The 57,671-nt window shown below is 66.1% G+C and carries 50 protein-coding genes, 2 tRNA genes and 1 pseudogene (2 of these 53 running past the window's edge); 32 read left to right on the top strand and 21 right to left on the bottom strand.

Features of this window, described 5'->3' with window-relative positions; genetic code table 11:
- The 4 genes from KF688_07330 to KF688_07315 form a co-directional block, all read left to right on the top strand.
- Positions 1–1,193, top strand: the 3' portion of a protein-coding gene (locus KF688_07330) for a hypothetical protein (protein ID MBX3425472.1). It extends 43 nt beyond the left edge of the window; 1,193 of the gene's 1,236 nt are visible here — the last part of the coding sequence; the start codon falls outside the window, past its left edge; its stop codon occupies positions 1,191–1,193.
- 109 nt (positions 1,194–1,302) lie between these two features.
- Complete coding sequence (locus KF688_07325; protein MBX3425471.1) at positions 1,303–4,884, top strand: AAA family ATPase; 3,582 nt, start codon at positions 1,303–1,305, stop codon at positions 4,882–4,884.
- A 297-nt stretch (positions 4,885–5,181) separates the two neighbouring features.
- The gene (locus KF688_07320; GenBank protein ID MBX3425470.1) at positions 5,182–5,739 is read left to right on the top strand and encodes a hypothetical protein; all 558 of its coding nucleotides are present in this window, start codon (positions 5,182–5,184) and stop codon (positions 5,737–5,739) included.
- A gap of 85 nt (positions 5,740–5,824) precedes the next feature.
- Positions 5,825–6,859 (top strand): tetratricopeptide repeat protein, encoded by a 1,035-nt coding sequence (locus KF688_07315; protein MBX3425469.1) that lies wholly within the window; start codon positions 5,825–5,827, stop codon positions 6,857–6,859.
- A gap of 115 nt (positions 6,860–6,974) precedes the next feature.
- Here KF688_07315 and KF688_07310 read toward each other — a convergent pair whose 3' ends face one another.
- From KF688_07310 to mraZ, 3 genes are all read right to left on the bottom strand, one after another.
- Positions 6,975–7,364 (bottom strand): hypothetical protein, encoded by a 390-nt coding sequence (locus KF688_07310; protein MBX3425468.1) that lies wholly within the window; start codon positions 7,362–7,364, stop codon positions 6,975–6,977.
- 20 nt (positions 7,365–7,384) lie between these two features.
- Complete coding sequence (gene rsmH, locus KF688_07305; GenBank protein ID MBX3425467.1) at positions 7,385–8,278, bottom strand: 16S rRNA (cytosine(1402)-N(4))-methyltransferase RsmH; 894 nt, start codon at positions 8,276–8,278, stop codon at positions 7,385–7,387.
- Between the two features lie 370 nt (positions 8,279–8,648).
- Positions 8,649–9,182: a division/cell wall cluster transcriptional repressor MraZ gene (gene mraZ / locus KF688_07300; GenBank protein ID MBX3425466.1), complete on the bottom strand. Its 534-nt coding sequence runs from the start codon at positions 9,180–9,182 to the stop codon at positions 8,649–8,651.
- Between the two features lie 237 nt (positions 9,183–9,419).
- Between mraZ and queA the strand changes: the two genes are divergently transcribed.
- A complete protein-coding gene (queA, locus tag KF688_07295) occupies positions 9,420–10,481 on the top strand; it encodes a tRNA preQ1(34) S-adenosylmethionine ribosyltransferase-isomerase QueA (protein MBX3425465.1) in 1,062 nt (353 codons plus the stop codon).
- Positions 10,482–10,620: 139 nt separating this feature from the next.
- On the opposite strand, the gene KF688_07290 is transcribed toward queA, so the two are convergent.
- The 10 genes from KF688_07290 to KF688_07245 form a co-directional block, all read right to left on the bottom strand.
- Positions 10,621–11,220 (bottom strand): thioredoxin family protein, encoded by a 600-nt coding sequence (locus KF688_07290; GenBank protein ID MBX3425464.1) that lies wholly within the window; start codon positions 11,218–11,220, stop codon positions 10,621–10,623.
- A gap of 256 nt (positions 11,221–11,476) precedes the next feature.
- A complete protein-coding gene (locus KF688_07285; GenBank protein MBX3425463.1) occupies positions 11,477–12,022 on the bottom strand; it encodes a PH domain-containing protein in 546 nt (181 codons plus the stop codon).
- Positions 12,023–12,303: 281 nt separating this feature from the next.
- Positions 12,304–13,296, bottom strand: a complete 993-nt coding sequence (locus KF688_07280; protein MBX3425462.1) for a type II secretion system F family protein — start codon at positions 13,294–13,296, stop codon at positions 12,304–12,306.
- A gap of 1 nt (position 13,297) precedes the next feature.
- Positions 13,298–14,266 carry a type II secretion system F family protein gene (locus KF688_07275; GenBank protein MBX3425461.1) on the bottom strand — a complete coding sequence of 323 codons (969 nt, stop codon included), beginning with the start codon at positions 14,264–14,266 and terminating at the stop codon, positions 13,298–13,300.
- Between the two features lie 142 nt (positions 14,267–14,408).
- The gene (locus KF688_07270) at positions 14,409–15,704 is read right to left on the bottom strand and encodes a CpaF family protein (GenBank protein MBX3425460.1); all 1,296 of its coding nucleotides are present in this window, start codon (positions 15,702–15,704) and stop codon (positions 14,409–14,411) included.
- A gap of 356 nt (positions 15,705–16,060) precedes the next feature.
- Entirely contained in the window at positions 16,061–17,263 is a 1,203-nt protein-coding gene (locus KF688_07265) for an AAA family ATPase (GenBank protein MBX3425459.1), read from the bottom strand.
- Between the two features lie 105 nt (positions 17,264–17,368).
- The gene (locus tag KF688_07260; protein MBX3425458.1) at positions 17,369–19,078 is read right to left on the bottom strand and encodes a pilus assembly protein N-terminal domain-containing protein; all 1,710 of its coding nucleotides are present in this window, start codon (positions 19,076–19,078) and stop codon (positions 17,369–17,371) included.
- A 108-nt stretch (positions 19,079–19,186) separates the two neighbouring features.
- Positions 19,187–20,275, bottom strand: coding sequence for a Flp pilus assembly protein CpaB (gene cpaB, locus KF688_07255; protein MBX3425457.1), 1,089 nt, complete (start codon positions 20,273–20,275; stop codon positions 19,187–19,189).
- Positions 20,276–20,564: 289 nt separating this feature from the next.
- Entirely contained in the window at positions 20,565–21,140 is a 576-nt protein-coding gene (locus tag KF688_07250; protein ID MBX3425456.1) for a prepilin peptidase, read from the bottom strand.
- A gap of 480 nt (positions 21,141–21,620) precedes the next feature.
- Positions 21,621–21,797, bottom strand: coding sequence for a Flp family type IVb pilin (locus KF688_07245; protein MBX3425455.1), 177 nt, complete (start codon positions 21,795–21,797; stop codon positions 21,621–21,623).
- A 737-nt stretch (positions 21,798–22,534) separates the two neighbouring features.
- Here KF688_07245 and KF688_07240 point away from each other — a divergent pair.
- Positions 22,535–23,554 (top strand): hypothetical protein, encoded by a 1,020-nt coding sequence (locus KF688_07240; protein ID MBX3425454.1) that lies wholly within the window; start codon positions 22,535–22,537, stop codon positions 23,552–23,554.
- A complete protein-coding gene (locus KF688_07235; protein ID MBX3425453.1) occupies positions 23,551–24,591 on the top strand; it encodes a DUF362 domain-containing protein in 1,041 nt (346 codons plus the stop codon). The genes KF688_07240 and KF688_07235 overlap by 4 nt, the downstream gene beginning before the upstream one ends.
- Before the next feature lie 166 nt (positions 24,592–24,757).
- On the opposite strand, the gene KF688_07230 is transcribed toward KF688_07235, so the two are convergent.
- The 3 genes from KF688_07230 to KF688_07220 all read right to left on the bottom strand — a co-directional run bounded on the left by KF688_07230 (position 24,758) and on the right by KF688_07220 (position 27,482).
- Positions 24,758–25,516: a PEP-CTERM sorting domain-containing protein gene (locus tag KF688_07230; GenBank protein MBX3425452.1), complete on the bottom strand. Its 759-nt coding sequence runs from the start codon at positions 25,514–25,516 to the stop codon at positions 24,758–24,760.
- A gap of 259 nt (positions 25,517–25,775) precedes the next feature.
- Complete coding sequence (locus tag KF688_07225) at positions 25,776–27,179, bottom strand: MFS transporter (GenBank protein MBX3425451.1); 1,404 nt, start codon at positions 27,177–27,179, stop codon at positions 25,776–25,778.
- A 230-nt stretch (positions 27,180–27,409) separates the two neighbouring features.
- Positions 27,410–27,482, bottom strand: a tRNA-Ala gene (locus KF688_07220).
- A 231-nt stretch (positions 27,483–27,713) separates the two neighbouring features.
- On the opposite strand from KF688_07220, the gene KF688_07215 reads away from it, so the two are divergent.
- From KF688_07215 to KF688_07115, 21 genes are all read left to right on the top strand, one after another.
- Entirely contained in the window at positions 27,714–28,751 is a 1,038-nt protein-coding gene (locus KF688_07215; protein ID MBX3425450.1) for a flippase-like domain-containing protein, read from the top strand.
- 216 nt (positions 28,752–28,967) lie between these two features.
- On the top strand, positions 28,968–32,537 hold the full coding sequence (ileS, locus tag KF688_07210) for an isoleucine--tRNA ligase (GenBank protein ID MBX3425449.1): 3,570 nt from the start codon (positions 28,968–28,970) through the stop codon (positions 32,535–32,537).
- Complete coding sequence (gene purN / locus KF688_07205) at positions 32,534–33,202, top strand: phosphoribosylglycinamide formyltransferase (protein ID MBX3425448.1); 669 nt, start codon at positions 32,534–32,536, stop codon at positions 33,200–33,202. Before ileS ends, purN begins: the two co-directional genes overlap by 4 nt.
- Positions 33,203–33,499: 297 nt before the next feature.
- Positions 33,500–34,321, top strand: a complete 822-nt coding sequence (locus KF688_07200; protein ID MBX3425447.1) for a DeoR/GlpR transcriptional regulator — start codon at positions 33,500–33,502, stop codon at positions 34,319–34,321.
- Between the two features lie 11 nt (positions 34,322–34,332).
- On the top strand, positions 34,333–35,073 hold the full coding sequence (locus KF688_07195; GenBank protein ID MBX3425446.1) for a phosphate propanoyltransferase: 741 nt from the start codon (positions 34,333–34,335) through the stop codon (positions 35,071–35,073).
- A 176-nt stretch (positions 35,074–35,249) separates the two neighbouring features.
- Entirely contained in the window at positions 35,250–35,543 is a 294-nt protein-coding gene (locus KF688_07190; GenBank protein MBX3425445.1) for a BMC domain-containing protein, read from the top strand.
- A gap of 94 nt (positions 35,544–35,637) precedes the next feature.
- The gene (locus KF688_07185; GenBank protein ID MBX3425444.1) at positions 35,638–35,907 is read left to right on the top strand and encodes a BMC domain-containing protein; all 270 of its coding nucleotides are present in this window, start codon (positions 35,638–35,640) and stop codon (positions 35,905–35,907) included.
- Between the two features lie 64 nt (positions 35,908–35,971).
- Positions 35,972–37,174 carry an acetate/propionate family kinase gene (locus tag KF688_07180; GenBank protein ID MBX3425443.1) on the top strand — a complete coding sequence of 401 codons (1,203 nt, stop codon included), beginning with the start codon at positions 35,972–35,974 and terminating at the stop codon, positions 37,172–37,174.
- Positions 37,175–37,294: 120 nt separating this feature from the next.
- Positions 37,295–37,606, top strand: coding sequence for a EutN/CcmL family microcompartment protein (locus KF688_07175; protein MBX3425442.1), 312 nt, complete (start codon positions 37,295–37,297; stop codon positions 37,604–37,606).
- 227 nt (positions 37,607–37,833) lie between these two features.
- Positions 37,834–39,345, top strand: coding sequence for an aldehyde dehydrogenase EutE (locus KF688_07170; protein MBX3425441.1), 1,512 nt, complete (start codon positions 37,834–37,836; stop codon positions 39,343–39,345).
- Between the two features lie 72 nt (positions 39,346–39,417).
- Positions 39,418–39,687 (top strand): EutN/CcmL family microcompartment protein, encoded by a 270-nt coding sequence (locus KF688_07165; GenBank protein MBX3425440.1) that lies wholly within the window; start codon positions 39,418–39,420, stop codon positions 39,685–39,687.
- An 86-nt stretch (positions 39,688–39,773) separates the two neighbouring features.
- Positions 39,774–40,025, top strand: coding sequence for a hypothetical protein (locus KF688_07160; protein MBX3425439.1), 252 nt, complete (start codon positions 39,774–39,776; stop codon positions 40,023–40,025).
- Positions 40,026–40,027: 2 nt separating this feature from the next.
- Complete coding sequence (locus KF688_07155; protein ID MBX3425438.1) at positions 40,028–40,336, top strand: EutN/CcmL family microcompartment protein; 309 nt, start codon at positions 40,028–40,030, stop codon at positions 40,334–40,336.
- Positions 40,337–40,413: 77 nt separating this feature from the next.
- Positions 40,414–41,283: a class II aldolase/adducin family protein gene (locus KF688_07150; GenBank protein MBX3425437.1), complete on the top strand. Its 870-nt coding sequence runs from the start codon at positions 40,414–40,416 to the stop codon at positions 41,281–41,283.
- Positions 41,284–41,329: 46 nt separating this feature from the next.
- Entirely contained in the window at positions 41,330–42,097 is a 768-nt protein-coding gene (locus KF688_07145; protein ID MBX3425436.1) for a PIG-L family deacetylase, read from the top strand.
- 167 nt (positions 42,098–42,264) lie between these two features.
- Positions 42,265–43,266 (top strand): aldo/keto reductase, encoded by a 1,002-nt coding sequence (locus tag KF688_07140; GenBank protein MBX3425435.1) that lies wholly within the window; start codon positions 42,265–42,267, stop codon positions 43,264–43,266.
- Complete coding sequence (locus KF688_07135) at positions 43,263–44,222, top strand: ABC transporter ATP-binding protein (GenBank protein MBX3425434.1); 960 nt, start codon at positions 43,263–43,265, stop codon at positions 44,220–44,222. Before KF688_07140 ends, KF688_07135 begins: the two co-directional genes overlap by 4 nt.
- The gene (locus tag KF688_07130; protein ID MBX3425433.1) at positions 44,219–45,862 is read left to right on the top strand and encodes a hypothetical protein; all 1,644 of its coding nucleotides are present in this window, start codon (positions 44,219–44,221) and stop codon (positions 45,860–45,862) included. Before KF688_07135 ends, KF688_07130 begins: the two co-directional genes overlap by 4 nt.
- Positions 45,863–45,945: 83 nt before the next feature.
- On the top strand, positions 45,946–46,554 hold the full coding sequence (locus KF688_07125) for a pyroglutamyl-peptidase I (GenBank protein MBX3425432.1): 609 nt from the start codon (positions 45,946–45,948) through the stop codon (positions 46,552–46,554).
- 449 nt (positions 46,555–47,003) lie between these two features.
- A complete protein-coding gene (locus KF688_07120; GenBank protein MBX3425431.1) occupies positions 47,004–47,960 on the top strand; it encodes a hypothetical protein in 957 nt (318 codons plus the stop codon).
- 127 nt (positions 47,961–48,087) lie between these two features.
- Positions 48,088–49,386 carry a hypothetical protein gene (locus KF688_07115; GenBank protein MBX3425430.1) on the top strand — a complete coding sequence of 433 codons (1,299 nt, stop codon included), beginning with the start codon at positions 48,088–48,090 and terminating at the stop codon, positions 49,384–49,386.
- Here KF688_07115 and KF688_07110 read toward each other — a convergent pair.
- The 5 genes from KF688_07110 to csrA form a co-directional block, all read right to left on the bottom strand.
- On the bottom strand, positions 49,373–50,143 hold the full coding sequence (locus KF688_07110) for an HAD-IIB family hydrolase (protein MBX3425429.1): 771 nt from the start codon (positions 50,141–50,143) through the stop codon (positions 49,373–49,375). The genes KF688_07115 and KF688_07110 overlap by 14 nt on opposite strands.
- A complete protein-coding gene (locus KF688_07105; protein ID MBX3425428.1) occupies positions 50,119–51,468 on the bottom strand; it encodes a glycosyltransferase in 1,350 nt (449 codons plus the stop codon). The genes KF688_07110 and KF688_07105 overlap by 25 nt, the downstream gene beginning before the upstream one ends.
- 309 nt (positions 51,469–51,777) lie before the next feature.
- Complete coding sequence (locus tag KF688_07100) at positions 51,778–52,809, bottom strand: ferrochelatase (GenBank protein ID MBX3425427.1); 1,032 nt, start codon at positions 52,807–52,809, stop codon at positions 51,778–51,780.
- Between the two features lie 56 nt (positions 52,810–52,865).
- Positions 52,866–52,938 (bottom strand) — tRNA-Glu (locus KF688_07095).
- Between the two features lie 312 nt (positions 52,939–53,250).
- Positions 53,251–53,463: a carbon storage regulator CsrA gene (gene csrA / locus KF688_07090; GenBank protein MBX3425426.1), complete on the bottom strand. Its 213-nt coding sequence runs from the start codon at positions 53,461–53,463 to the stop codon at positions 53,251–53,253.
- 972 nt (positions 53,464–54,435) lie between these two features.
- Between csrA and KF688_07085 the strand changes: the two genes are divergently transcribed.
- The 4 genes and pseudogenes from KF688_07085 to KF688_07070 form a co-directional block, all read left to right on the top strand.
- Positions 54,436–54,984 carry an NADH-quinone oxidoreductase subunit I gene (locus tag KF688_07085; GenBank protein MBX3425425.1) on the top strand — a complete coding sequence of 183 codons (549 nt, stop codon included), beginning with the start codon at positions 54,436–54,438 and terminating at the stop codon, positions 54,982–54,984.
- 55 nt (positions 54,985–55,039) lie between these two features.
- Positions 55,040–55,441: pseudogene (locus KF688_07080) on the top strand (NADH-quinone oxidoreductase subunit A).
- Between the two features lie 528 nt (positions 55,442–55,969).
- Positions 55,970–56,500 (top strand): NADH-quinone oxidoreductase subunit C, encoded by a 531-nt coding sequence (locus KF688_07075; GenBank protein MBX3425424.1) that lies wholly within the window; start codon positions 55,970–55,972, stop codon positions 56,498–56,500.
- 111 nt (positions 56,501–56,611) lie between these two features.
- Positions 56,612–57,671 carry the 5' portion of an NADH-quinone oxidoreductase subunit D gene (locus KF688_07070; GenBank protein MBX3425423.1) on the top strand. Its footprint extends 146 nt past the window's final position, so 1,060 of the gene's 1,206 nt are visible here — the first part of the coding sequence; its start codon is at positions 56,612–56,614; its stop codon lies beyond the right edge, outside the window.

Here is a 57,671-nt window from a genome sequence, read left to right as displayed (position 1 = left end):
GTTTGGACCGCCCGCTGGGGGGCGTGGCCGAGATTCCGCCCGCACTGCGCGAGGCGTTTCTCGAAGCCCCCTACATGGCGGCCGAGCAGGTGTTCGAGACCGCGCTCGCCGAAGGCGCGGACGCGCTGCTGTTGACGGGCAACGTGGTCGATCTCGATCAGGCCGGGCCGCGGGCCGCGGCGTTTCTGGCCAAGCACTTGCACCGGCTGGCCGACAACAACATTGCCGTCTTCTGGGCGGGCGGGCAGGTTGATCCGCCCGACGCCTGGCCGACCAGCGTGCGATTGCCCGAGACGGTTCATCGCTTCGGCGTCGGGCGGGTCGAGTCGTTCGCCCTGACGCGCGGCGACAAGACGATCGCGCGGATTCAGGGAATCAGCCGCGCCGCGGGACGGCCGCTCGACGACAGCGGGTTCCACCGCGACGCCAACGGGCTGTTCACGATCGGCGTGGCGCACGGCACGTCGGCCTCCGCGGGCGCCGAGGGGGATCGCGTTCACTACATGGCCCTGGGGGGTCGGCATCGGCGGCAAACGGTCGACCAGTCGCCGGGGATCGCCCACTTCGCCGGCACGCCGCAGGGACGCCGCCCGGGCGAGGACGGCGCCCACGGCTGTACGGTGGTCACGGTCGACGAGACCGGGCACGTGAAGACGCTGTTCGTAGCGACCGACGTCGTTCGCTGGGCGACAGAAACTGTGGAAATCACCTCGGGCTGCGACGAGAACGCCCTGCTGCAGCTCATCGAGCAGAAGGCCGACAAGCTTCGCGAGAAGCACGCCGATCGCGATCTGTTGGTCACGTGGCGGATCGTCGGCCGCGGGGAGTTGCTCAACTATCTGCGACCCGACGGGTTCGGGGTCGAACTGGTCGCCCGCCTGCGGAAGAAATTCGCCAACCAGTCGCCGGCCCTGTGGACCGTGGCGATCGAGTGCGACGAACCGCTGCAAGCCCCGGCCGAATGGTACGACGAGGAGACGATCCGCGGCGACCTGCTGCGTCAGTTTCGCTCGTACGAGAACGACCCGGCGGTCTCGTTGGAGCTGGCCGAGTTCCTGCCGGACGATCGCCGCGAAGGGCGGTTCGCCGAGTTGGCGGAGATTCCGCCCCACGAGCGCGCCGGCCTGTTGGTCGCCGCGGCGAAACTGGGGATGGAACTGATCGCAGTCGAGGACGACGCGGACGGAGAGTAAGTGCCGGGCGCTGGGGGGTTAAGCCGCCAGCGTAAGAGCGAGTCCAACGCCATCATTGCTTCTTCGAGAACGGCCTTAAGCCGACGACGAACGCAGAGAGCCCCAAACCATGAAAATCACCGATCTGGAAATCGACGGCTTCGGCGTCTGGCGCGATCTGAAGCTCTCGAACCTTTCGCCCCGGGTGACCGCCTTCTACGGCGCGAACGAGGCCGGCAAGACGACGGTGATGCAGTTCACGCGCAGCGTGCTGTACGGCGTGACCCCGGCGCGGCGGAAGAAGTATCTGCCGCCGCTCGAGGGGGGCAATCCGGGAGGATCGCTGGGAATCGTCGATGGCGAGACCCGATTCCGCGCCACGCGGATCGCCGACCGCGGCGACGACGACCTGGGGCGCGTCATCTGCACGACCGCCGACGGAGCGACCGCCGGCGATCGCATCCTCCGCGAGGCGCTGAGCGACGTCGACGAGAAAACCTACACCAACGTCTTTGCGGTGGGGCTGAGCGAGATTCAGGAACTCGGCACGTTGTCGGGCACCAAAGCGGCCGAGTGGCTGTACCGGCTTACCTCGGGGCTCGATCGAGTCTGTCTGTACGACGTCATGGTCGAACTGCAGGGCAACCGCCAGGCCCTGCTGGCCGAGCAAGGAACCGCCTCGAAGATCCCGGCCCTTGAGGCGGAACGCGACCGGCTGGGCGCCGAAATCGATCGCCTCCGCGAGCGCAACCGCGGCTGGGGTGCGCTGGCGGTCAAGATCGCCGAGCTCGACGAAAAAATCGCCGCGGCCGAGCGCGAGGTCCGGCAGTGCGAGCATCGAGCCCGCACCGCCGAAATTGCCGTCTCGCTGAAGCCCAACTGGCGCAAGCGCGAACAACTCGACCTGCAGTTGTCGCAGCTCGCGGGGCGCATCAAGCTGCCGGAAGACGCGATCGATCGGCTCAACGAGCTCAACTCGCAATGCGAAAAGCACCAGCGGCAATCCGACGTCCTGCAGGGCCAGCGGCAGCAACTCAAGGACGAGTCGGAGCGACTGGGGATTAACGAACTGCTGGTCAAGGCCTCGTGTCGGATCGACGCGCTCGGCGAACAGCGCGACTGGCTGCAATCGCTCGAGCGGCAGCGCGAGGACCTGGAGCGCGAGGCTCGGCAGTTCGAGAACCGCGTCGCCAGCGAACAAAAGCGACTGGCCGAAGTGCTGGGACTGTCGAACTCGCAACATTTGCGCGAGATCAGCGAGGCCGACCTCGAAGGGCTGCAGCCGCAGATCGACGCCTTGCGTGCCGCGCAACGGCGGCTGGAAGCGGCGCAGCGAACCGTCGACTCGCTCACCGAGAACGAACGTTCGCTCAAGACGCAGATCGACACGGCGATCCTCGGCGGGGAGCAGCACGGTCTGCCGATGGACTTGCAGGCGGCCAGCGACCTTGTCGCCGGGCTGCGCAAACGGATGCAGGTTGAACAGCGGCTCGAGCAAGCCCGCCAGCATGAGCTTGAATTGGAGCAGCAGAGCCACGAGCTGCTCGACGACCAAGTGATCCCGCTGTGGCTGTTCGGCTGGATGTTCGCGGCGATCGTGCTGGGCGGGCTGATGATCGGCGTCTGGCTGCTTGTGCCCGATTCGCCGTTCGGCAAGTACGGCCCGCTGGTGGCCCTCGTCGGCTTAGGTTCGGGGGCCTTTGCGTGGCTCTTCAAATACTTCGCCGAGGACGCCGCGGCCGAGAAGCTCGACGCTTGCCAACGGCAGATGGAGACGATCGCTCGGCAGATCGCCGACACCCAGCGCGAAAAGGAAGCCCTCGACGTCGAGCTGCCGCTGACCGATGGTTCGGTCCTGTTGCGGTTGCAAGCGGCCGAGCGGCACCTTGCCGAGTTGGAAAACGTGCTGCCGGTCGAGGCCCAACGCAAACAAGCCGGCAGCGCCGTCGCCGACGCCGAGGCGCGCGTGCGTCAAGCCCAGCGCGAACTGGAGCAAGAGACCAAGACCTGGCGGGCCAAGGTCGCCGCGCTGGGGCTGCCGGAGAATCTCGACGCCCTGAAACTGGCAAGCGTCGCCGAGCGATTCGCGACCCTCGGCGAGTTGGAGGCCCGCGGCAAGCATCGCCGCGAGGACGCCGCGGCTCGCCAGCGCGAGTACGAAACGCTGCTCCGCCGCGTGCACGATCTGGCGCAGGAGACCGACTGCTTGTGCGAGCTCGACGGCAAGGAAGCCGAGACCGACGCGCTTGCTCAGCTCGATCACCTTGTCGCTGAACGCCGCAAGCAGCAGACCGCCCTGCAGCGTCGCGAAGAGATCAAAGAGAAGGCTCGGGGCTTGAAGGTCGAGGAAGGCAAGCATCGCGAATCGATCGCGGGACTCAAGCGGCGCCGGACGGCGCTGTTCACCGGCGCCGGCTGCACCGACGAGCAGGAGTTCCGCATGCTGGCGGCCGATCAGCATCAAGCCCGACTGCTGGCCAACCAGCGCGACGCGGTCGCCCGGGAGATCCTTGCCGCGATCGGCAAGCACGAGCCTGAGGAGACGTTCGCCGAGTTGCTCGCCCCCGAAGCGGTCGGCATCCTCGAGAAATCATGGGAAGCGGCCGCCGCGCAGCTCGAAGCGGCCCAGACGCGGCTTAAGGAGTTTGCCGAGCAGCGGGGCGTGTTGGGGCGTGAACGACGGGCGATCGAGGAAGACCGCTCGCTTGCCGAACGGCAACTGGAGTTGGGACTCGTCGAAAACCAACTCGCCGCAGCCCGCCGCAGTTGGCGCGAACATGCGGTCGTCTGCCGAATGCTGGAACGAATCCGCAGCGAGTACGAGACCCATCGCCAGCCCGAGACGCTCGCCGAGGCCTCGAAGTACATGGCCGAACTCACCGGCGGCAAGTACCGCCGCGTGTGGACTCCGCTGGCCAACGACATTCTGCTGGTGGAGAACGCCGAGGGCGAGTCGCTGCCGGTCGACGTGCTGAGCCGCGGCACCCGCGAACAGTTGTTCCTCAGCGTGCGGCTGGCGCTGGTGGCCACGTTCGGTCGGCGGGGCGTGAACCTGCCGATGGTGCTGGACGACGTGTTGGTGAACTGCGACGCCGGTCGCGCTCGCCGCGCGGCCGAGGTGCTGGCCCGCTTCGCCGCGGGAGGCCGGCAGGTGCTGATCTTCACGTGCCATGAGCACATTTGGGAGATGTTCAAGGCGGTCGACGCCGACTGCCGGCGCCTGCCGCTGCGGCGCGGGAACGTGGAGATCGCGACGCCTGGACCACAGCCCGCGCCCGTTCCCGTGCCGGTCGACTTGTCCGAACCGGTCGCACCGCCGCGGCGGCGAATCAAGAAGCGCAAGCCCGCCGCCGTGCCCGAGGTCGCCGAACCCGAAGTCTTCGAAGCGATCGTCCCGGTCGAGGCGCCCCCCGCGTTCTACGACTACCCGTTCGAGGAGCAACTGGTCGAGGAGACCGTGACCGTCCCGGCCGCAGCCGTCGTCGCGGCGCCGACCGAGCTGCCGAGCTACGAGTATTCGTTCGACGTCGCGGAATTGGACGAGTCGCCGCGTCCTGGCGCCCTGGCCTACGTCGTCGCCGACGACCGGGTCCCCGCGCGGCGGGAGTACGAGCACGCCTTGCTCGATTGGGACCGCGAAGCGTCGGCGCCCGACGACCTGCCATCGCCGGCGTACGAGCTCCCGCAGCCGCTCCGAACGCGCCGGGCTTAAGCGGCGCTCAATTGGAACCGGCGAGCCGCTTTCAATTTCTCCCCGGCTTTCCGTGCGCCGCTAGCACGCCCTTCGGCAACTTGGGGGATTGGCGCAAAGCTGCGGGGTCTTGCCAGAAGTAGCGCAGAGCGTCGTCCGTCCGCGACGATACTGACGATGCTAACGGCGAAGTCGGCTCCCGCGCCGACCTGCGCTGCGCCGCCAGCGACCTCGCGCGCCGTAATGCGTCGCGACGCTTGGGCGCAGTTCGCCGTGGCGCCCGCCCGCGTTCCTTCGATCCCGCAGGACCCGCCCACCATGAGCAAGTACGCTCTTTGCGTCGCCGTCTGCTTGTCCGTCGCATCGTCGACGGCATGGGGACAACACTGCCACAACTCGTACGGCCACACCTTCCATTCGTCGTACCTGGAAAACGCGATGTGGCCGTCGCAGTACGTGCAGCAGCCGCGGCAGACGATCTGCGACACCTTCGCGGCAATGCGCAACAGCGGCTGGCGCCGCCAGAACATGCTGGGAGAATACCACTTCAACGAAGCGGGAACCGAGTTGTCGCAGGCCGGCCGGACCAAGGTTCAGTGGATCGCCACGCAGGCGCATCCGCATCGCCGACAGGTGTTCGTCGCCCAAGGCGCCGACCCGCAGTCGACGGCGGCGCGAGTCGCCAACGTGCAGGAATTCGTCTCGCGCGGATACCCGATGGCGGGCGAACCGATCGTCGTCCACGAAACGTCGCTGCAATACGAAAGCCGCCCCGCGGGGATGGTCGACGCGACGATGGTGGGCTACCAAGCCAATCGACCGGCCCCGATGCTTCCCGCCGCGAGCGGCAGCGCATCGGGCTCGACCGGAGAGTAATCCCAAGGAAGCGTCGAATCGTCGCGAGCTTGATCGAGCGGACAGGACGTCCCCTCGTCGCGGCGATTCTCAGGGAGGGGTCGCGGTGCGAAAACATTGGATGGCGACATGCGTGGTTGCCGCCTTGGCGGCGGACTTCGTCGTCCCCGGCGTCGCCCGGGCGTACGAGCCCGTGCCCGCGGGGATGGCCGGCTACGCCCCGGTCCAGCAGCCGTCGTGGACCGATCGAGTCGAATCGACTCTGCAAGCCCCGTTCCGCAGCGTCGCCGCCGCCTGGAAGGGCGAACGTCCTCCGCGGCCTGACTCGATCTCGCTCGAACGAGGAATCGGCCCCGCCACGCCGCAACTGTTCACCTCGATGGCCGCGATGCACGAGCGCAACGGCGATCTGCAGCAAGCGCGGTTGATGTATCAGCGGGCGTTGGAGCTCGATCCTCGCCACACCGACGCAATGATCGGGGCCGCTCGGTTGGAAGATCGGTGCGGGCAACTCGATGCAGCGCTCGCCTGGTATCAGCGCGCGGCCGCGACCAACCCGCAGGACGCGACGATCGCCAACGATTTCGGCTTGTGCCTGGCGCGCAGCGGGCAGGTGCGGGAGTCGCTCGCCCCGCTGGCTCAGGCGATTCGCCTCGATCCTCAGAAGCCGCTCTACCGCAACAACATCGCCAAGGTGCTGATGGCGCTTGACCGCCCGGCCGAGGCAGCCGACCAGTTGGCCGCGGTCCACAGTCCGGCGGCTGTCAACTACAACATGGCGGTGCTGCTGCTCGACGCCGATCGCGTAGCCGAAGCGGCCCGCTGCCTGCAACTGGCGACCACGCTCGACCCGCAGTTGACCGCAGCCAGCGACTTGCTCGCCTTGCTGCAGGAACCGAGCGGCGACCCGTCGCTGGCCGGGACGGCGTCTGCCGACGGCGTCGCCCGCACGGCCCAGCGCTCGCCGATCGCTCAGCCGGCGGCCGAGGAGTCGCCGATCTCGCAACCCTGGCCCGCGGCGAACGCCGCGGCAGCACTGGCAGCAGCGGTCGACGAAAAGGTCCTTCCCACTCCGAGCGAAAATCCGCCGGCGACGTACCCAAGCAATTCGGCGCCGATGCTGCTGCCGCCGATCGACTGAGCGCCGAGCGACTGACCGGAGCCAGGAGATCGCGCCAGCTTGGATGGGACTTGCCTTCGTGTCGGCGTTCTCCCCTGCAGCGTAACGGCTCATCGCGACTCGGAGTTTGGCGCCGTCATTCTCGTGGCGCGTCATCACGGGGAGCGACGAATCGGGGTCGTGCATCGACCGGCTGTTGCTCGGGGGCGGCCTGGACCGGAGCAGGTTGGTCGTCGGCCTGGGCGTCGTTCACCTCAGCGTAGCTGGCGGCGTCGACGTCGCGATCGATCGAACTCGGTTGCCGCTCGGCCAGAGATTGACCGGCCGCCGGATCTTCCCCATCCGTCGGTCCCGCAGGGGTCACGGCCAGCACGCCGGAGGAGGCGCCGACTCGCCCGTCGCGGCGAGCGGCGGCGTCGAAGACGCGGTAGCCGACCGTGCCAATGAGCCCCGCCCCTAGCACGGCCAGCATGGCCAAGCCGCGCACCGCGAGGGCGTGATCAACCGTCTGGGGCGACTCGTCCATGCCAGGGCTCCTGTCGGGGATTACGACGATTGCGCGACGCGCTCGGCGACGCGCAGTTTCGCGCTCCGTGCGCGGGGATTGCGCGCCACCTCGTCGTCGCCGGCGACGACGGGACGCCGCGTCAGAACGTTCAAACGCGAGTCGTTGCGAAACGCGTTCTTGACCAACCGATCTTCCAATGAGTGAAAACTGATGATCGCCAGTCGCCCCCCCGACCGCAAGCAGTCGGGGAGCTTGGCCAAGGCCTGCTCGACGGCGTCGAGTTCGCCGTTGACCGCGATCCGCAGGGCTTGGAACGAGCGCGTCGCGGGGTCGATCTGGTGACCGCGGCCCCGGGGGACGCAGCGCCGCACCAACTCGGCCAACTCGGTCGCGGTGCGGACCGGCTGTCGCGCCCGACGCCGCTCGACAATCTGCCGGGCGATGCGGCGGCTGCACCGCTCTTCGCCGTACTGGAAGATGAGGTCCGCGAGCGATTCTTCGCTGAGCCGCTCGAGCAATCGCCACGCCGGTTCGCCCCGGTCGGGGTCGAACCGCAGGTCGAGTTCTCCTTCACTGAAGTAACTGAACCCTCGCTCGTCGTCGGCGAGTTGATCGCTCGACAGCCCGAGATCGAGCACGATTCCGTCGACCGCATCGAGGCCCGCCTCGGCGAGGGTCTCGGGGAGTTCGCAGTACGACCGGTTGGCGACCAACAGCGGCAGACCCGCGAGCGTCTCCTCGGCCCGGGCGATCGCCGCCGGATCGAGGTCGAACGCCAAGATCCGTCCCTCCTGTCCGACCCGTTCGGCCAACACGCGAGCATGCCCCCCGCCCCCCAACGTACCATCGACAATCGTCATGCCCGGCGCGGGGCGCAGCCACTCGACGACCTCCTCAAGCAGCACAGGGACGTGAATCGACGCGGCGGGCATACAAGCCAGCTTACCGCGCCCGGGGTTCGAGTCGAAGCCGACCCGTCGGCGCGCAATGGGATCATTGGTCCCTGGTTCGATCATCAGGTTGACGCCAGCCGAGGCTCCATAAAAAAGCTGCGGCGGACGGCGCATCCTTGCGCCGTCCGCCGCAACTTACGCCTGTCCGACCCCGGGGACTCTCGTCCCGGAATCGAGCGGCAGCCGCTCTTGTGCGTCCCTGCGGCGAGCGGGTCGTCGGGCCATGAACCGGCGCGTGCCCTGTGGCCAACTGCACGCGTCGCTCCCTGGCGTCGTCAGAATTGGAAGAAGCGTCTCTTCGGAGGTGAGGAGGAGTTCAATTGTTAGAGTTTCGCGGTCCCCGGGGGCCTCAGCGAGGTCGCGCCGGGGACCGATCGTCCTGCCCGCCGTGAAGGGGCTGCAGGTCTTCCGCCGTGGGTATCGACTGTGCCTGGGATTCGCCCGCGGAGGGGCCCTCAAACGCCCGCTCCGCGAGTTCGTCGTAGCAGACGTCACGCTGAGAGACGAACGCATCCCAGGACTCGGAGTTCCAAACCTCCAGGTGGTCGCGAACTCCCACCAGGACGATCTCGCTGCCAAGCCGAGCCCGCTCCGCCAGAGTCGCGGGCAGGCGGATGCGGCCTTGGCCGTCGAGCGTCAGACGTTCGGCTTGGGAGAAGAACAACCGGCTGTAGTCCCGGGTCGCGCGGGCGGCCGGCGAATTCGCGGCAAGGCGGTCGGCCACCCGGGCGAACTCGTCCTCGGGGTAGAGGGCCAGGCAGGCGTCGAGCCCGGGGCTCGCAAACAGCGGCGCGTCGGCCAGCTGGACCCGCAGCGGCTTAGGAATCGCCAATCGCGACTTGTCGTCGAGCGAGCGGCGATAGTGTCCGGTGAGAAGCGTCATTGCCACTTTGCCCCATTTTCTCCCACTTGGACCCAAACTTAGCCGACTTCGCCCCTTCGTCAACGTGAAAAGCTCCGCATTTCAAAAGTGCCGAGAAATGCCGAGCGAACGTTCGGCCCCAAGTACGCTAGCGGTGCTCAGCCGTTCATTCCCGGCTGCACGAAGCGGTAGCCGACTCGCGCCTGCCGGGCCTATACTCGATGGTTTGCCCCGCCACGGACGATCACGGCAAGCGCGATGGGACCTTGGATTGATTACCACCTGCCGGCGGATTTGATCGCCCAGGAGCCGCTCCCCAATCGGGTCGATGCGCGGCTGATGGTGCTCGACCGAGGCGCGCAGACGATCGAGCACGCCCACGTGCGGGATCTGCCGGGGCTGCTGCAGCGGGGGGACCAAATGGTCCTGAATGACACCCGCGTCATTCCGGCGCAATTGCACGGACGGCGGCTTGAGACGGGCGGGCGATGGCAAGGACTGTTCCTCCGCGCCGCACCAGACGGAACGTGGATCGTCGTCTGCAAGACGCGCGGCGCGCTTCACCCGCCGGAAGCAATCCAACTCGTCGACCGCGAAGGTCGCGACGCGGTGAAACTGTGGCTGCTCGAGAAACTGCCTGACGGCCAATGGCTCGCCAAACCCGAGCAGGAGTTCGACTCGCTGGAACTGCTCGCGAGAATAGGTCGCGTCCCGCTCCCCCCCTACATTCGGGGCGGGCGGATGGTGGACGCCGACGTCGAGCGGTACCAAACGGTCTTTGCCAGGCATTCCGGAGCGGTTGCCGCGCCGACCGCCGGACTCCACCTGACCAAGCCGCTGTTGGAGTCGATCGCGGGCCGGGGCATCGGCGTGTCGGCGATTACGCTCCACGTGGGGCTGGGGACGTTTCGTCCGATCTCGGTCGAGGACCCGGCGAATCATCCGATCCACGCCGAATGGGCGGAGGTGACCTCCCCCGCGGTCGCTGAAATTCAGGCGGCCAAAACGCGCGGCGGTCGAGTCATCGCCGTCGGCACCACGGTGGCCCGGACGCTCGAATCGGTGGCGGCCGACGAGGCGGCTAGCGGCTCGTCGAGCTTGCTTCGTCCGTGGTCGGGCGAGACCTCGCTGTTCATTCAGCCCCCTTACCAGTTCCGCGTACTCGACGGACTGCTCACCAACTTTCACTTCCCGCGAACGACGCTGCTGCTCTTGGTGCAGGCCTTCGCCGGTTCGGAGTTGCTGCGCCAGGCCTATCAAACGGCAGTCGAGGAACGGTATCGCTTCTACAGCTACGGCGACGCGATGCTGATCGTCTGAGCCTGCAGTGCCGTGGAAACGCCACGGGCTCTTCTCGACCAAGCGCAGAGCATCGAGCCCTTGGCTGGCGAGAAGAGCCCGGCGGGGAACCTCAGCGCAGGGAAGTCCGTGAGCGGCGGCGAACGCTGCGGCTCGCGGGCTACCTCGTTTGGGTGGACGTGGTCGATGCGGCCAGCCCCGTCTTGATGCGGGTCGTGAAGGCAAGCGGGTCGACGTACCCCTCGAGGACGTCGATCACCTTGTTGTTGGCGCCGACGACGATCGTCGTCGGGAACCAGCGGACCTTCAGTTTGGCGACCAACTCGGGCTGCACGGCCCGATCGACGTAGACCGTCTCGAACGATTCGGAGACAAGCGGCGAGATGTGGGGGGCCTGGAACGTCTCGGAAACCATCTTCACGCAGTGCGGGCATCCGGGCGAGGTGACGTAGAGCAGGATCGGCCGATTCGTCTTCTGGGCCGCGGTCCAGGCGGCGGGGTAGCTCGTCCAGCGAAATACGCCGTGTCGCAGCGGTCGCCGCTCGATGCCGGTCGCGGAGGTCTCGTTGGTCGTGGACTCCGACTCCGCGACGAGGGGGCGCGACTCCGCCTGCGGCTGGGGTTGCGGAGAGGCCTCGTCGGCGGCGGCCTCTTGGCGGTCCTCGGCGGCCGGGGGCGTTTCGTCCGCGGCTGGGAGGGCGGATGCGGTGACGACGACGACGGCCAGACCCCCTGCCAAGCGAACGAGCCAAGAGTGCATACGACCGATCCTCCAGGTAAGAGTGCCCCGAGCGAGCGCACCTGACAGGCGCGTCTTCCGGGGTATCGGCCGCACACGCGCATCGTGCTAGCATCAAATTCGTCGGCCTATCGAAGCCGGCACGACAGTCGCCAAGCGCGGCGCAGTCAGAGGGCGCCTGAACCGCACAGATTCACGCGCGCGAAGTGCCGGAGGCGCAGACGACGGGGAGGGGCGTCGAACCGCCAAGCAGGCGGCAAACCCGGGGCTGGGGCTCTCAGGCGTAGCCTGCAGCGCGGGCCTGCTGGACCCCTACGAAGCCCTTATGGGCTTTGACGCACGTTTCGCAGAACGCCTTGGGGTGCGGGACGCCGGTCAAGCGGAATGTTTCGATCACGCCGTTGCGAAAAACCAAATCCCCCGCCGGGTACCACTCCTGGCCGGGGAGCACCTCGACCGTGACCGAGTCGAACCGATCGAGCGAGACGCTCTGCTGCTCGCCGCCGCCGAACGGCTGCTCGACGATCACCCGACGGTTGGTGAGCCGGTAGCGGCGACAGGCGGGGTTGGGGAACCCGAACACGACGCCCGGCAGGCGCGGCACGAGCATGTGAAAGTACACCGGCAGGATGAACGGGATCGACGCCAAGGCCATGATTCGGCCCAACGTGATCGGGATCCCAAAGACCGAGATGCCGAACTTATTCTGCAGCAACCGGCCCCACCAACGCCCGTAAGCCGTCGCCCCCAGCGAGGGCCAAACGGTCATGATCGTGACTTCGCGTTCGGTGTCGGGGGCGACCCCGGGGATGGCTTGGCCCATCGATCGGCATTCCTGAAAACCGGCTCTCCGGGCGGGGGACGTCGGTCGTCCGCACCCGCCGCGGGCAGTCCAAAAAAACTACCAAAACGCCGGGTTGCTCGCCAGGGGGCGGGCCGTGCGGCCAAGGCGTCCGCAACGCCTCAAAGCGGGCGATTCACCGCAGAGGGCTTCCGATGCGGCCATGTTTGCCCGCGTTTCGCACGCCCGCGCCGGCTGGCAAACGTCCGACTCTGCGGCCGAAGCAACACGTGCGACAAGCTGCGAGCCGTCCCGCGGGGGGCTCAGCTCCCCTTGTTCATCGACGGGAACAGCTCGTTGATCATCGTGATCGCCGCCGGTCCGACCAGCACGACGAAGATTGCCGGGAAGATGAAGATCACCAGCGGGAAGATCAGCTTGACCGCCGTCTTGGCGGCCTTTTCCTCGGCGAGCTGCCGACGGCGAGTCCGCATCGAATCGCTCTGCACCCGCAGGGCCTGGGCGACGCTCGAGCCGAACTTGTCGGCCTGAATCAGAATCGCCGCCAGGGCCTTGAGGTCGTCGACCCCGGTCCGTCCGCCGAGGTCGTGGAGCACCTCGTTGCGGGCCCGTCCCATTTGCAACTGCAAGTTGCACAACGCGAACTCCTCGGCGATGACGCCGTAGGACTTCTTCATTTCCTCGGAGACTTTGCGCATGGCCTGGTCGAGCCCCAGGCCCGCCTCGACGCAGACGACCATCAGGTCGAGCGCGTCGGGAAGTCCGTAGAAGATGTTGTCCTGCCGGCTTCGCTTGATGAACATCACGGCGAGTTCCGGGGCGTAGAACATCAGCCCGCCGATGACCCCGGCGTAGGTGAGCGTGTCGGTGTCGGCGCCCCGGATCGCGAGCACCGTACCGCCGCCCAGGAAGAAGCCGACCGCCAGCCCGATCGTTTTGAGCGACCAGAACAACTGCGGTGCGTTCTCGCCGCGGAAACCGGCCATGTTGAGCTTTTCGCGAGTCTTGTTGACCTCGGAGTCGTTCTTAGGCTGCAGCGGCGCCGAAAGCGCGGGGGAGGCCTTCTTCAGCGCGCGGGTGAACGCCCCGCCGCGGCCCGACTTGCCGCGGCCGTCGCGCAACAGGTCCGACTTGCGACCGTTCGGCTCGCGGAACTCTTCGAGTCGCTGCTCGGCGCGCGGTCGGCCGTTCTGCAGCAGGTCCAGCAGCCACCACGCCGCCGCGGCCACGGCGCCGAAGATCGCAATCTGCGTCATCATCGTCGGCGACAAGATTCCAGCGATCAATGCGTGCATGTCAGACTCGGATGTTGACGATTTTGCGAATCACAAGCGCCCCCAGCAACTGCATGAGCACGCCGCCGATGAGCATCTTCTTGCCCAGATCGTCGGTGAACAGGGTCATCATGTAGTCGGGGTTCATGCGGTACACGGCCACGAACAGCGCCGGCGGCAAAGCCAACAGAACGATGCCCGACAAGCGGCCTTCGCCGGTCAGAGCCTGGACTTGCCCCCAAATCTTGAACCGTTCGCGAATCAGGCTGCCGATCTTGTCGAGGATTTCGGCCAAGTCGCCGCCCGTCTGCCGCTGCAGAATGACGGCGGTGGCGAAGAACTTGAGATCGAGATTGGGAACCCGCTCGGTGAGGCTTTCGAGCGCCTCCTCGAACGGGATGCCGAGGTTCTGCTCCTCGAACACGCGGCCGAACTCGGCGCCGATGGGATCCGACATCTCGCTGGAGACGAGCTTGAACCCCGCCGCCAAGCTGTGCCCGGCGCGCAACGCCCGGGCGACCAACTCCAGAGCCTCGGGAAGCTGAGCGGCGAATTTCTTGAGCCGCCGTTTGCGGCGGAAGCTCAGCCACGCGAACGGCAGCATGGAGAACGCACAGCCGACGATCGGCGCCAGCGCCAGATTCAACCCCGCGATCGAACACAACGCCGCAGAGCCGACCCCCAATCCGACGCACGCCCCCATGAACGCGCCGACCGACATCGTGACGTCGGCCTGATCGAACAATCGCGACAGATTGAACCACCGCGCCAGCATGATTTCCAGCGGAGTCTTTCCCTCGTTCCGCTGGGCGGCGACCAGTCGAGACAGCTCCGAAAGTCCGGCCGGGTCGTTGCTCCCCTTGCCGGTGAGGACGTTGAGCCGCCCTTCCATCTGCGAGACGCTCTTGTCGCGCAGCAGGCTGGCGACGGCCACCACCAACAGCACCACGCCGATGAACACGGCGCCGATGACAATCAAGGTCGGAGACATCGCACTGGGCTCGCGGAGGTGGTGTAAGCGGCCGGCCCCGGGGCGATCCGGAGGAGGGCCCCTCTGCCCCCTCCTCCGGAATCGCCGCCCGGGCGTTCGTCGCGTTCGTTTGGCGCCAGACGCCGGGTCGGCGCCCTGGGGTTCAGTCCTGCAGCATGATTCGTTCGCGGAACGCGCTGGACGGCAGCCGCACGCCGTGCGACTCCAAGCGCGGCATGAAGGTCGGTCGGATGCCGGTCGACATAAAGTGCCCGCGGGCGCGGCCGTTTTCGTCGACCCCTTCCTGGATGTACTTGAAGATGTCTTGCATGACGATCGTGTCTTGTTCCATCCCCAAGATTTCGGTGATCGCCGTCACTTTGCGGGGTCCGCCCGACAGCCGATTCACCTGGACGATCAGGTCGACGGCGCTGGCGATTTGGGTTCGCATCGCGCGCGCCGGCATGTCGAACCCGGCCATCATGATCATCGTTTCCAATCGCGCGATGGCGTCACGGGGCGTGTTCGCGTGGCAGGTGGTCAGCGAGCCTTCGTGACCCGTGTTCATCGCCTGCAACATGTCGAGCGTCTCGGGCCCGCGACATTCGCCGATGATAATCCGGTCGGGGCGCATCCGGAGCGAGTTCCGCACGAGGTCGGTCGCCGAGATCTTCCCTTTGCCCTCGATGTTCGGCGGGCGAGTTTCCAGCCGCACGATGTGATCTTGTTGCAATTGCAGTTCAGCCGCGTCCTCGATCGTCACGATGCGGTCGCTGTTCGAAATAAAACTGGAAAGCGTGTTGAGCAGCGTCGTCTTGCCGGAGCCGGTGCCTCCCGAGATGATGATGTTCAGCTTGGCTTTCATCGCCCCTTCCAGCAGCATGACCATCTCGGGGGTCATGCTCTTGAACTTGAGCAGATCCTCCAACTTGAGCGGGTTCGAGCCGAATCGCCGAATCGTGACGCTGGGTCCGTCGAGGGCCAAGGGGGGGATGATCGCGTTCACGCGGGAGCCGTCAGGAAGTCGCGCGTCGACCATCGGGCAGACTTCGTCGACGCGGCGGCCCACTTTCGAGACGATCCGATCGATGATCTGCATCAGATGCTTGTCGTCGCGAAACTGCACGGCCGAGCGTTCGAGCCGACCGCCGTTTTCGACGTAGACCCGCTTGGGGCCGTTGATCATGATTTCGCTGATCGACGGGTCCTTGAGCAGCAGCTCCAACGGGCCCAGGCCGAACGTCTCGTCGAGCACCTCGTCGATCAGCTTGTCGCGCTCGTTGCGATTGAGGAACGTGTCCTCGGTGTCGCACAGGTGCTCGACGACCAGCCGAATCTCGCGCCGCAGCACGTCTCCTTCCAGGTCGCCGACGTGCGACAGGTCGAGCTTGTCGACCAACTTCGAGTGGATCCGCTGCTTGAGCTTCTCGAACTCAAGTTCGCGGTCGCGCGGAACCATTCCGGGCACGGGAGCGGCAAGCTTGGTCATGACGACATCCGGGCGAATCAAGGCTGACCGGCAGGGAGGGACGGTCGGCGTCCGCGCGGCACTTCGCGCGACACGACCGCCGCCTGCATGGCGGCGCAGGGGGGGTGAGATTTTGCGTCATGCAAACATAGCTCACCATCCGGGGGGATCGCCCAGAACGCGCGGACCGCAACTCGTGCCGCGAGTCGGCCGAATCGAGTGCGACGATTGCAGCGATTGCGCCGCAGAGGAGAACGATGACAGGAGTCGACCGGCTTCGTACCGCCCGCGTCAGCTTCCTGGGGCTCGCGAGTCGGTACGAATCCCGAGCCCTGCCGGTTGCGCGCTTACGCGCGGGCCGGCCAGAGATTGAGCCACCGCCGACCCTTGCCGCCGGCGTCGTCCTCGCTCGGCGCCTTGCCGCACAGCGAGTCGGCCAACTGGCCGATCGACTGCGTAATCGGCGCCTTGGGGGCGTGCTCCAAGAGCGGCACGCCGTTGTTGCGCACCTCGACCATCACGCGATAATCGTTGGGAATTTGCCAATAAATGTCCCGGCCCACCGTCTCGCGAGCCTTGCGCAGGCTGATCTGCCCCGAGTCTTGGCCGAAGCGATTCACGACGATCCGCACCTTGTCGCGGATCTCGGGGTCGTCGTCGAACGTCATCATCAGTCGCACGACGTTCCGCAGACACGGCAGGTCGAGCTGCGTGATCATCAGGATCTGGTCCGAAGCCCGCAGCGCCGCCAGGTCGATCCGGCTGAAGCTCTTCGAAAGATCGAGAACGATGTGCGAGAACGAGGTCTTCATCAACCCGATGATTCGCTGCAGTTTTTCGGCAGTGATCATCTGGGCGTCTTCAAGCTGCAGCGGCCGGGGCAGCAAGTGCACGCCGGACGAGTGTTTGGTCAGCGATTTTTTGAGCAGCGTCAGATCGAGCCGCTCGACGTTTTGCGAGACGTCGGCTAGCGTGTATTCGGGGATCGTGTCGAGGAAGACGTCAGCGTCTCCCAGGGCGAGATCGAGATCGATCAGCACGACCGAGTGCTTGGGGTCCGCGGCCAGAGCGCAGGCCAGATTGACCGCCACGCTCGAGCCCCCGACGCCGCCAGTGGCTCCGGCGACGGAGATGACGTTGCACCCGCCGACCTCGACAGTCCCGCTGGCGACGTTCGACTGCCGACGGATCCGTTGAATCGAGGTGGAGAGATCCTCGCTCTTGACCGGTTCGGTGAGAAACTCCTTCGCCCCGGCTCGCATCGCGTCGAGTATCAGCCGCCCGTCGGTCGAACTGCTGCAGACCAGCACGGAAGTCTGCGGACACTTGGCGAGAACCTCGTGGATCAGCGCCGTCGCCCGACTCGGGTCGGCGTCCATCCCGATCAGGCAAATCTCGGGCTTGGTCTGCTCGACGACGTCGACGAAGAACTCGTAGCGCGAGCACTCGGCCTCAAGCCAGACCGTCTCCAACGCCAGAAGCACCCCCTTGAGGGCTTCCCGCTTGGAGTCGTTCGGTTCGACGACGGCGATACGCAGGACGCTCGACATGAAAGCCTTTCGGAGCGAGCCGACGAGGGCTTGCTCGACGCACGACGGCAGCCGGGCGCAAAGGCTCGGCCGCGCACAGGGAACTTCCCTTTGTGCTAACGTAGCTTACTTTTGCACGTCGTAGCCCACCGGACCAATCAAACCGGGCGTCGCGGTCGGGCGGCGCAACCGCGCGGTCGTCGCGGACCGGACGGTCGGATTGTTCCGATTGTCCGGGCGGACGCCGGCCGAAGGCTCGGGCATTTCGAGCCCGCGGGCGTCGGCCGGCTCGGGGACCGTGAGCGGCTCGGCCGGGACGAACCTCGTCGCGGGAGCCGGAGAGTAGATCGGACCGTTGGAGTAGATCTCGCCGTCGTCGGTCGCCATGACCGCCGCCCCGGCGGGCATCTGAACTCCGCCGACCGAGCCGGGAGCGCACCCCCCGCCCTGGCAGGCTCCCCCCGCGCCGCAGGGGCCGCACGACGGCACTTCGAGGTGCGCCTTGCAATACAGGTCGCTGTGACTGGGCGACATCGTCTCCATCCCGGGACCGCAAGGCGGCACTTCGTACGGGTCGAGCGCGCCGGCGTAGTCGGGCGTCACCAAGATCAACAGTTCGATCTCGTTGACCTGTTCCTGCACCTTGCGAAACGGCAAACCCACGACCGGCAGGTCGCCGATGAACGGCAACGACCGGCTTTGGCCTTCGACCCGCTCCTGAATCAGCCCGGCGAGGGCCAGCGTCTGTCCGGCCTTCATTTCTACGGCCGTCTCGACCATGCGCACCTTGAGCGCGGGGACGGTGAAGCCGTTGACGGTCACGCTCCGGGTGTCGTCGATCTCGCTCACGCGGGGACGAACTTCCAGGCGGATGTTGCCGTCGCCGAGCACGATTGGCAGGAAGTCGACCTGCGTGCCGAAGGGTTTGTACTCGATCGTCGTCTGCCCCAGGCCTGAAGGGACGAGGATCGGCAACTCGCCGCCGGCGTTGAACATGGCCGGCCGACCGCTGAGGGTCGTGAGCGTCGGCTCGGCGAGCACCTTGGAGACGTTGTTTTGCTCAAGCCAATCGAGGAAGCCGAGGAACTTCGTGTTGCCGTTGGTCACGCCGAACGCCACCGTGTTGATCCCCGTGCCGGCAGTCTGCGTGCCGGCGTTGATCGACGCGATGATCCCCGAGACGCTGGAGCCCACGAAGCCGTTGGGGCCGAAGATCGCAAAGTCGGTCCCCATCCGCCGCAGCTTGGTCCGCGAGACCTCCATGACCTTCACCTTGAGCACGACCTGCTGGACGCCGCCGACGGTGATGTCGTTGACCACTTTCGGGGCGTAATCCTGAGCCAGCTCGCGGATCGTCGTGATGATCTCCGGCCGATCGACCTGTCCTTCCAGCACAAGGCTGTTCGCCAGTTTCACGAGCCGCAGCGACGACCCGGGGTACATCCGCTTGAGCTGCATTTCGAGTTCGCGGACGTCGCCGAAGATCGCCAGGTCGATCGTGTAGACTTGGTCGTTCTCGTCCCACAAGTTGATCTGCGTAACGCCCGGCTTGCGGGCGGCCACCTGGACCTGCGACTCGCTGATCGGGGTCACCGTCACCAATTCCGGATTGTTGACCACCATCCGCGGGATGCGGGTCCCGAGCGTCAGAATCTGGCTGGTGTTGACGGTCATCTCCAGGCGCTCGTTCGCCTGGGTCACTTGCCGGATGACCGACTCGCCGGTCGCCGCGGGGGCGGACGAAGCGCCCGGCCCCGAGAAGATCGAAGTCAGCATCGCGACCAGGGCGGCGCGCCGGCCGAAGCGGCTGCGGTGCGGGGTGAGCAATCGGTACATCCTTGTACTTCCTTCGCTGGATCATGGCGACCGACGTCGCTGGATCGTTAGTCAGTGCTCGCCGCGGCAACGTCCTTGTCGCCCGACGTGCGACTCGCGCGTCCTGGGTTACTTCACCTGCAAGTCGATCGGGAAATCGGGCGGCAGTTGCAGCGTGCCTCCGTCGCCGTCGGCGCCCTGCGGCGCCGCAGGCTCCTGCGGCGCCGGCGACACGAACGGCGCGCCGCCCGCCTGGCTCGGGGCCGCCGGAACGAGCAATTGCCCGTCGGAGAACTGCAACCGCTCGACCTCGTCCGGGTAAATGATCGTCATCTGGAACGGCCTGCCGGGCTGGAGCCCCGGCGCAGCTTGCCGGGCGGAGTTCTGCGCCATGGCCGCTTCCATGAAGGCCTTGAGCGATTCCATGGCGCCAGGGCCGGACTGCTCGTCCCCGGGGCGATCCGCCTTGGTCAAGCTTTCCCGGCTCCGCGAGTTCGCCGTGCTGGGGTTCAGCAGCGATTCGATGTCCTGCTCATAATCGTCGACCTCAGCCTCGTCGTCCGGATTGCGGGGGATCAGCGTGATCGTCCCCAAGTTCTCGGCCAGCGTGATCCGATTGGCCTGCGACGGGGTGACGATCAGCGACACCGTCTTGGCCACGTTGCGGGCCTCGTTGCCGTCCATGCTGCGGTCGATGGTCTGGTCGACAGCGTAGACGCGGATGTTCTGCAGGAAGATCTTGGTGAACGGCTTCTCGATCCCCTGCTGTTCGTTCCGCGCGACGAAGATCTGCACGTCGACTCGGTCGCCGGGGCTCAGCAAGCCGGCGGCGCTCTTTGTGGCGTCGACCGACATCGTTTTGAGTCGCATGCCGTCGGGGACCCCCTGCGTCGGGTCGCTGATCTGCCCCTTGGCGAGCAGTTTCGAGTTCAACAGCGGCTCGCCCTGGTAGATGTTGGTCCGCGGGCGGCGGTCCTCGATGTCCTCCCACTTGACGATCGCCCCGGGCGGCACCTTGTCCTTGGGCCATTCCTCGAGCACCACCATCGCGTCCGTGATCGGATCGTTGACGTTGATGTTCTGCTGGGCGACGTAGATCGGCGCGGTCTCGACGCGCGCAGGCTTGCTGTTGTTATCGAGCACCTGGCTGATGCCGATCGAGGCGATCAGCCCGCAGCCCAGCGCAAGCGCAAGCAATACGAGAGACTTCGGACGCATGACACCCCCCTGGTGCAAGGTCGCGGTTCAAATTGGTCGGTTGATCGCCCGGGTTGCCGGGCGACGAGTCGCAGCCGCACGGACCTTGCCGGCGCCCGAACGCGTCGCGACACGTCGTCGCAGTCCGCGTACGGCGAGCCCGAGGAGGCGATCCTCCCCGCGCTCGTCGGTTTCTTCGGCATCAGCCGAATAATCGGATCAGTCGAAGATGAAACAAACGGGGTTTCGTCGCTGCTGGCGCCCGCCGGCTAGCCGAACACGGCCCTAGCGAGCGACGCCCAACGCCCCGCTAGCTCAGCATCCCCGTCCAGGCGAAGTAGGCGATCGAGCCAATCGCGATCGGAATCCCGTACGGCAACAGAAACATCCGCGGCTTGCGCTCGGCGGCGATCGCTGCCAGCTGTTCGGGGTCTTTGACCGTGGCGATCTCGTTGAGAATTGAAAAGAACTGGTCGCGGTGCTTGTTCCACGATCGCTTGTAGAGGACCATCCCCACCGCGATGACCCCGCCCACCAGCGCCGACACCGCAAAGGCGTAAAACGTGATCGTCCCCCACATCCAGGCGCCGACCCCGGCCAGCAGCTTGACGTCCCCCGCCCCCATGCCGCCGATCGCGTAAGCGGGCAACAGCAGGGCCAGTCCGACGGCCGTGCCGATCAGGCTCAGCCACAGTCCTTCCCAGCCGGCGTAGGGGGACAGCACGGCGCTGTAGACCCAGCCGCTGATGATCATCGGAAACGTAATCCAGTTGGGGACCTTCAACTGCAGCCCGTCGATGACCGCGGCCACGACCAGCGTGATCGTCACGACCCAGGCCGGCCAAGTTTCGGCCAGTTGAGCGAGAAATCCTTGCGAAGCACCCATGTCGGAGGTCCCTAATGCGCAAACCAGTGAGCAATGAGTCGTAATGTCGCCCCGTGCGCGGCGACTACCAACGCGGCGTCCAAAAGAACGTGGCCACGGCGGTCACCATGACGCAGCCGAAGCAGACCAGTTGGCACGTCGCCGTGAACAATTCTTCAGGCATGAGATTGAGCATGGCACGGTTCCCCCTGATACGCGAGGCACAGCGGCGCGGAGACGCTCCGCCCGCGCGGCGCCCCCACGACCGGACACCACAACCTTAGCTCGCCGATCCGAAGCGTGTCGGCTTAGCGGTCGTCACATGCAAACTCTCGCCCCCCCGCGCAATCGGCGCGACTGCTCCAGCCCGGGAAACTCCCCCGGTTGCGTCGCTGTCCGGCAAAATCATGCGCATGAAAAAACCTCTCGGGGGAATCCCTCCCCCGAGAGGTCGTATGTCATACCCTAGACATCCAAGAACGGGCGTCGACGACGCAGCGACTAGCTGCCGAGCTGTCCGGCGACGCTTTCGAACGTCGCATTGGCGTTGTTGCCGATCGAACGAATCGCGGTCAAGCACACGATCACGATCAACGCCAGCATCACGGCGTACTCGACGGCGGTCGGGCCGTCTTCCGAGACGAGGAAACGCTGTACCTTCTGAGCAAACAACTTCATAGGATCCTCCGCTCGGGGTCGGTTCCAGCGGCGGAACGCGACGCCCACTTTGGTTGTCGGGAGCAAGTGTTGGTTCAGACTCCCGCTTGCGACCTGACGATCGTCGCTCCTGTCCAAGGGAGCGAGCCTGCAAACTGACGATCGCGTCGGCCTCATGATTAGTAAAAAAGGACGCGTCTCACTCTCGCGTGTTTCCATTCCAGCCGCTGCGTCCGTGGACGCTGCATCCCTTCGGCAGCCGGGCTTCTCGCCGACCGCGTTCGCGGCCGGCGCCCCCATGGCTTTGCGCCCCGTCGGCCTGGCGGCCGGCAGGTTGCCCTTATCGAGGATGAGGACGCAGCAGGCTCAACGTGGCGGCGGCCCTCTCGATCTCGCCCCCGTCCTGGGGACGCCCTCGCGGCGGGAAAACCCGCATTCGCGACGGCCGAAATCAGAAGAGAACCCCTCGCCGGCAACGCCTGCTAGCGTCGCCCGAAGCCGTCGACATGCTGTCTCCGACTCCACCTGAAACCTATGTCAGCTTCCCCTGATGTCAAAACGGGGGGCGTGAAACTCGCCTACTTTCTCCCTGGCAAGCCGATACAATCGACCCAGTCGCCGCCGCCGCGACGCGTTGTTGCAGCAACGCAACGGCGCCTGCTCGCATGCATGGCGGAATGGCAACCAGGATGCGTCGTCGTCGACCCTCCTGGCGGAGCCGAAGGTCTTCCCGCGAAGGATTCGCAGTCTCAATCGGCATGCCCCCCGACTCGCTCTCCCTCGACGACCAGCCCGACGCAGCCGCCGCGCCGGCTTCGAACAGCGCGGCGCTTGCTGCGCTGGCGGCGGCGACGACGTGGAGCTATCGCCCCGGCCAACCCTCGGCCGCCGAGCCGGCCGCATGGACCGCAATCTCGCTGGCAGGACATGGGCGCATCGACGCGGCCGCGAACGCCGCCGACTGGCTCGCCAGGTTGCAGCAGAAGTCGGGCGCCGTCGGCGTCTCGGCCGAGGACGACGAGCCCCGGTGGTGCACGGCGCTGGCGATGCTCGCGTGGCTGGCGGTCGATGCCCTCGGCCGATCCCCCCGATACGCCGCGGCGATCGAGCGAGCCGCGACCTGGGCCCTGCAAGACCGCGGCAAGACCGCCGCGAGGGATCCGAACGTCGGCCACGACACGATGCTCGTCGGCTGGTCGTGGGCGGCCGACACCCACTCGTGGCTGGAGCCGACCTGCCTGTTCGTTCTTGCCTTGTGCGCCGCCGGACACGGCGACCATCCGCGAGTTCGCGAGGGTCTGCGGCTGGTCGCCGATCGCCTGTTGTCGGAGGGGGGGGCCAATTTCGGGAACACGACGGTCCTGGGACAAACCTTGCTGCCGCATCTCGAACCGAGCGGGCTCGCCGCGTTCACCCTGGCGGCGGCTAACACGAGCTCGTCCCCCGACGAGTCCCCCCCCATCGAGCGAACGCTGAGCTATCTCGACGCCGAGGTGCAACAAGCGCAAAGCCCCGTCTCGCTGGCCTATGCCCTCTTGGGGCTGACCGCTTGGGAGCGGCGCCCCGCGAATGCCGAGCAGTTGATTGACGCCGCGCTTGCCGTCGGCGCCGCCAGCGTCGCCGGGGGGCCGTCGATTCACGCTTTGGCGCTGACCTCGCTCGCCCGCCTCCCTGCGGCCGAGCGCTTCGCCGAATTGTGCCGCGACCGCGCGAAGAACGGGAAGAGCAAACCGACCGCCGCCGTCGACGCGCGCGAGGAACTAAAGGCGGCATCATGAAGCACCAGCACGATCGGCGTCGGGAGGAGGAGCGTCGCCGCGGCCTGAGTCGACGCGAAGCAATCGTCGCCGGCGCCGCGGCTGCCGGGCTCGCGGGGTTGGTTGCCGTCGGCAATCGCTATCGACGGCGAACCCCCGTGTTCGTCGCCCGCGGGCAGCGTTACGACGGCCCGCTGGCCGACGCCATCGCCGACGGACTGGTCGCATGCGGCGCCAAGCCCGCTGAGTTTCGCGGCCTGAAGGTTCTCCTGAAGCCCAACTTGGTCGAGCCTTCGCGACTCGTCCCCCATATGACGACCCATCCGGCGGTCATCGTGGCCGCGGCCGAGGCGTTTCGGCGCTGGGGCGCCTCGGTCACCGTGGGCGAGGCGCCGGGCCACGTCCGCGACACCGACATGGCCCTCGCGGAATCCGGCGTCGGCGAGGCCCTGCGCGACGGCGGGCTGGCGTTCGCGGACCTCAACTACCAACCAACGGCTTGGCGAGCCAATCGCAGTCGCTTCAGCAGTCTCCGCGGATTGCACTTGCCGCAGAGCGTCGTCGAGGCCGACGTCGTCGTCTCGATGCCGAAGCTCAAGACTCACCATTGGGTCGGGCTCACGTGCGCGATGAAGAACTTCTACGGCGTGCTGCCCGGCATCAAGTACGGCTGGCCGAAGAACGTGCTCCACCACAACGGCATTCCCGAGACCGTCGCCGACGTCAACTGTCTCCTGCCGCGGGCGTTGGCGATTGTCGATGCGATCGAGTGCATGGAAGGGGACGGCCCGATCCTGGGAACCATGAAGCCGATGGGTCTGCTGCTGGTTGGCGCCAACTTGCCTGCGGTCGATGCCACCGCGGCGCGGATCATCGGGCTGGCGCCCGAACGGATCAGCTATCTGGGGCTGATCAACAACCGCCTGGGGCCCTTGGCGGACGACCGCATCGAGCAGCGGGGCGAGACGTGGCAAAGCGTGGCCTCGCCGTTTCACGTCATTGCCGAACCGCACCTGCAGATGCTCCGCGCAGACGCTGCGGGGCCGGCGACAAGTTAGGGCTTCTCCCAACAACACGTGCGGGCCGGCTCCAACTGGCGGCCGGAATCGTGCTTCGCTGGGTACGATTCAACCGCGCAAAAAAAAGCGGCCCGCCTCTTTCGAGGGGGCCGCTTGGCTCACACTCTTATGAAGTCGCTCCCGTCCGAGAGAGCGACCGGATCGACTAGCGACGACGCCCAGCGACGACGCCCAGTCCGCCCAAAGCGGTCACGAGCAAGGCGATGCTGCTCGGCTCGGGAATCATCTCGGTGTCGATGCGGATGGTGATCCGCTTCTTGTCGATGAACGAGATCGAGGTTCCGTTGGGGCCCCCTTCGGAGAAGGCGACCAAGCGGTTGTTGATCGCCACGTCGATCGAGGTGACGAGGCCCGGGATTGCGCCCAAGCCGACGCCGGCGCCGTTGTTCCAGAAGCCCGACCCAGGCGGCAGATCCGCCACAGCGTTGAACGAGACATTGGCTCCGGAGAACGGAATCGTCGGTCCGCCGACCGCCACGCCGTTGACGCTGGTCACCGTGACGAACCCGGCGATGGCGTTGCGAACGTTGGTGCCCAATCCGGCGAAGCCCGGGACGGACTCCAGCAGGGCCCAAGTCCCGTCCTCGAAGAAGTTGAGACCGGTGATTCCGGTCAGCGGATCGTTGACCGACACCGTGAAGGTCAGCAGGCCGTCCGTGATGTCGGCCCCGCCGGGTCCGATCGCCGTCGCGCTGAACGCAGCCGGAGCGGGGAACAACAACTGATTCGGGGTCGACGTGTCCGCAGGACCGTAGAGATTCGGCGGATCGCCGGGGGTCTGCGTCGATTGAAGGATGTTCGAGAAAGAGACCGTACCAGCGACGGCCTGAGTTGCGGCGAGGGCAACTGCCAAAGCGCACGCCAGCGCCCGGCTAAGGAAATGCTTCGAGATGTTGTGACTCATTAGATCCTGACTCCGTGTCGTCTTAGAAGAATGTGAGCTCTTGGGACGAGTGGGCCGCGAACGAATTCACCTTGCGGCATCGGCGCAGATTCCTTCCGCACTCATGGTGTCGATTGTACATGCGGGGAACACTGAGGCAATGAAAAAATGCTGTCATTCGGGGACATTTTTCCGATTAGGGGGATTGGGCCCGCTTTCGGGCCGATCCGCGCCGCATTAACAGCGACAGAAACGCCATATCCCTATATTTACCAAGACATTACGTCTCGTCATGCGACACGCTGGAGGGAGGCCCGCTGGGCTCCGCCGGGGTCAAATCCCCTGGCGCTTGTTCGCCTCCGGGCGTCGGCAACAACGCTGCGGCCGCTAGCAAGGCGATCACCCCCAGCACGAACGGCCCAAGCCAGAACCTAGCCCAGCCCCCCGCCGTCGTTTCGCCGAGCCCGCCGGGGAGCCAGACCGTCTCGGCCGTTGCGGCCAACCACGCCCCGGCCAAACAGCCGATCCCCTGCGACGCGACCGACAACAGGCCCTGGGCCGTCCCCCGCCGCCGTTTGTCGACGAGCGATTCCACCTCCAACTGCAGGGAAATCGAGACGAAGGTGAAAGCGATTCCATGCAGGGCGATCGCCAAGTAGATCGCCCACGCTTGCCCTCCCGTCGCGGCCGCGAGCGCCAACAGGCCGTACCGCACCACCCAAGCGACGGCCCCCACGAGCACCGCCGCCCGCAGGCCGATCCGCATGAGAATTACGGGCAACAGCAGCATACAGGCCACTTCGGTGACCTGCCCCAGGGTCATCCGCGTCGCCGCGTGCGGAGCCCCCCGCCAGTTCATAAATGCGTTCAGATACCCGTAGTAGGCCTGCGAGGGGATGATCGTCAGGAACGCCACGGCCAGGACGCACAAGAACGACCCGTTGCGAAACAACTTCCCCGACTCGGGTTGGGCGAGCTTGCCGGGGGTGAGATTTCGCAGCGCCCGACTCGGCGGGGTCGAAGGAAGGGCGAAGCAATAACAGGCCCCCAACAGCTCAGCCACCGCCCCCAGCTTCATCGGCAACGTCGTGCGTTCGATCGAGCCCCCCAAGATCGCGGGGCACAGCGTGCCGACGACGACCCCGGCCGCGATCCAGCCGATCGTGCCGCAGCCGCGTACCACCGAGTATTGCCGGGCTGGGTTGGGCAAATGGTGCATCGACATCGCCGCCATGAGCGACATCGTCGGCACGTAGCACAGGAAAAATGCGATGATCGCCAGAAAGAACCCCTGCTGGGTCGTCGCCGCGCTTCCCAGCCACAGCATCGCCGCCGCGACCAAGTGGAGCAGCATCATCAGCCGCTCGGTGGCGAAAAACCGGTCGGCCAGGACGCCGGTGAGAAACGGCGCCACCATGGCTCCGATCGGCGCCGCCATGGTGGCGGTCCCCATGAAGCCGTCGGAGAAAATCCCCGCGCCTTCGCGGTCGGTGTTGGCCTTGATGTAGCTGCCGATCGTGACGAACCACGCCCCCAGGGCGAAATGGTTCAGAAACCACGCAGTGGCCATCCGGCGGGCGACGCTCAGCCGCAGCACGGCCAGGGGGCCTTCTCGCGGCGCCAGGACGACGGCCGGACCGCTGGCGAGTTGCTCGGGCTGCGGCTGGTCGACGACGGACGACATAAACCGAGCGTGCTTCGCGACTGCGGGCGGCCGAGGACATTCGAGCGGGAAGCCCGGTCGCCGCAACGGCGACCTGAGGGGGGGCGGACGCTCGCGGCGCCCCCCGGCAGGGCCGGCGAAAGACTTCCTGACGGCGCACGACCGACCCGGAGCGGAATCCTGGCGGGTGGGGCGCGACGGCGCTGATCGGCGAGGCTTGGTGTCGCCGATCTCGAAATCGAGGCGGGAAGTGGAGGATAGCGGGCTCGAACCGCTGACCTTTTGGCTGCCAGCCAAACGCTCTCCCAGCTGAGCTAATCCCCCGCGGGAAACGGACTTGCGTCGCACAATTGCACTAGCGGCAAGGCCGTTGAACCATGAAAACTATCACCCTCGCCCGTGGCTGTCAACGCGGCGTGCGATCAGATCAGTTCGACGGCTGATAACGAACGCCTCGGATCGCATCGAGCACTTGGATTTGCCAGCGCCGCATCAGGCACAGACCACAGCAAGAAGACCCAAAGCCCCACCGCCGGACGCCCCGCGACACGCCGCATGAATCCCCAAGCCCATCGCCGTCGCCTGCTCGTCGCAGCCGCCAAGCTCGCGCTCGCCGGGGGGATTCTCGCAGCCTTGGTCTACCGGCTGTGGGGGGACGAGGCGTTCGCCCGGTTGCTGGCCGAGCCGAAGCGGTGGGGTCCGCTCGCCACGGCTCAGGCGTGCATCGTTCTGGCCTTCTCGGCCAGTTTCGCCCGGTGGACCTTGTTGGTCCGGGCGCTGCATCTGCCGTTTTCGCTGCGCGACGGCTTTCGGCTCGGGTCGCTGGGATTCTTGCTCAACCAAATCTCGCTGGGGAGCGTCGGGGGGGACCTGTTCAAGGCAATGTTCGTCGCCCGCGAGCAGCCGGGACGCCGCACCGAGGCGGTCGCCACGGTCATCGTCGACCGGGTGGTCGGGCTGTACGCAATGCTGCTGGTCGCCAGCGGGGCGGTGCTCGTGGCCCGCGACGTCGCGGCCGAGAGCCCGATTCTGCTGGGGCTCACCCGAGCCGTCGCCGCGTCGCTGGCCGTGGGGACCGTGGGACTGGTCTTTGTGATGACCCCCTGGGCCGCAGGGCCGGGGATGAGGGGGCTGGCGGGTCGGCTGCCGCTGGTCGGGGCGACGCTCGAGCGGCTGGTCGACGCGGTCGGAGTCTACCGCGACCGCCGGGCGTACCTGTTCGGGGCGCTGGGGATCGCCTGCGCGACGCACCTGCTGCTGGTGAGCGCATTCTGGCTGATTTGCCGGGGTCTGCCGGTCGCCAAGCCGACGGCGGCCGAGATGCTGTTGGTGGCGCCGATGAGTCTTGTGGCCGGGGCGATCCCGCTGACCCCCAGCGGCCTGGGGACGTTCGAGACGGCGTTTTCGCAGTTGTTCGCCATCGTCGCCGGTTCGCCGGGCGAGGGGTTCATGGTCGCCGTCACCTACCGGGCGATGACCTACGGCATGGCCGCGGTCGGGGCGGCGTACTACCTTGCCGCACGCCGGCGGGTGGACGCGATGCTGCACGAGGCGGAGGAGTTGGCGGACGAAATCGGCGCGGCCGGGAACTGAGGTCGGACGCTCGGGTCCGCCTTCCCCGTTCCGCCTTCCCCCTTTACGCTGGCTGCTTGCGCTTAGGGCGAGCCTTTGCGGCAGGACCGCCGGCGACCTGGGAGGTCGCGGCTGGCGCCGATTGCGGAGGGGGTCTTGAGCGCTGGCGAACTGAACGAACCGAACGAACCGGATTGACGTCCGACCTTTGTCTTTGACTTACGCTCCGCGGCCGCCATGTTTCCTTCGCTCGACAACTCGCAGTCGTTTCCCGAACGCGAACAGGCCGTGCTGCGGCTGTGGCGTGAGCAGGAGACGTATCACAAGACGCTCGCCGCCCGCGCGGACGCGCCGCCGTTCGTGTTCTACGAAGGCCCGCCGACCGCCAACGGCATGCCCCACCCGGGCCACTGCCTGACCCGGGCGATCAAGGACCTGTTCCCGCGCTACAAGACGATGCGCGGTTACCTGTGCGAACGAAAAGCGGGCTGGGACACCCACGGGTTGCCGGTCGAGGTCGAGGTTTGCAAGGAACTGGGGATCCACGCCAAGGAGGAGATCGAGGCGTACGGCGTCGAGCCGTTCATCCACCGCTGCCAGCAAAGCGTCTGGCGGTACATGGCAGAGTGGGAGCGGCTGACCGAACGGCTCGGCTTTTGGGTCGACCTCAAGAACGCCTACGTCACGTACCACAAGAGCTACGTCGAAAGCGTCTGGTGGAGCCTCAAAAGCCTGTTCGACCGCGAGCTGTTGTACCAGGGGCACAAGATCGTCTGGTGGTGGGCGCAAGGCGGGACGGCGCTTTCCAGCGGCGAGGTCGGCCAAGGCTACCGGCAGGTGGCGGACCCGAGCGTGTATGTGAAGTTTCCGCTGTTGGATGATGACGGGAACGTCACTGACTCATCGCTGCTCGTGTGGACGACGACGCCTTGGACGCTACCGAGCAATCAATTTGCTGCGATCTACCCTGTCTTACGATACGCCTTAGTGAGAGAGGGCACGTCTGGCGAACAGTTTTATGTCGCTCATGACGCAGTTGAACGACTGGCGGCGAGCTCGAAAAAAGATCTGCAGGTCGTGAAGATTGTCGATGGTACGACGTTAGTGGGATCTTTATATCGACCTCCCTATCCGAATTACTACGATGAACTCGGAGTGGACAAATTTGACGTGCAGAGCCACCAGCTTGATAATGACGTGCTCCGCGAAGTTTCTTCTAAGCAGCCGAAGGCTTGGCGCGTGATTTCCGCCGAGTTTGTGACTGCAGACTCAGGGACCGGAATCGTTCACATCGCGCCTGCGTTCGGTGAAGACGATCATTTGGTTCTTCAAAGAGAACGAGAAGGTCGCGGTTCGCAGAGCCTGCCTCTCCTCAACTGCGTCGGACCTGACGGCAAGTTCACGGACGAGGCTCCCGAGTTCGTTCGCGGGCGCTGGGTGAAGGACTGTGACAAGGACATAATCCGCGATCTCAAGTCGCGCGGGCTGCTCTTTCACCAGGAGCAATACCTCCACGACTACCCATTCTGCTGGCGGGCCGAGGAGGATCCGCTGATCCAGTATCCGCGGGAGAGCTGGTTTATTCGCACCACCGCGTTTCGCGACGCGATGCTCCAGAACAACTCCCAAATCAATTGGCTCCCCGAGCACATCAAGGACGGGCGGTTCGGCAAGTTCCTCGAATCGAACGTCGACTGGGCCCTGAGCCGCGAGCGGTTCTGGGGCACGCCGCTGCCGATTTGGGTCTGCGACGAGACGGGCCAAATGGAGGCGATCGGCGGGTACGACGAGCTACTTGCCAAGCCGGGGGTCGCGGGGACCGAGGCGTTCGATCGAGCCAAAGAAACGAACCCCGAGTTGCCCGAGGACCTGCGCGTCCACAAGCCGTACATCGACGAGGTGACGTACGACAGCCCGTTTGCGCCGGGCGCGCGGATGCGGCGGGTGAGCGAGGTGATCGACTGCTGGTACGACAGCGGCGCGATGCCGTTTGCGCAGTGGGGCTACCGGGGCGACGACGCGGCGCTCTCCCCAACCCCTGACGGGGAGGGGCTCGGGGGCGAGGCGAGCTCGCTGCGAGCTTCCTCCGAGCCGGGAGGCGTCAGCTCCCGGAGTCCGGCGCAACGCTTCCGCGACCAATTCCCCGCCGACTTCATCAGCGAGGCGATCGACCAGACCCGCGGGTGGTTTTACTCGCAGTTGGCGATCAGCACGATGATGTTCGGGGACGATGTGCGAGGCGCGAGCGGCGAGGCGCAAGCAAACGCCGCCGACGCGCCCCCCTACCCTCACCCGTTCAAGAACTGCATCGTGCTGGGGCTCATGCTCGGCGAAGACGGGCAGAAGATGAGCAAAAGCAAGCGGAACTACCGCGAGCCGAGCGAGATCTTCGACCGCTACGGCGCCGACGCGCTGCGCTGGTACTTTTTCGCCAACCAACCGCCGTGGACGTCGATCCGCTACAGCGAGCAGGCGATCAAGGACAGCGTCCCCGAGTTCCTGCTGCGGCTGTGGAACGTGTTTTCGTTCTTCACGATCTACGCGAACATCGACGAGTTTCAGCCGGAGCAGGAATTGGCGGCCGGCGGTTCGCGGCCGGCGGCGGGAGCGTTGCAGCTCGCCGCGACGGAACTGGCGCAGGCGCCTTCGTATCGCCCGCTTGCCGAGCGGAACGAGCTTGATCGCTGGATCGTGAGCGAGTTGCATCGCACGGCCGCGGCGGTCGTCGAGCGGATGGACGCCTATGACAACTTCGCCGCGTGCGGTCGCTTGACGGAGTTCGTCGACGCGCTGTCGAACTGGTACGTCCGCCGCAGTCGCGATCGGTTCTGGGCCAAGGACCCGGCCGACGTCGGCAAGCGGGACGCGTACTGGACGTTGTACGAGTGCCTCGTGACGACGGCCAAGCTGATCGCGCCGTTCACGCCGTTTTTGGCGGAAACGTTATGGCAGAATCTGGTCGTCGAGCCGTTTGCGCCGCACAGCGCGCATCGCGTCGTCGAGAGCGTCCACCTGTGCGACTATCCGACCGGCGACGCGGCGGCGATCGACGAGCAGCTGTCGGAGCGGATGAACATGGTGCGACATATCGCCTCGCTGGGGCGGCAGGCCCGAACGAGCGCGAACCTGAAGGTGCGGCAACCGCTGGCGCGGGTCGAGGTGATCCTGGCCGACGCGACGCATCAAGCGTGGCTGGAAGAGCATGCCGCGGTGATCGCGGACGAACTGAACGTGAAGGGGGTCGAGTACAGCGACAAGCCGGAGAAATACGTCCAGCACGAGGTGCTCCCCAACTTCAAACTGCTGGGGCCGAAGCTCGGCAAACTGATGCCGAAGGTGAAGGGCGCGCTGGCCCGACAAAGCGGCAGCGAACTGCTGGCGAACATCCGGGACAACGGCAAAATCAATCTTTCGATCGACGGCCAGGAGGTCGAACTCACCGGCGAGGAGGTCGAGATCCGCATCACGGCCCGCGAAGGCTGGACTGCGGCGAACGACAAAGGGGTCGTCGTCGTGCTGGCGACGGAGTTGACGCCCGAATTGATTGCCGAGGGGTTGGCCCGCGATCTGGTGCGGGCGATTCAGGATCGGCGCAAGGAGATCGGTTGCGAGTTCACCGACCGCATCGAGGTCGGCGTCGTCACGGAGTCGGCCGACCTTGCAAACGCCGTCAAGCAATTCGGATCGTTTATCGCCGCCGAGACGCTCGCACAGTCGATCGGGTCAGGGTCGGTCGCGGGCGCTCAACCGACCGCTGCCAAAGTCGGGGACGCTGACGCAACTCTCTTTGTGAAGGTGGCGCCGTGAACCGCCCGGGCGCCAAGCCGTTAAAGATCGCCGTCCTGATTTCCGGCGGGGGGCGGACGCTCAAGAACCTGCTCGAGTTGGCCGCGACGGGGGAGTTGCCGATCGACGTGCGGCTGGTCGTGTCCAGCAGTGCGAAGGCGGGGGGCCTGCAGTTCGCCCGCGACGCCGGCGTACCGACCGCCGTGTTCGTGCGGAGCAAGTTCGCCGATGACCAAGCATTCGGAGAAGCAATCTTCGCGGCCTGCCGCGAGGCGGGGGTCGACTACGTCGTCATGGCGGGCTTCTTGAAGCTGGCCCCCGTGCCGGACGACTTCGCGGGCCGGGTGATCAACATCCATCCCTCGCTCATCCCGGCCTTCTGCGGCCACGGAATGTACGGCCAGCGGGTCCACGAGGCGGTGCTCGAGTCCGGCGCCAAGGTGACCGGGGCGACGGTCCACTTCGTCGACAACGAGTACGACCGCGGGCCGATCATCTGGCAACAACCGGTGCCGGTGTTCGACGACGACACGCCCGACTCGCTGGCCGCGCGGGTGTTCGAGACCGAGAAGGAAGCCTACCCCCACGTCCTGCGGCTGCTGGCCGCGGGGCGGGTGCAGCTCGAAGGTCGTCGCGTCACGCTGCGCGGGACCGGGCGCCGAGGCGAGCAGTCGCCGGCGGAGTGACGGCGGCCGGCCCGCTGGTCATTGCCGCCCGCGGTCTCGCGATCTCTGGGGCAGAGCCGTCATGGCCCGGCGTGAATTGCCCGCCGTGGCCTGTCCTAATGGACTGCAACGTGTTGTTAATCAACATGTTACGACCAGATAGCCATTGGTCTTTTGACGCGTTCTGACGCAAATGACCATTAGCTATCATCAATAAGATTACTTATGCTCATTTATGATCAGATCGGATATTATTTGCATCACGACGGCTCCTAATCATGATGGAGTCTGCCAACTCCTCCTCTCGTTTCTGCCGCGATGTCCGCAGAATTTCGCCGCACACAGCTGATCGAACTGGTCCGCCGGCAAGGGTTTGCGCCCCTGCCGGACCTGGCCAAGGCGCTCGACGTGTCGGAATCGACGATTCGCCGTGACTTGGCCCACCTGGAACGCGAGGGAGCGACGCAGCGGACCCACGGCGGGGCATTTTACACCGGGCCGTCGCCCAATCTGCCCCACTTCGAACAGCGTCAGAGCGCCCAATGGGACAAGAAGCGGGCCATCGCCCGGACTGCCGCGGAGTTGATTGAAGACAACGACACCGTGCTCTTGGACGGGGGAAGTACGACCTACGAGCTCGCTCGGCTGTTGGTCGGCCGGCCGCTGCAGGTCGTCACCAACTCGTTGCCGGTGGCCAACCTGTTCAGCTCGACCGCGGGCGCCGACCTGATCGTCATCGGCGGCTACGTCCACGGTCGCTCGGGAACGGTGCAAGGACCGCACGCCGAGGCGATGATTCGCTCGCTCCACGTGCGGCGGGCCATTATCAGCGCCGCGGGGGTCAACGAGCGCGGACTGTTCAACAGCAATCTGCAAACTGCCGCAGCCGAGCAGGCGATGCTGGCCGCCGCGGAAGAAGTGATGGCGGTCATCGACAGCACGAAGTTCGGCCATCAGAGCTTGGCGTTCGTTTGCGAGCTGCCGGCGATTCACCGGATCGTGGTCGACGACGAACTGTCGCCCGCTTGGCGTCGCCGCCTGGCGGACGCGAGGGTCGAGACGACGATCGCCCCGGCGATCCGCGACGTCGCGGCCGCGTTGTCGGGCCCCAAGATCCGCCCCGGAAAGCGACACCCCTGATGTTTGGCGCCATGAGCACAGCCCCGCCGCTTGATCGCAACCGTGTCGAAGAAATCGTCCGCCGCGTCGTGCGTCAGCACGCTGCGGCAAGCCGCGACGGTTATGCGTCGTTTCACCTGCCGACCGACGGGAAAGCCACGCCCGCGGCCGGGGCGTCGGAACTGGTGGTGAGCATCTCGGCCCGGCACGTTCATCTGACGCAGGAGCATGTCGAAAAGCTGTTCGGTCCCGGGACGCAGCTCAAACCGGAGAAGAATCTGTACCAGGACGGGTTCTACGCCGCCGAGCAGACCGTGATGGTCGTCGGCCCGCGACGGCGAATGCTGCCCAGCGTGCGCGTGCTGGGGCCGACCCGCGATCACAGTCAAGTCGAGTTGGCGTTCACCGACGGGATCTCGCTGGGAATCGAGCTGCCCGTGCGGGCCAGCGGCAAGATCGCCGGCACGCCCGGGTGCGTTTTGGTCGGGCCGGCGGGAGTGGTCGAGCTCAAGGAAGGGGTCATTCGCGCCGAACGGCACGTCCACATGAGCCTCCGCGACGCGGAGCGCTACGGCGTCAAGAACGGCGATCGGATGAAGCTCAAGATCGCCGGCGCCTGCACGACGGTGCTCGAAGACCTGCTGGTGCGGGCCGACGCGACGAGCAAGTTGGAGGTCCACATCGACACCGACGAAGGCAACGCGGCCGATCTCGATCACGCGACGAAGGTCGAGTTGCTGAAGCAGGAGGCTTGCAAGTGTGCGGGGCATTGAGGGGAGAGCCGTTTGCTCCGCGGGCTTACGCCTCGCGGCTCGGGACGGGCTTACGCCTCGCGGTTCGGATCAATCTTACTCCCTGCGGCGGCGACGTTTGATCATCGGCAGCTCCCGCCCTTGTCCCCTTTCACCAGTCACCCATCACAGTTCCCCCCTTTCTCCGAGGTTCAACAATGGCAAAAGCGAATGAAGCGATCGGCATGATCGAGACAAAGGGCTTTATCGCCCTGGTCGAGGCGACCGACGCGATGCTCAAAGCGGCGAACGTCGAGTTCCATTCGTGGGACAAGGTCGGCTCCGGTCTGGCCACGGCGATCGTCACCGGCGACGTCGCCGCGGTGAAGGCCGCGACCGACGCGGGCGCGAGCGCCGCCAGCCGCGTCGGCGAAGTCGTCAGCGTGCAGGTCATTCCCCGCCCGCACGACGACATCGACGTGGTGCTGAAGAAAAAGCCGGCGGCAAAGTAACCCGAGCGCCGCCGGCTTGCCGCCGTCGCTTCGACTGACAACGGATCACTGACCACATCTTCCTGACCTCCGACCTCTCCTTGAGGAACCAACGATGCAATCTGCAATCGGACTTGTTGAAACCCGCGGCTTGGTGCCGCTCATCGAGGCGACCGACGCGATGGCGAAGGCCGCGAACGTGAAGATCGAAAAACGCATCGACCTGGGGGGCGCCTACTGCACCGCCGTCGTCAGCGGCGACGTGGGGAGCGTCCGGGCCGCGGTCGAAGCGGGCGCCGCGGCAGCCTCGGCGGCCGGGCACCTGATCGCCAGCCATGTCATTCCGCGCCCCTCGGACGGCATCGTCGCCGCGTTTTTGAAGTAGAGCGAGAGGCCGTCGAACCGCTTGTCCGCAGATTGGAGCTACGGCTAACAGCCCCCTGGGCCCCATGATCATCCTCGTCGCCAACTTGGGCTCGACCAGCTTCAAGTTCCGCCTGTTCGACATGGCGGACGAGCGGCAGCTTGCGCGCGGCGGGGTGGAACGAATCGGCGCCCCGCGGAGCGCGGCGTTCGTCGAGGCGCAGGGGGCGCGGACGGAGTTCGAGATCGCCGCGCCCGACCACGGGACGGCGATCGCGGCGTGCCTGGAGCGGCTGACCGACCCCGAGCAGGGCTGCCTGCGGACGGTCGGCGACGTGGCGGCGATCGGGTTCAAGGCGGTTCACGGGGGCCGGGTCACCGGGGTGCGGCGGGTCGACGACGACGTGCTGGCCGCGATGGCCGAGATGAACGCGATTTGCCCGGCTCACAACCCGCCCTACATCGCGGCGATGCGACAACTGCGCGAGCGAATGCCGGAGTTGCCCTTGGCGGCGGCGTTTGAAACCGGGTTCCACGCGACGATCCCCGCGCGGCTCAGGCATTACGCCGTGCCGTACGAGTGGGCCGACAAGCACCAATTGCAGCGTTGGGGTTTTCACGGCGCCAGTCACCGGTACGTCGCCCAGCGAATGCGCGAGCTCACGGGGCGCAGCGACCTGCGGCTGGCGACGTGCCACCTCGGGGGCTCCAGCAGCGTGTGCGCCAGTCGGGGCGGCGTGAGCGCCGCGACCAGCATGGGCATGAGCCCGCAGACGGGCTTGCCCCAGAACAACCGCGTGGGGGACTTTGACGCGTACTCGCTGCCGATGCTCGCCGAGCGGACCGGGCTGGGGGTCGAGGGGGTGCTCGCCGAGATGGCCAAGCGGGGCGGACTGCTGGGGTTAAGCGGAACAAGCGGCGACGTGCGGGACTTGTACGAGGCGGCCGGTCGCGGCGACGAACGGGCGCAGCTCGCGCTGGACGTATTCGCCTCGGCGGTGCGGCACTACCTGGGCGCCTACCTCGTGGAACTGGGGGGCCTCGATGCGATCGCCTTCACCGCGGGGATCGGCGAGAACCGTCCTGAGATCCGCACCGCGGTGTGCGCGGGGCTGGAGGAATTGGGAATCGTGCTCGATGCCGCCGCGAACAAGGAGTTGCGCGGCGAGGGCGCCATTCACGCCCCCGGCAGCCGCACGCAGATTTGGGTCGTCCCGACGAACGAGGAGATCGTCGTCGCCCGACAGACGGCGGAGTGTCTGGCAAGCGCCGGCGATCGGCGATTGTGAACGCTCTCGGTTGACTAGCGTCTTTTTCAGCTCACTATCCCTGGCCGTTACGCCCCGCCGATCGTCCTCCCCTCGCGACATTCGCGCTGTTCGCGGGCTCCTTCCTCAACGAGCAAGACCATGTTTCTCGCCAAAGTCACCGGCTCCATCGTCGCGACGCAGAAGATCGACAACATGATCGGGCAGAAACTGCTGATCGTCGAACCGTACCGACTCGACGCCGACAAGCGCGACCGGCTCGTGACGACCGGCCGATCGTTCGTGGCGGTCGACGCCCTGGGGGCCGGAGTGGGCGAGATGGTGCTGATCACCCAGGGCTCCAGCGCCCGTTACACGCCCGAGACGAAGGAATTGCCGATCGACACGGTGGTGATCGGCATCGTCGATCGCGTCGACGCGGAGGGAACGTGCGTGTTCGACAAGAACTCCTGACGCCTCGCCGTGAAGAGGGCGGAGTCGGCTCGCACGCGGCTCGCTCGTGAATCGCCAGTCAATTCAACATCTCAAGACGACGAATCCCGTCCCCTTTCATTCGCCCGACCATGATCGCCGCTCCCGCCGCCGTGATTCGACGCACCGGCCACCGTTGGCCGCCGGCGCGCGGCACGGCGATCGCACCGCAACGTACGAGCAACCCGATGGCCATTAGCGAATCTCTGATCAGCGACGTCGTTCGCCAAGTGCTCGCCGAGATCAAGCCGGGCGCGAGGCCCGCGACCAACGGCGTCGCGAAGCCGGGGCCGGCGACCGCGAGTTCCCCGCCCCACGGCGCCCGCGCCCCAGGCCTGGCGATCTTTCACACCCCGACTGGGTTCGCAAAAAACTACGCCGGCCGGCACGGCGTGTTCACCTGTCCCGACGAGGCGGTCGCCGCGGCGACCGAGGCGTTCGAGCAACTGTCGCTGCGGCCCATCGAGGATCGCAAGCGGATCATCGACCACATCCGCCGCATCTCGATCGACCAATGCGTCGAGCTCGGCACGATGGAAATGAACGAGACCAAGGTCGGTCGGCTCGCCCACAAGATCGAGAAGCTCAAGACCCTCGGCGAGCGGACCCCCGGGGTCGAGTTCATCGAGCAGCAATGCTTCAGCGGCGACAACGGGTTGACCGTCATCGAGCACGCTCCGTTCGGCGTCATCGGGGCAATCACGCCGGTGACTCACTCGCTCCCGACGATCACCGGCAACGCGGTGAGCATGATCGCCGGGGGGAACACGCTGGTCGTCAACCCGCATCCCAGCGGCAAACTCGTGGCGGCCGAGGGGGTGCGGCGGTTCAACGAGGCGATCCACCGCGACCTGGGGATCGACAACCTCGTCTGCGTGCTCGCCGAGCCGACGCTTGAGACGGCCAATGCGCTGTTCAAGCATCGGGAAATCGCGCTGATCTGCGTCACCGGCGGGCCCGCGGTCGCTCGGGCGGCGCTGAACAGCGGCAAGCGGGCGGTCGTCGCCGGGCCGGGCAACCCGCCGGTGGTCGTCGACGAGACGGCCGATCTCGACAACGCCGCCCGCAGCATCATCCGCGGCGCCGCGTACGACAACAATCTGCTGTGCATCGCCGAAAAGGAGGTGTTCTGCACCGCCGCGGCGTGCGACGGATTGCTGGCCGCCATGGAGCGGGCCGGCGCCGTGCGGCTCAATGCCGGCCAAATCGATCGCCTGACTGCCGCCGCGATCGCCACGGTCGGCGAAGGGGACCACAAGCACGACGTCGCCGCGAAGGAGTTCATCGGCCAAGACGCGGCCGTGCTCGCCCGGGCCGCGGGGATCGAAGTTTCGCCGCAGACGGAGTTGCTGTTCGGCGAGACCGACCATGCGAACCCGTTCGTCCCCGTCGAGCAAATGATGCCGTTCGTGCCGGTTGTGCGTTGCCGCGACGTCGACGAGGCGATCGCGCTGGCCAAGCACTACGAACACGGTTTTCGCCACACGGCGATGATTCACACGAACAACGTCCGCACGATGACCAAGATGGGCCGGGCGCTCGACACGACGCTGTTCGTGAAGAACGGCCCGTCCATGGCGGGGTTGGGCCTGGGGGGCGAGGGGTACCTGTCGTTCTCGATCGCCACCCCGACCGGAGAAGGGGTCACCACCCCGCTGACCTTTACGCGGGAACGCCGCTGCTCGCTGATCGACGACCTCCACATTCTCGGCAAACGATAGGAACCATTAAGAACCAGTTGAATGCTGACGTTCGTTTGTTGATCGCATAGCCATTCGCCAATTTCCAGCCCCATGCACTACGCCTCCGTCATCGGCGCCGCCACCGCCACGCTGCGGCATCCGTCGCTCGACGGCTGCAAGCTGCTGGTGGTTCAACCGCTGTCCGCCGACGGGCGGACCCCCGACGGCGAGCCGCAAGTGGCCGTCGATCGTTGCGGGGCGGGAATCGGCGACGCAGTCGTGATCACGAGCGACGGGACCTACGTCCGCGAGATCCTCGGCTGCGACAACACCCCGGTTCGCTGGAGCGTGATGGCCCTCATCGACCCGCCACCGAGCTGACGCATCTCCCATCGAGCGCCCGGCCAGCGGCGGGAGCAAGCCCCGCTGGCAAGGCGCCCGATCGCTGCCCCAACCCGAATTCCGTCGTGCAACTCTCCCCCGAACAACTTGAATGGATCGTCGCCGAGGTCGTGCGACGGTTGCGCGAGCAGGGGCTCGTCGACGGCGCCGCGCCGGCGGGCGAGCTCGTGCTCGCCGAGCGGGTCGTCACCGTGGCGACCGTCTCGCAGCGACTGGGGGGCGTTGCGCGGGTGCGCGTCATGCGGGGCGCGGTCGTGACCCCCGCGGCTCGCGACTTGCTCAAGGACCACGGCGTCACCCTGGTGCGGGAGGACTGACCATGCGAATCGGCGAAATCGTCGGCACAGTGACCCTGGCCCGGCAGCATCCTACGCTGGCTGGGGCGCGGCTGCGGCTGGTCGCCCCGCTCTCGCTGGCGGATCTCGCCGCGGGAGGCCCCGGCCGGGGCGAGACGCTTGTCGCCTGGGACCCCCACGGCGGCGGCGAGGGGGATCGCGTCGCCGTCAGCGAGGGCGCCGAAGCCGCACAACCGTTTCGACCCGAATTGAAACCGATCGACGCCTACTGCGCGGCGATCCTCGACAAAGTACATTTGCACGCCGCAGGCGCTGCGGCGATTGGCGACTAGCGACGGGTTTGCTGGGACTTTCCGCAGCGGACGCCCTGAATCAATCACCCTCAACTTTGCTCCCCCCTGAGAACGACATGGTCAATCTTCATCGGATGAAGCAGGAAATCTGCGAGATCGGCGACCGCATATATAAGCGCGGGTTCGCAGCCGCCAACGACGGCAACATCACCTATCGCGTCGGCGAGAACGAAGTGCTGTGCACCCCCACGATGCACTGCAAGGGATTTCTCAAGCCGGACGACATTTGCCTGATCGACATGAAGGGCAACCAACTCGCGGGGCGCAAGAAACGGTCCAGCGAAGCCCTGTTGCACCTGGAGATCATGAAGGCTCGGCCCGACGTGAAGAGCGTCGTCCACTGCCACCCGCCCCACGCGACCGCGTTTGCGGTGGCTCGCGAGGCGATCCCGCAGTGCGTCCTACCCGAGGTCGAAGTGTTCCTCGGCGACGTGCCGATCACCAAGTACGAGACCCCTGGCGGCAAGGCGTTCGCCGAGACGATCCTGCCGTTCGTCGACCGGACGAACGTCATCGTGCTGGCCAACCACGGCACGGTCAGCTACGGCGAGAACGTCGAGCGGGCGTACTGGTGGACCGAGATCCTCGACTCCTACTGCCGGATTCTGCTCCTCTCGAAGCAAATCGGCCGGGTCGAGTACCTGAGCCACGAGAAGAGCCAAGAGCTGCTGGACCTTAAGAAACAGTGGGGCTTCACCGATCCCCGGCATGAGGAGGGGTTCAAGAACTGCGACATCTGTGCGAACGACGTCTTCCGCAGTTCGTGGAACGACGCAGGGGTGAAGTCGGGGGCGTTCGGCGCCCCGGACTGGAACGGCTCGCCTGCGGGCTCCTCCCCTGCCCCGGGCGGCGGCGGCGTCGACGAGGACCAACTCGTTCGTACGATCACCGACCGCGTGCTGGCCGCCTTGCAAGCCGGCGTGTGAGCGGCGATGCTGCACTTGTGAGCCTCGCTCCTCGCATCCCGGCGCCATGACTGCTTCTGCTGTTGACCAACTCGACGTCATCGCCGTCGGCGCCCATCCCGACGACGTCGAGATCGGCTGCGGGGGGACCCTCGCCCGGCTGGTCGAGCAGGGCTATCGGGTGGGGATCGTCGACCTGACCGACGGAGAACCGACGCCTGCGTCGTCGGGGCCCGACCAGCGACTCGCCGAGGCGACCCGCGCGGCCGAGGCGCTTGGCATCCACAAGCGGGTGACGCTCGATCTGCCCAACCGACGGCTGTTTGACTCGTTCGAGGCCCGCATTGCTCTGGCGACCGAGCTGCGACGCTACCGCCCGCAACTGGTTCTGGGCTTGGCCGAGAAGACGCCGCTGGCGTCGCCCGACCACTGGCAGGCAATGCAGATCACCGACGCGGCGGTCTTCTACGCCCGGCTGACGAAGTGGGACGAGCACTTCGCGGGACTGGCGCCCCATCGAATCGGCGCCCAACTGTACTACACGCTGGCGTTCTACGATCTCACGCCCCCGGCGTACGCGGGGCACTTCGTGAGCGACGTGAGCGCGACGCTCGCCAAGAAGCTGGCCGCGATCCGCTGCTACGCAAGCCAGTTCCCGCCGGAGAAGCAGCACATCTTCAGCCGCGTCGACTCATGGGCTCGCCACCTGGGCGAAGCCGCCGGCTTCGCGGCCGGCGAACTGCTGGCGAGCCCCCGCACCCTGGGGACGCGCAACGTGATGCACACAGTGTTCGGCGAGGGCGCCGACGAGTCGCCGACGGCGAGCCAACAGTAACCCGGTCTCGCAAGCGCTTCGCATCCCCCCGAGCCGCGAGGCGTCAGCCCGCGGAGGCTGGCAGCGCCAACGCTTGCGTCTCGCTCGCAATCGTCGAGCGAAGCGCCTATCTTGGAGGACCTTGAGGCGCCAGTCGCAAGGCCGCTTTGTCCTGCCGGGGACCGACGATGACCGCCGCTAAATCTTCCCGCGATGAACCTGTCGACTCGCGACCGCTTGGGCCCGACGGGCCGGCGATCGCGCCCGTAGCCCTGGGCTGCTGGCCGATGTCGGGGGTGACGACTCTCGACGCCAATCGCGAGGACAGTCTCGCGACGATCCGCGCCGCCCTCGACGCAGGGATCAACCACCTCGACACCGCCTACTGCTACGGCCGCAACGGCGAAAGCGATCTACTGCTGGGCGAGGCGCTCGTCGGGGTTCGCGAGCGGGTCGTCATCGCCGGCAAAGGGGGGATCCACTTCGACGAGGCCGGCGAATACGCCAACGACGCCCGTCCCGCGACGCTGTTGGCCGAATGCGAGACGAGCCTTCGCCGGCTGCGGACCGACCGGGTCGACCTGTTCTATTTGCACGCGCCCGATGGGACGACTCCGGTCGCCGAGTCGGCCGGAGCGATCGCCGAGTTGATCGCGGCCGGCAAGGCCCGCTCGGCGGGGGCTTCGAACTGCACGCTCGAACAGATCCAAGAATTCCACTCCGCGTGCCCGCTGGCCGCAGTGCAGTTGCCGTACAACATGCTGCAGCGCGACATCGAGCAACGGACTCTCCCCTGGTGTCGCGAGCGGGAGATCGCCGTGTGCGTCTACTGGCCGCTGATGAAAGGGCTGCTGGCCGGGGCGCTCAAGAAGGAGAGCGACCTGGCGCCCGACGACAATCGCCGCAAGTACCCGATGTACCAAGGGGAGGAATGGGAGCGGAACCGGCGATTCGTCGACCGCTTGGAAGCCATCGCCCAACCCGCGGGGCGGACCGTCGCGCAGGTGGTGATCAACTGGACGATCTGCCAGGAGGGCGTCACCGCCGCATTGTGCGGGGCAAAGCGGCCGTGGCAGATCGAGGAGACCGCCGGGGCCATGGGGTGGCGGCTCTCTTCCGAGCAACTCGCCGCGATCGACGAGGCCATCGCCGAACGAGGCGCGGCCGCCGCTAAGCGGGTGTTCACATGACCGCTGCAATCGCGGCCGCAAACCGCCCGATGGTCTCTGTGCAGCACTTCCGCATGGAGTACGGCGACACCGTGGCCGTCGAGAACCTGTCGCTGGAGATCCCCCGCGGCGAGGTGTTCGGCCTGATCGGCCCCAACGGCGCCGGCAAGACGACCCTCATCCGCGTGCTGGCCACGCTGCTGGAGCCGACCTATGGCGACGTGCGGATCGACGGCGTCGACGTGCTGGCCGACCCCTTGCGGGTCCATCCGCTGATCGGCTACATGTCGGACTTCTTCAGCCTGTACGAGCAAATGCGGGCCTGGGAGTATCTCGACCACTTCGCCCGCTGCTACGGCATCGGCCCCGATCGGCGGGAGAAGCTGATCGACGAGGCTCTGGAACTCGTCTCGCTGGAAGTCCGCCGCGACGCGACGATCAACACGCTGTCGCGGGGGATGCGGCAGCGGCTCTGCTTCGCCAAGAGCCTGCTCCACGAACCGCAGCTGTTGCTGCTGGACGAGCCCGCCTCGGGCCTCGACCCCGCGGGGCGCGTCGAGTTTCGCGAACTGATCAAGCAACTTCACGCCATGGGCCGCACAGTGGTGATCTCCAGCCACATCCTGGCCGAGATGACCGAGTTTTGCACGTCAATCGGCATCCTGGAACAAGGCAAGCTGCTGGCCGCAGGGTCGGTGGGGGAGATTCTCGCCCAGCTCTCGGCGACCCTGCGGTTGGAGGTCGAGGCCCTGGGCGATCCGGCGCGATTGGCCGAGTGGCTCGCAGCCCGCCCGCACGTCGACGGGGCGATGGTCGCCGGTCAGCGGGTTCGCTGCCAATGGCACGCCCCCCGCGAGGAGTTGCCGGCGCTTCACAGGGCGATCGTCGCCGAGGGGTTCGACGTGGTGTCGTTCGCCGCCGAGGAGGACGATCTCGAGGATATCTACATGCGGATCTCGGGGCATCGCACGGCATGAACCACTGGAAGTTCTGGAACAATCCCCTCGTGGTCTCGGCAATGCGGATTAAGTACCGCAAGGGGTCGCCCGGCTTCACGGCGTCGCTTTACGGGCTGGCCCTGGTCGGACTGGGGGCGATCCTGCACTACGCAGACCAGCAAAACAGGGGGCTGCCGATTCCGCTCAGCCGCGCCTATCTGCTTGGCATCCTAGGCATCCAGTTCGTCGTCTCGGGCGCCGTGACCCTGTTCAGCGTCGCGGGATCGATGACCGCCGAGGTCGCCAACCGCACGCTCGACTTCCAGCGGATCGTCTCGCTCAGCCCCCGGCAAATCATGCTCGGCAAGATGATCGGCGAGCCGGCGATGGGCTACTTCTTCGCGCTGGCGACCGTGCCGCTGGCGGTCCTGTGCTGGTACTTCGGCGCCGCCTCGGCCGGGGCGGTGTTGCTGCTGTACGTCAATCTGGCGACGTTCACGCTCATGGCCGCGGCGCTCGGGTTGATGCACACGCTGGTGATCCCTGAGAGCTCGGCGAACAAGAATCGCGGCAGCTTTGCCGGGGCGTTTATCGTGTTTCCGATCTTGCTCGTGCAGTTTATCGTCGTCAACGCGGCCAACCGCGGCGGATTGCTCGACAATCCCTGGATGGCGGCGCCGGCGGGGCTTCTGACGCCTCTGCTCTCGCTGATGCATCTCGCGCAGGGAGACTCGGGGGGAGCCGTCGTATCGCTGTGGGGAGTGCACGTCCCGTCGCTCGTCGCGGCCCCGATCGTCCAGCTTGCCGTGGCGGCGTCGGTCATGGCGGCCATGGCTCGCCGGCTGCGCAGCACGCTCGACCCGCCGCTCAAGCGGAGCCGCGTTTACGAAGCCGTCGCAGCGGTCGACTTGACGGCCGCGGGGGTCTGCGTCAGTGAGGCGCAAGCCGGCACGCCGCTGTCCGAGGGGGTCTACCGCTACTGTCTCGTCCATTTGATCGCCTGCCTCGTCGTAACCATGGCCGGCACGCCGTCGCGCGAAGCCCTCGCATCCTGGATTTGGCGTGACCGTGGCACGCGTTCGCCTTGGAACGATTGGCTGTGGGGCGACCGATCGCCCGCGCTGGCGATGTACGCCGCGCTGGCGGTCGTGGGACTGGCCGTCTTCGCCCTGGCGGCATGGGCGCCGGTGCGGCTGAGCCAGGGGCCGCCGATCTCGGGGGCCGTCGCCGACTTGGGGGGGCCGCTCGTGGCGACCGGGATCGTCGCCACTGCGATCTCCGCGCTGTACCAATCGTTCTCCGCGGCAGCGGGAAAGTACGGCCGCTCGCTGGCCCTGTTTCTCATCGCCCTGCTGGCCGTGGTCCCGCCGCTGGTGAGTTCGGGGCTGATCGAGTTTCGCCAGATTTCCCGCGGCCCGGGGGGCCCGGCCGACCTGATCCTGGGGATGAGCCCCGCGACGTACCTGATGGCGAGCATCTCGCGCGGGAACGGCCCTCCGATCCCGGCGGTCTTTCCGATCGTTATGTACTCTGGCGTGTTGCTCCTGGCCGTGAGCGTGCTCCGGCGGTGGCTGGCCGTGCAGACCGCACGGATCGATCGCAAGCTGGCCGCGATGGGGATTGCGCCCCCGTCGTCGCCGGCGTCTGGGGAGATTGTTCCGGCGCCGTCCGGCAGATGAAGGTATGATCCCTTCACCTGTCGCTTTGGCCCGCCTTGGTTCGCCAATGTCGTTCCGTGCCGCTCGCCCGGTTGTCGCCGCCTATGGCCCGCGTTCTGCTCACCGCGTTTGAACCCTTCGGCCCGTGGCGCACCAATGCGAGTTGGCTGGCGCTGGAGCAGGTGACCCGCACGCTTCCCGCGTCGCCGCAGGTGACGACGCGCCGCTACCCGGTCGACTTCGCCCAACTGCGGCCGCGGTTGGAACGGGATCTGCGCGAAAACTTCGACGCCGCGATCATGCTGGGGCAAGCCTCGGGGCGGACGGCGATCGAGCTCGAGGCGATCGGCCTGAACGCGGCCCGCGAGGCCGAGAACGGCGCCGAGGAAGCCCGGCCGTTGTGCGCCGACGGCCCGGTGGCGTACCGGACCGAGTTGCCGATCGAGGGCTGGGCCCGCGAGATGCGCTCCGCGGGGCTCCCCGTGCATGCCTCGTACCATGCCGGCACGTATCTGTGCAACGCGGCGCTCTACACGGCGCACTATCTCATCGAACGCTTGGCGCTCCCGACGCAAGCGGTGTTCGTTCACCTGCCGCTCGACGTGTCGCAAACGCTCGATTCGCCGAAGCCCCCGGCCTCGCTGCCGGTGGAGATCTCCGCCGCGGCGGTGCAGTGGCTGTTGGCGCAGTTCGCCGACCCGGCGTACGCGTAAGCGTTCAGCGCTGCATAAATGCCGCGCATAACGCATATCACTCGGATTCGGATATGGTCGCAGCAAGGCGCATGTGACGCACATCGTCCCGACCGGAGAAGCCGCTTGCATCCGTCCCATCGACAGGCGCTCCCGCCAGCCAAGTCGCTGTGCATTTTTTTCTGTCACTCTGATCTGTCGGACCGGCTCGATCCGGTCGCGTCCCCCTCGCTCGGCGACGGATGTTGTAGATGCTTTCACCCCCACGCCGTCCCCCGTCGGCGTCGCTGCGGTCCTCCTTGTTCGGGTTGTAGGGGTTGGACTCGGGAGGCCCCTCACGGAGCGGCGTCACGTCGGCTCACGGGGCGCGCTCCGCGCGATCTCCTGGGCGAAAACAAGGTAGACTTGCTGAATCCCGCAACCTGCCGTTGCCCGACGGCCGTCCCCGCTTCGCCCTCAGGACGCACCCGATGCCCCGCTCGCTGCTCGACCACTGGACTCCCGAACAAGCCGCTCGCATGGACCGCGAGATATTCGTGGCGCAGCATCGGCTGCATACGCTCCCGCAATTTTCCGACGACGCTCTGGTCGAATTGCTCGATCGCCATCCCCGCCGCGACCTGGGGATCAACACCATGGGCCGCGATCCGGCCGATCGCAACGAGTGGCGCGAAGGCTCCGCGGGCGAACTCAACGGGACCCAATTGCTCGAGGCCGCCAGCCGAGGGCGCATTTGGCTCAACATCCGCCGAGTGCTCGACCACCATCCCCAGTTGTCGGATCTGGTGCACGACCTGTACGCCGACCTCGAGGCCGCGACGCCGGGACTCCGCACGTTCAATCGTTCGGCCAATCTGCTGATCAGCTCGCCGGGGGCCCAGGTTTATTACCACCTCGACTGCCCGGTGAACATGCTGTGGCACATCCGCGGGCGGAAGCGAGTGTGGGCCTATCCGCTTGAATCGGGAATCGTTTCGGACGCGACGATCGAGGGAGTCCTTGCCGGCGAGAAGTCCGAAGAGCTCGACTTCCGCCCCGAGTGGGACGAACTGGCGATCAGCACCGAGCTCGAACCGGGGGAGATGATCACCTGGCCGCAGCACACGCCGCATCGGGTCGTGAACACCGAGGGGCTCAACGTGTCGCTGTCGACCGAGCACATGACCCGCGCCGCAGTGCGGCGCAACAACGTGCTGCTCGCGAACCGCCACTTTCGCAGCCTGCTGCCGGGGGCCTGGACCAACACGAAGCAAACCGGCTTGCGGCCGGCGCTCAAGGAATTTGCGCTCCGCATGGCGCGGCGGATTCCGGCGATCGCCCCGGCCCCGCCGCAAGGATACCGCTACCCAGTCACCTTTGAAGTCGACCTCGCGGAACCCGATTGCGTGCGGCTCCTCGGCGAACGCGAGTTGGTCGAAACGCTCTAGAATCGCCAATCGCGGGAGACATCTCGCGGCGCACGGCGCCGCGATATGTTGCGCACCTCCAGAATTTGATAGGATAGAAGCACCGACGATCCGATCTCCGACCGCTCCCGCGTCCCCTCGCGAGCCGATGACCAAGCGCATCCTGTTCGACCCTAGCGATTACCGAGAACTTAGCGCCGAAGAACAGGCGCTCCTGCAACTGGCTTATCAACGGGGGGTCGATGCGCTCAAACGCAACATCACCCCCAAGGGCTTCAGCGCCTGCTCGCTGGTCGACAACGTGGTGAGCGGCACCGACGCGAACTATCGCTCGGTCTGGGCTCGCGACGGGGCGAAGACGGTCATCTGGTCGCTCGATCTGGCGGACGAGGAGATCCAGGCGTGTCAGGAGGCCACGCTGCGCACGATCCTTGATCGGCAGGCTCCCGCGGGACAGCTTCCCGCTCACGTGCTGATCGACACCGACCATCCCGAGTACGGCGGCGTCGGCGGCATCACCTCGATCGACGGGGCCATCTGGACCATCATCGCGGCGTGGTGGTTCTGTCACGAGCGCAACGATTGGAGTTTCGCCGAGGAGTATCGCGGCACGCTGCAACGGGCCGTCGATTGGCTCAGTGCTCTCGACTCGAACAACTGCGGCTTGCTGGAGATCCCCGAGGCGGGCGACTGGACCGACCTGTTCGCCCGCAGCTACCACGTGTTGTACGACGAAGTGCTGTGGCGACGGTGCTTGACTTGCTTCGCTGACATGCTCGAACGCCTGGGCGACGGCGACCGAGCCGCGGACTATCGCCGGTGGGCCGACCATGTCGGCGACGTCATCCTTAAGAACTTCTGGCCTTCGACCGCAACGGCCCGCGACGGGGGCGGGGCGAACTTCGCCCAGGTGCAATATCAGTTGGGGGACGCCCGGTATCTGGTCGCTCAAATCTCGCCGTTCAACTACAGTTGGCGGTGCGACGTGTACGCCAATCTGCTGGCCTATCTCACGGGGCTGGTCGACAAGCCGCGAGCGATGCAGACGTTCCGTTTTCTCTGGGGCGTGGGGGTCAACGAACCGGGCCCGGTGAAGAACGCCTATCCCCCGATCCACGCGGGAGACCCCGAGTGGCGCGACTACTTCACCGTCAATCTGCTTAACCTCCCCGAGCACTATCACAACGGCGGCATCTGGCCGTTTATCGGGGGGTTGTGGGTCCGGTACGTCCACAAGCTTGGGATGCAGGACCTCGCCCGCCGCGAACTGGTGAAGCTCGCACGGCTTTGCTCGCATGGCGTCTCCCACGAATGGGAGTTCAACGAGTGGCACCATGGCGTCACCGGCCGACCGATGGGCAAAGCGTTCCAGGCGTGGAACGCAGCCAGCTTTATCAAAGCGTGCCACGATCTGCACCTTGAGCCGGATTCGATCAATGCGGCGTGACGGACGAGCGACTGGCGACTGGCAAGTAGCCGGACGATGACAGTCTGGCGAGCCAGTATTCGGCGCCTTCAATGACTCCGGCGGCGTAGGACGCAGCGGCGGGGTACACGTCTCCCGCTGCCGCCTTGCGAAGGTCCGCCTGGGCGTTGCCGACCAAGATCCCGCGTGCGCCGATCCGAAACATTGCGGCGTCGTTGCCCGAATCCCCCGCCACGATCACTCGCTCCGGGGGGATGCCCCAATGGGACGCCAATCTCAGCGCGGCCGTCCCCTTGTCGACCCCGCAAGGAAGTACGTCAAGATCGCGGGCCGAACTGTACACGACGCGCGCCGCGACCCCCGCGGCAGCGAGCGCCTCCTCGATCTCGACCAGTTCGCCCGGGGTCAGGTCGACCGCATGCGCGCTGATCTTGTGCTCGGACAGAAACTCTTCCTCCTGCAGCCGCGTACGGGGATGGTTTTCGAGCGCCTCGCGAACGACCGCCGCATTCCAACCGTCCGCAGCAGGCCAACCGTCGAGCAGGTCCCAATCGGGCCCCAAGCGGATTTCGGTCCCCACGCCGCCGACGAGGGCGTCCGGAGCCGGCAGCGCTGTCCGCTCGATCGACCGCTGCAATGAAGCCGTGAACCGCCCCGAGTTCAGCGCCAGCCGAACCTCGCGGCGCCGCTCATGCCACGCAGCGAACGCCACCGTGGCCGGGTCGTCTCCCAGCAGCGTGCCGTCGACGTCGCTCACAAGGAGGAAATGCCGCTCCATGTCTCCACCTCCGTCGCCGGTTCGACTTGCTGATTCCAATCGTACGGGGCGTCGCCCGCCGTGACGTGCCGACTTTGCAGTTGGCACAGCAACTGGTGCGCGATCCCCGTCCACGTGAACCGCGCCCGCGCCTTCTGCGAACCGTGCTTGGCCAATTGCGCCGCGACCCCCTCGTGCTGCAGCACTGCGGCAATGGCATGGCCGAACGCAGGAGGGTCGAAGGGATTGGCGAACACCGCGTCGAGCCCCCAGACGGTTTGCTCCCACAGTCCCCCCTCGGTCGTCACGACCGTCGGCGTGCCGCAGGCCATTGCCTCGACTGCGGTCATGCCGAACGGCTCGTACCGACTGCAGAGGGCGAACAAATCCGCCGCTCGATAGCAGTCGGGCAACTGATCGTCGCTGACGTAGTCATGAAACAGCACGCGATCGGCGATTCCCATCGTCGCGGCCAAGCGTTTCAATTCGTCGATCTGCGCGACCTCGCCGGGCGACGGCTCGCTCGACCCGACAGCCAGCATCAGCCGGCAGTCGGGAATCCGCTCGAACACGACCGGCATCGCCTGCAGCAGGAGGTCGTAACCCTTGTTCTTGGCCATGCGCCCCAGAGCAAGCACGATCTTCCCTTCGAGATTCAATTCGTGCTTCAGCGTCATCCGCGTCGCCCGCGATACGGGAAAGAACCGCCGATCGTCGTACCCCGGAGGAATGACGCAGATCTTCTCGGGCGATGCGTCGTACTCGCTTGCCAACAGCAGTTTCCGTTGCGCCGGGGTCGTCGCGATCAGCGCGTCGCACTCGTCGTAGACGACCTTTTCCTCGCGAATTCGCTGCTTGAAGTTGTACTTCGTTTCGAGTTCCGCGGGATCGCCGTCCATGTTGTCGCGTTTCCAGGCGCCGATCGAGTGGGGCGTATGGAAGTGCGGAACCTCGAATCGCGTAGCCAAGGCCTGCCCGGCGAGCCCCGCATCCCAGTAGTGGCTGTTGATCAGCGTCACCGGTCGACTCTCTCTGCGGAGCCAACGGCTGACTCCTTCGACCCACTCGGGGATCGAGTCGCAAAGCGTTTCCTTGGGGATGAACTCGCGGCCTCCGCACGGAAACCGCCGCAGCGTGACGCGCTCGTCAATCCGTTCGACGGCCGGTTGATCCTCGAACTGCCGGGTCAGGACATCGACCTCATAGCCCATTCGACCGAGACACTTCGAGAGTTCAAGCACGTAGACGACTTGCCCGCCGGTGTCGGGCTTGCCGAATTCAGGTTCCGCAGCGACATAGCCGTGCGTGGAAATCATCAGAATGCGACCTAGCGACGGAGCGCTCATCGCGGGTCTCCTTTCCGTTGGGGAGAGGACGCAGACGCCTGTCGCGAACGACGGCCGGAGGCTGTCGCACATGCGATTGGCAAGCAGAGAACAGCCCGCAAGCGGGCTGAACGCCGTGGGTCATCGTCCTGCTCCGAGTCGAGGGAGAGGCAGGCGAGGACGACGCAACGGGGGCGTCGCCAAGAAGCGAGACAAGCTCAGTTGCCCCGCGGCGGTTCCCCCATTGTAACGCAAGTCGTTCGCCGACGAAACCCGCCGACGAAAGCGAACTCGCGACAAGGGCTGAAGAGGCTGGACTAATTGCGCAGGCTATGGAGCCTTTGCCGCAGACGGGCGCTGCGGAACGTACTGACAGCAGTCGACGGGGCAGACGTCATGGCTGGGTCCCAGGTCGCCGCAGGCAGGCCGCGCGGCGCCAGGGGTCATTCGTTCAACGATCATCTCGCGGATCATTCGCACGAACCGCGGATGGGTTCCCGCAGTCGCAGCTCGCTCCATCGGCACGCCGACGCGCTGGCACACGTCGCGGGCCTCGGTGTCCAAGTCGTAGAGGACCTCCATGTGGTCGCTGATAAACCCGATCGGCACAATCGCCAGCGCGGGGAGCGCGTCCTCGGCGTGCAACTGTTCAATGCGATCGCAGACGTCGGGTTCCAACCACGGCTGCTGCGGCGGGCCGCTGCGACTTTGATACACGATCTCCCACTTCGAGCGGTCGGCTCGCTCGGCGACCAGTCGGCACGACTCATGCAATTGAAGCTCGTACTTGCAGTTGGCCGCCATCCCGACCGGGATGCTATGGGCGGTGAACATCACCAACGCCTCGTCCTGCAACTCGGCCGGCAGTCGGCTCAGGGCGTCGCGAAGGCGATCGGCCATCGTCTCGATGAACCCCGGATGGTTGTAAGGCATCCGCAGCTTGGCGACCCTCGGCGCTCGGGGGCCGACCGCAGCCTGAGCGTCGGCGATGTTCTCGCGATACTGTCGGCAACCCGAGTAGCTGCTGTACGTGCTGGTGAAAAACGCCAGAGCGTTCTTCACGCCGTCGTCGGCCATCTGCCGGAGCGTGTCGGGGAGCAGGGGATGCCAGTTGCGATTGCCCCAGTAGATCGGCAACGGCGGGCCGTGTGAGGCTAGCTCCGCTTCGAGCGCCGCGATCAACTGCCGATTCTGCTCGTTGATTGGGCTGAGCCCGCCGAAACGGCGATAGTGGTCGGCCACCTCGAGCATCCGCTCCCGCGGAACGTTCTTGCCCCGAAGCACGTTTTCCAGAAACGGCAGAACGTCGTCTTGCCCTTCGGGCCCGCCGAACGACACGACGAGCACCGCGTCGTAGGGGATGTCAGTAGAGCTTGCAACCGACACGAACGACGGCTCCCTCAACGCAGAAATGAAAGTGACCCCGACGGGACTCGAACCCGTGTTGCCGGCGTGAAAGGCCGGAGTCCTAGACCGCTAGACGACGGGGCCCCTGCGGTAACGCCAGAGGGCGACGGACTTCTGCGTGAGCGACTGATTGTCGCGGCGCGGCGGAAATCGTCAACCCAGGATTCGCGGCGAGGGGCCGCCGGGACCGCAAACTGCCCTGCAGGAACAACCGCGATGCGGGGACGCGCGCCACGGAAAATCCGAGACCTCGCGGTCCAAGCTCGCCGCGACGGGGGGCGAGCGCAAGAAAACAGCGGCGATCATCGCCGCTGGGGAAAGCTGCATCTATCGGTATTCTTGCGCGATCGCGCACAAATTCCCGCTAAAGCGCCGACGGAGCGCCGCAAAACGAAACTACTCAGCGGAGCCGGCTTCGGCGGTCGGGGGTTCGGAATTCACGGGCTGGTTCCGCCGAATCGCCTCGTACACCTCGTTCCGGTGGACGGGGACTTCCTTCGGAGCCTCGACCCCGAGGCGGACCTTGTCGCCGCGAATCTCGACGACCACGATCGTAATGTCATCGTTGATGACAATACTCTCGTTCTTCTTGCGAGACAGGACTAACATCGCACGATTCCTTCGGGTTAGCGCCGGGCTCATTCCGTTGCGGTTGCGAGACCCGGACGGCGATCTGACGGGGGTTGCCGGATAACCCTCCCGGGGGAGATCCCGACAGATCGGTAGGGGCGTCTTACAAATCCCCTCGTTCCACTCTACGTGGCGGATACCGGGAGTCAAGAAAAGTTGCTTGCGAAACGGTCCCTTTTTTGCTACGCGAGGCGGTATTTTCTGAACACCCGCCTGCGCGGCATCCGGGGCATCTGGGACCCGTGGGATCGTAAAAATTTGCCCGAAGTCCCCGAATTGCCGTGTACGCCTGGCTCAATCATTTCCGTAACTTGATTCCATTGTTCACTTTACGTCGCAATCTGTCGCGGCAACGTGCGGCCGCCGGGGGCAACCGCCGGCCCTTTGAACTCGCCGCGACGACGACTTGCGAGGGCAGAGCCGGACCCGGCCGCCTCCTGGGCGCGCCAAGAGGATTCGAGTCGCCCCGGCAAGGTGGAAGTTCCGTTGTGTTCAGGCGTTACCGCCGCTTCGACGAGCGCCCCAGGCCTGCGCGATTCGACGGGTCCGTGACGTTGTCTGCCAGGAGTTCAGACGACCTCACTGCAGCACGACGAGGGGAGTATTTGCGGCACGCTGCTACGCGCTGATCGGGGGGCGCGCTCGGTGCTCGGGGCGACCAGCGCAGCAACCGCTCCGGCGTCTTGGCGGCTCGCTGCGCGATCGCGTTGGCGCCCTCCTCGCCGACACAGCCAACCCTCACGCGGGCTCGTGGAGAAAGTCGCGAAAATCGTGCGCGGGGGCGGCGGCGCTCCGGTTGCGGGTCGTTACGCGGGCCCTATAATCGGCGGTTCACACGTGCATGCAGCGGCAAGTTGCGCGCCGGACAAACGCGACTTGCCACGCTGGCCGCCCGCAGTATGCGCCCGCAGTCGACCTCGCCGTCAGCGGGCTGAAGGATGCCCTCGCCCCATGATTGCTCGGTTGAAACGCGGTTTCCCATGGCTGGGAAACATCTTCGAGGCCGTCTACACGGTCGCCTACGGCATGTGGGTGACGTTGCGGACTTGGATCAAGACCTATCGGCCTGATCGCAAGACGTTCACCGAGCACTTCGAGTATCCCGAACTGCCAGTCCCGGTGGCGGCCCGGTATCGCGGTTTTCACCGCTTTGACCTGACGACCTGCATCGCGTGCGACCAATGCGCCAAAGCATGCCCGGTCGATTGCATCTACATCGGCAAGGAACGGGCCGAGGGGAGCAAAGGATTCAAGGTCACCGGCTACACGATCGACTACACCAAGTGCATGTTCTGCGCCCTGTGCGTCGAGCCGTGCCCGGTCGATTGCATTTTCATGGGTTCGACGCACGATCTGAGTTGCTACAGCCGCGACGGGTGCATCGTCGACTATTCGCGCTTGCCGCTGGACGTCGCCTGGGGTCGCGCCACGCTCAACCCGACGGTGGTGGCCCAGTCGAAGGTCATTGTCGAACCGGTCCACGGCGGGCCGAATCAATAACGCACGCCTGAGTTTCCACCGCTCCCCACGCCTTACGGCTTGAAATCGCAGCGCCATGGCCACCCCCACCGCAATCGTCGCGTATTTGGCGCTGTTCGCCGGCGCGGCGGCGTTGTTTCTCTTCGCCAATCTGGTCGTCGGTCGCTTCGTGCGGCCTGCTCTGCCGAACGACGAGAAGCTGGAGATCTACGAATGCGGCGAACCAACGATCGGTTCGAGCTTCGTGCAATTCGACCTGCGGTTTTACGTGGTCGCGCTGTTGTTCATCATCTTCGACGTGGAAGTGGCGTTCTTCTTCCCCTGGGCGACGGTCTTCGGCAAGGCGACGCGACTGGGAGCCGACAACGGCCCCACGGCGGCGATCACGGCCGACGCCGATCCGGGCGTCACGCCTCCTGGCGTGGCGACGCTGTACCAGGAGTTGGGCGTCCGCAATCCGCAAGCGCCGACAATCTCGTACGGCGACACGCTCGATCTGGCGGTGAAACTGGGCGCTGGGGAACGGGCCGTCGAACGTCGCCGGGCCGAGTTGGTTGCCGCGAAGGGCGAACCCGATCAGCAAACCGTCGCGACGATGCTGTCGGTCGATGAGGCCGCAACGGTGCTGAGCGAATTCGGCCGCAATGCAACTCCGGCCGAGGTGGCGCAAGCGGCGATCAAGAGCAGCGCCCGCCGGTTAGCCGCCTCGACGATCGTCGACATCGGCGTGTTCTTCGCCGTACTGATGGTCGGCTTCTTCTACGTGTGGAAGCGGGGCGACCTCGACTGGGTGCGGTCGGTTCAAAGCCAACGCGGCGAAGTCGTCGAGCGGATGCATCCGACCGAAGCGGGGGGGCGCGTCGGCCGACCCGCGGGCTCGATCCTGTCGGTCTAGGGGCCGCGCTCGCCGCGAGACCGGCGAGGCTCATCCCCTGACCTGATCTGCGTCAATCGTTTTTTTGTCCCCGCCAACCTTCAGCTCAATCACTCGATTGAAACGAGCCCCATGAGCGGCCAAGCCTTCGTCGATCAACTGAAGCAGAAATTCGGCGACATGATCGTCGGCGCCAACTTCGACAACGTCGATCCGTGGATCGAAGTCTCGGTCGACGGGATCACCGAGGTCTGCCGGTACTTGCGAGACGAGCCGAGCTTGGCGTTCGACTACCTGAGCAATCTGACGGCGGTCGACTACCTGCACACCGATCCGAAGAAGGCGGCCAAAGCGGAGTTCGAGCCGCACATGGAGCTCGTCTATCACCTGTTCAGCATGCAGCATAAGCACAGCTTGGTGCTGAAAGTCATGCTGCCGCGGTGGCGAGACGACGTGCCGGGCCAGCTTCCCGAGGCGCCGTCGGTGGCGAGCATTTGGAGCACGGCCGACTGGCACGAGCGGGAGGTGTTCGACCTGCTGGGGGTGTTCTTCACCAATCACCCGAACCTGCGGCGAATCCTCTGCCCCGAGGACTGGGTCGGCTACCCGCTGCGAAAGGACTACGAAATGCCGGTTGAGTATCACGGGATTCGGGGGCGGTAGGGAGTTGTCGGTCGTCGGTATGGCTCGATTCTTTCCTTGACCTTTCTGCGTATACAGGCTTTCCAAGCTGCCGCCTGCTCAGCACTGACCACGGACACCCAACCACACGCCATGTCCACGCTTGTCGACGACCCGCGGGTCATTGAATTTGACGTTCGCACCGACGAGATGCTCGTCAACATGGGGCCGCAGCATCCCAGCACGCATGGCGTGTTGCGGCTGGTGCTGCGGACCGACGGGGAGGTGGTCTCCGAGGTGACGCCCCACTTGGGCTATCTCCACCGGTGCGCCGAGAAGATCGGCGAGAACCTGACTCCTCGGCAGTGGATTCCCTACACCGACCGGATGGATTATCTGGCGGCGATGAACATGAATCTCGGCTGGGCCCTGGCCGTCGAGAAGCTGCTCAAGTACGAGCCGCCGGAGAAGGGGCGGCACCTGCGGGTGATCATCGCCGAGATGGGGCGCATCGCCAGCCATCTGGTGGGGATGGGGGCCTACGGGCTCGATCTGGGGACCTTCAGCCCGTTCCTGTACGCGTTCCGCGAACGGGAGAAGATCCTCGATTTGTTCGAAGAAGCGTGCGGCGCCCGGCTGACCTACAGCTATCTCACCGTCGGCGGCGCCACGGCCGACCTGCCGCGCGGCTGGCTGCAAAAGTGCGAAGCGTTCCTCGAGCAGTTCGAGCCGATCATCGCCGAGTACCACACGCTGCTGACGACCAATTCGATCTTCGTGAAGCGGACTGCGGGGATTGGAGTCATGTCGGCGAAGAAGGCGATCGACTACGGCACAAGCGGTCCGGTGCTGCGCGGCAGCGGGGTCGACCACGACTTGCGTCGCGACGGCGAAGAAATCTACACCGCGATGTACGACGGCTACGCTTTCGAGGTCATTGCCGAGCGCAACGGCCACTATCCCAAGGACCACGACTACCCGGCCGTGCCGATGGAAGCGGTGCTGGGGGACTGTTGGCACCGGTTCTACGTGCGGATGCTGGAAGTCGTGCAGTCGGTCGACCTCGTCCGCCAAGCGATCGATCGGTACAGCACCGCCGAGGGAAGCTACGGCGAACCGCGCAAGCTCACCGAGAAGCTCCCGAAGGGGGAGGCGTACCTCGAGACGGAGTGTCCTCGCGGACAGATGGGCTTCTACCTGGTCAGCAACGGGG

This window comes from Pirellulales bacterium (assembly GCA_019636345.1).
In the GTDB taxonomy this organism is placed as follows: Bacteria; Planctomycetota; Planctomycetia; order Pirellulales; family Lacipirellulaceae.
The sequence above is the reverse complement of the archived record's forward strand: the minus strand, read 5'-3'. Positions and strand labels throughout refer to the sequence as shown.

Coding starts and splice junctions, on each gene's coding strand:
- KF688_07325 (MBX3425471.1), top strand. CDS start 1,303: ATGAAAATCACCGATCTGGAAATCGACGGCTTCGGCGTCTGGCGCGAT.
- KF688_07320 (MBX3425470.1), top strand. CDS start 5,182: ATGAGCAAGTACGCTCTTTGCGTCGCCGTCTGCTTGTCCGTCGCATCG.
- KF688_07310 (MBX3425468.1), bottom strand. CDS start 7,364: ATGGACGAGTCGCCCCAGACGGTTGATCACGCCCTCGCGGTGCGCGGC.
- rsmH (MBX3425467.1), bottom strand. CDS start 8,278: ATGCCCGCCGCGTCGATTCACGTCCCTGTGCTGCTTGAGGAGGTCGTC.
- mraZ (MBX3425466.1), bottom strand. CDS start 9,182: ATGACGCTTCTCACCGGACACTATCGCCGCTCGCTCGACGACAAGTCG.
- queA (MBX3425465.1), top strand. CDS start 9,420: ATGGGACCTTGGATTGATTACCACCTGCCGGCGGATTTGATCGCCCAG.
- KF688_07290 (MBX3425464.1), bottom strand. CDS start 11,220: ATGCACTCTTGGCTCGTTCGCTTGGCAGGGGGTCTGGCCGTCGTCGTC.
- KF688_07285 (MBX3425463.1), bottom strand. CDS start 12,022: ATGGGCCAAGCCATCCCCGGGGTCGCCCCCGACACCGAACGCGAAGTC.
- KF688_07280 (MBX3425462.1), bottom strand. CDS start 13,296: ATGCACGCATTGATCGCTGGAATCTTGTCGCCGACGATGATGACGCAG.
- KF688_07275 (MBX3425461.1), bottom strand. CDS start 14,266: ATGTCTCCGACCTTGATTGTCATCGGCGCCGTGTTCATCGGCGTGGTG.
- KF688_07270 (MBX3425460.1), bottom strand. CDS start 15,704: ATGGTTCCGCGCGACCGCGAACTTGAGTTCGAGAAGCTCAAGCAGCGG.
- KF688_07265 (MBX3425459.1), bottom strand. CDS start 17,263: ATGTCGAGCGTCCTGCGTATCGCCGTCGTCGAACCGAACGACTCCAAG.
- KF688_07260 (MBX3425458.1), bottom strand. CDS start 19,078: ATGTACCGATTGCTCACCCCGCACCGCAGCCGCTTCGGCCGGCGCGCC.
- cpaB (MBX3425457.1), bottom strand. CDS start 20,275: ATGCGTCCGAAGTCTCTCGTATTGCTTGCGCTTGCGCTGGGCTGCGGG.
- KF688_07250 (MBX3425456.1), bottom strand. CDS start 21,140: ATGGGTGCTTCGCAAGGATTTCTCGCTCAACTGGCCGAAACTTGGCCG.
- KF688_07245 (MBX3425455.1), bottom strand. CDS start 21,797: ATGAAGTTGTTTGCTCAGAAGGTACAGCGTTTCCTCGTCTCGGAAGAC.
- KF688_07240 (MBX3425454.1), top strand. CDS start 22,535: ATGCCCCCCGACTCGCTCTCCCTCGACGACCAGCCCGACGCAGCCGCC.
- KF688_07235 (MBX3425453.1), top strand. CDS start 23,551: ATGAAGCACCAGCACGATCGGCGTCGGGAGGAGGAGCGTCGCCGCGGC.
- KF688_07230 (MBX3425452.1), bottom strand. CDS start 25,516: ATGAGTCACAACATCTCGAAGCATTTCCTTAGCCGGGCGCTGGCGTGC.
- KF688_07225 (MBX3425451.1), bottom strand. CDS start 27,179: ATGTCGTCCGTCGTCGACCAGCCGCAGCCCGAGCAACTCGCCAGCGGT.
- KF688_07215 (MBX3425450.1), top strand. CDS start 27,714: ATGAATCCCCAAGCCCATCGCCGTCGCCTGCTCGTCGCAGCCGCCAAG.
- ileS (MBX3425449.1), top strand. CDS start 28,968: ATGTTTCCTTCGCTCGACAACTCGCAGTCGTTTCCCGAACGCGAACAG.
- KF688_07200 (MBX3425447.1), top strand. CDS start 33,500: ATGTCCGCAGAATTTCGCCGCACACAGCTGATCGAACTGGTCCGCCGG.
- KF688_07195 (MBX3425446.1), top strand. CDS start 34,333: ATGAGCACAGCCCCGCCGCTTGATCGCAACCGTGTCGAAGAAATCGTC.
- KF688_07190 (MBX3425445.1), top strand. CDS start 35,250: ATGGCAAAAGCGAATGAAGCGATCGGCATGATCGAGACAAAGGGCTTT.
- KF688_07185 (MBX3425444.1), top strand. CDS start 35,638: ATGCAATCTGCAATCGGACTTGTTGAAACCCGCGGCTTGGTGCCGCTC.
- KF688_07180 (MBX3425443.1), top strand. CDS start 35,972: ATGATCATCCTCGTCGCCAACTTGGGCTCGACCAGCTTCAAGTTCCGC.
- KF688_07175 (MBX3425442.1), top strand. CDS start 37,295: ATGTTTCTCGCCAAAGTCACCGGCTCCATCGTCGCGACGCAGAAGATC.
- KF688_07165 (MBX3425440.1), top strand. CDS start 39,418: ATGCACTACGCCTCCGTCATCGGCGCCGCCACCGCCACGCTGCGGCAT.
- KF688_07155 (MBX3425438.1), top strand. CDS start 40,028: ATGCGAATCGGCGAAATCGTCGGCACAGTGACCCTGGCCCGGCAGCAT.
- KF688_07150 (MBX3425437.1), top strand. CDS start 40,414: ATGGTCAATCTTCATCGGATGAAGCAGGAAATCTGCGAGATCGGCGAC.
- KF688_07145 (MBX3425436.1), top strand. CDS start 41,330: ATGACTGCTTCTGCTGTTGACCAACTCGACGTCATCGCCGTCGGCGCC.
- KF688_07140 (MBX3425435.1), top strand. CDS start 42,265: ATGACCGCCGCTAAATCTTCCCGCGATGAACCTGTCGACTCGCGACCG.
- KF688_07135 (MBX3425434.1), top strand. CDS start 43,263: ATGACCGCTGCAATCGCGGCCGCAAACCGCCCGATGGTCTCTGTGCAG.
- KF688_07130 (MBX3425433.1), top strand. CDS start 44,219: ATGAACCACTGGAAGTTCTGGAACAATCCCCTCGTGGTCTCGGCAATG.
- KF688_07125 (MBX3425432.1), top strand. CDS start 45,946: ATGGCCCGCGTTCTGCTCACCGCGTTTGAACCCTTCGGCCCGTGGCGC.
- KF688_07120 (MBX3425431.1), top strand. CDS start 47,004: ATGCCCCGCTCGCTGCTCGACCACTGGACTCCCGAACAAGCCGCTCGC.
- KF688_07115 (MBX3425430.1), top strand. CDS start 48,088: ATGACCAAGCGCATCCTGTTCGACCCTAGCGATTACCGAGAACTTAGC.
- KF688_07110 (MBX3425429.1), bottom strand. CDS start 50,143: ATGGAGCGGCATTTCCTCCTTGTGAGCGACGTCGACGGCACGCTGCTG.
- KF688_07105 (MBX3425428.1), bottom strand. CDS start 51,468: ATGAGCGCTCCGTCGCTAGGTCGCATTCTGATGATTTCCACGCACGGC.
- csrA (MBX3425426.1), bottom strand. CDS start 53,463: ATGTTAGTCCTGTCTCGCAAGAAGAACGAGAGTATTGTCATCAACGAT.
- KF688_07085 (MBX3425425.1), top strand. CDS start 54,436: ATGATTGCTCGGTTGAAACGCGGTTTCCCATGGCTGGGAAACATCTTC.
- KF688_07075 (MBX3425424.1), top strand. CDS start 55,970: ATGAGCGGCCAAGCCTTCGTCGATCAACTGAAGCAGAAATTCGGCGAC.